51 protein-coding genes and 1 tRNA gene (2 of these 52 running past the window's edge) are annotated in these 56,657 nt (G+C 65.9%); 21 read left to right on the forward strand and 31 right to left on the reverse strand.

All coding sequences use genetic code 11. The features are described from left to right. Positions 1–1,019 carry the 3' portion of a metallophosphoesterase gene (locus tag JTE92_RS28300; RefSeq protein WP_063241610.1) on the forward strand. It extends 127 nt beyond the left edge of the window, so only the last 1,019 of its 1,146 coding nucleotides appear in the window; its start codon lies off the left edge, out of view; its stop codon occupies positions 1,017–1,019. 34 nt (positions 1,020–1,053) lie between these two features. Here the strand turns inward: JTE92_RS28300 and JTE92_RS28305 are convergent, their stop codons facing one another. Both JTE92_RS28305 and ettA read right to left on the reverse strand, forming a co-directional pair. Next, entirely contained in the window at positions 1,054–1,959 is a 906-nt protein-coding gene (locus tag JTE92_RS28305; protein ID WP_063241609.1) for a phosphoribosyltransferase, read from the reverse strand. A 135-nt stretch (positions 1,960–2,094) separates the two neighbouring features. Continuing rightward, a complete protein-coding gene (ettA, locus tag JTE92_RS28310) occupies positions 2,095–3,762 on the reverse strand; it encodes an energy-dependent translational throttle protein EttA (RefSeq protein WP_063241608.1) in 1,668 nt (555 codons plus the stop codon). Between the two features lie 137 nt (positions 3,763–3,899). On the opposite strand from ettA, the gene JTE92_RS28315 reads away from it, so the two are divergent. From JTE92_RS28315 to JTE92_RS28340, 6 genes are all read left to right on the forward strand, one after another. Continuing rightward, positions 3,900–4,124 (forward strand): hypothetical protein, encoded by a 225-nt coding sequence (locus JTE92_RS28315; RefSeq protein ID WP_029048367.1) that lies wholly within the window; start codon positions 3,900–3,902, stop codon positions 4,122–4,124. Positions 4,125–4,170: 46 nt separating this feature from the next. After that, a complete protein-coding gene (locus tag JTE92_RS28320) occupies positions 4,171–4,668 on the forward strand; it encodes a M48 metallopeptidase family protein (protein WP_063241665.1) in 498 nt (165 codons plus the stop codon). 310 nt (positions 4,669–4,978) lie between these two features. Then, positions 4,979–5,881 carry an amidohydrolase family protein gene (locus tag JTE92_RS28325; protein WP_063241607.1) on the forward strand — a complete coding sequence of 301 codons (903 nt, stop codon included), beginning with the start codon at positions 4,979–4,981 and terminating at the stop codon, positions 5,879–5,881. A 40-nt stretch (positions 5,882–5,921) separates the two neighbouring features. Further along, positions 5,922–6,836, forward strand: coding sequence for an amidohydrolase family protein (locus JTE92_RS28330; protein ID WP_063241606.1), 915 nt, complete (start codon positions 5,922–5,924; stop codon positions 6,834–6,836). 109 nt (positions 6,837–6,945) lie between these two features. Next, positions 6,946–8,370 carry a UbiD family decarboxylase gene (locus tag JTE92_RS28335; protein ID WP_063241605.1) on the forward strand — a complete coding sequence of 475 codons (1,425 nt, stop codon included), beginning with the start codon at positions 6,946–6,948 and terminating at the stop codon, positions 8,368–8,370. Positions 8,371–8,601: 231 nt separating this feature from the next. Then, positions 8,602–9,993, forward strand: a complete 1,392-nt coding sequence (locus tag JTE92_RS28340) for a nucleobase:cation symporter-2 family protein (protein ID WP_063241604.1) — start codon at positions 8,602–8,604, stop codon at positions 9,991–9,993. Positions 9,994–10,007: 14 nt separating this feature from the next. Here JTE92_RS28340 and JTE92_RS28345 read toward each other — a convergent pair whose 3' ends face one another. After that, on the reverse strand, positions 10,008–10,922 hold the full coding sequence (locus JTE92_RS28345; protein WP_459539739.1) for a LysR family transcriptional regulator: 915 nt from the start codon (positions 10,920–10,922) through the stop codon (positions 10,008–10,010). Positions 10,923–11,116: 194 nt separating this feature from the next. Here JTE92_RS28345 and JTE92_RS28350 point away from each other — a divergent pair, with 194 nt between their 5' ends. From JTE92_RS28350 to JTE92_RS28370, 5 genes are read left to right on the forward strand one after another with little or no spacing between them, the layout of a single operon-like run. Continuing rightward, positions 11,117–12,013 (forward strand): FAD binding domain-containing protein, encoded by an 897-nt coding sequence (locus tag JTE92_RS28350; protein WP_063241603.1) that lies wholly within the window; start codon positions 11,117–11,119, stop codon positions 12,011–12,013. Further along, the gene (locus JTE92_RS28355) at positions 12,001–12,516 is read left to right on the forward strand and encodes a (2Fe-2S)-binding protein (protein WP_063241602.1); all 516 of its coding nucleotides are present in this window, start codon (positions 12,001–12,003) and stop codon (positions 12,514–12,516) included. Before JTE92_RS28350 ends, JTE92_RS28355 begins: the two co-directional genes overlap by 13 nt. Next, on the forward strand, positions 12,516–14,804 hold the full coding sequence (locus JTE92_RS28360; protein WP_084254796.1) for a xanthine dehydrogenase family protein molybdopterin-binding subunit: 2,289 nt from the start codon (positions 12,516–12,518) through the stop codon (positions 14,802–14,804). Before JTE92_RS28355 ends, JTE92_RS28360 begins: the two co-directional genes overlap by 1 nt. Beyond that, entirely contained in the window at positions 14,801–15,397 is a 597-nt protein-coding gene (locus JTE92_RS28365; protein WP_063241600.1) for a UbiX family flavin prenyltransferase, read from the forward strand. Before JTE92_RS28360 ends, JTE92_RS28365 begins: the two co-directional genes overlap by 4 nt. Positions 15,398–15,453: 56 nt before the next feature. After that, entirely contained in the window at positions 15,454–16,533 is a 1,080-nt protein-coding gene (locus tag JTE92_RS28370) for a CobW family GTP-binding protein (RefSeq protein ID WP_063241599.1), read from the forward strand. A gap of 18 nt (positions 16,534–16,551) precedes the next feature. On the opposite strand, the gene JTE92_RS30590 is transcribed toward JTE92_RS28370, so the two are convergent. Beyond that, complete coding sequence (locus tag JTE92_RS30590; RefSeq protein WP_232353332.1) at positions 16,552–16,809, reverse strand: helix-turn-helix transcriptional regulator; 258 nt, start codon at positions 16,807–16,809, stop codon at positions 16,552–16,554. Positions 16,810–16,827: 18 nt separating this feature from the next. Continuing rightward, positions 16,828–17,520 (reverse strand): cupin domain-containing protein, encoded by a 693-nt coding sequence (locus JTE92_RS28375; RefSeq protein ID WP_232353333.1) that lies wholly within the window; start codon positions 17,518–17,520, stop codon positions 16,828–16,830. 333 nt (positions 17,521–17,853) lie between these two features. Here JTE92_RS28375 and JTE92_RS28380 point away from each other — a divergent pair, with 333 nt between their 5' ends. From JTE92_RS28380 to JTE92_RS28390, 3 genes are all read left to right on the forward strand, one after another. Further along, complete coding sequence (locus JTE92_RS28380; protein ID WP_063241598.1) at positions 17,854–19,203, forward strand: nucleobase:cation symporter-2 family protein; 1,350 nt, start codon at positions 17,854–17,856, stop codon at positions 19,201–19,203. A gap of 4 nt (positions 19,204–19,207) precedes the next feature. Next, complete coding sequence (locus tag JTE92_RS28385) at positions 19,208–20,608, forward strand: amidohydrolase family protein (RefSeq protein WP_063241597.1); 1,401 nt, start codon at positions 19,208–19,210, stop codon at positions 20,606–20,608. A 339-nt stretch (positions 20,609–20,947) separates the two neighbouring features. Then, on the forward strand, positions 20,948–21,136 hold the full coding sequence (locus JTE92_RS28390) for a hypothetical protein (protein ID WP_063241596.1): 189 nt from the start codon (positions 20,948–20,950) through the stop codon (positions 21,134–21,136). A gap of 55 nt (positions 21,137–21,191) precedes the next feature. On the opposite strand, the gene JTE92_RS28395 is transcribed toward JTE92_RS28390, so the two are convergent. The 3 genes from JTE92_RS28395 to JTE92_RS28405 are packed head-to-tail and all read right to left on the reverse strand — an operon-like array spanning position 21,192 to position 25,637. Further along, positions 21,192–23,087 carry a TRAP transporter large permease gene (locus tag JTE92_RS28395; RefSeq protein ID WP_063241663.1) on the reverse strand — a complete coding sequence of 632 codons (1,896 nt, stop codon included), beginning with the start codon at positions 23,085–23,087 and terminating at the stop codon, positions 21,192–21,194. Positions 23,088–23,132: 45 nt separating this feature from the next. Next, positions 23,133–24,152 (reverse strand): TRAP transporter substrate-binding protein, encoded by a 1,020-nt coding sequence (locus JTE92_RS28400; protein ID WP_063241595.1) that lies wholly within the window; start codon positions 24,150–24,152, stop codon positions 23,133–23,135. A 21-nt stretch (positions 24,153–24,173) separates the two neighbouring features. Beyond that, on the reverse strand, positions 24,174–25,637 hold the full coding sequence (locus JTE92_RS28405) for a mannitol dehydrogenase family protein (protein ID WP_063241662.1): 1,464 nt from the start codon (positions 25,635–25,637) through the stop codon (positions 24,174–24,176). 270 nt (positions 25,638–25,907) lie between these two features. On the opposite strand from JTE92_RS28405, the gene manD reads away from it, so the two are divergent. The 3 genes from manD (at position 25,908) to JTE92_RS28420 (ending at position 30,818) form a co-directional block, all read left to right on the forward strand. After that, complete coding sequence (gene manD / locus JTE92_RS28410; protein WP_063241594.1) at positions 25,908–27,116, forward strand: D-mannonate dehydratase ManD; 1,209 nt, start codon at positions 25,908–25,910, stop codon at positions 27,114–27,116. A gap of 136 nt (positions 27,117–27,252) precedes the next feature. Continuing rightward, on the forward strand, positions 27,253–28,287 hold the full coding sequence (locus JTE92_RS28415) for a Zn-dependent oxidoreductase (protein ID WP_063241593.1): 1,035 nt from the start codon (positions 27,253–27,255) through the stop codon (positions 28,285–28,287). A 701-nt stretch (positions 28,288–28,988) separates the two neighbouring features. Next, positions 28,989–30,818 (forward strand): DEAD/DEAH box helicase, encoded by a 1,830-nt coding sequence (locus tag JTE92_RS28420; RefSeq protein ID WP_084254795.1) that lies wholly within the window; start codon positions 28,989–28,991, stop codon positions 30,816–30,818. 25 nt (positions 30,819–30,843) lie between these two features. On the opposite strand, the gene JTE92_RS28425 is transcribed toward JTE92_RS28420, so the two are convergent. The 13 genes from JTE92_RS28425 to JTE92_RS28485 form a co-directional block, all read right to left on the reverse strand. Then, entirely contained in the window at positions 30,844–31,674 is an 831-nt protein-coding gene (locus JTE92_RS28425; protein ID WP_063241592.1) for a shikimate dehydrogenase family protein, read from the reverse strand. A gap of 2 nt (positions 31,675–31,676) precedes the next feature. Beyond that, on the reverse strand, positions 31,677–33,125 hold the full coding sequence (gabD, locus tag JTE92_RS28430) for an NADP-dependent succinate-semialdehyde dehydrogenase (RefSeq protein ID WP_116386827.1): 1,449 nt from the start codon (positions 33,123–33,125) through the stop codon (positions 31,677–31,679). A 25-nt stretch (positions 33,126–33,150) separates the two neighbouring features. Further along, on the reverse strand, positions 33,151–33,888 hold the full coding sequence (locus JTE92_RS28435) for an SDR family NAD(P)-dependent oxidoreductase (protein WP_063241202.1): 738 nt from the start codon (positions 33,886–33,888) through the stop codon (positions 33,151–33,153). Between the two features lie 35 nt (positions 33,889–33,923). Further along, complete coding sequence (gene lpdA / locus JTE92_RS28440) at positions 33,924–35,315, reverse strand: dihydrolipoyl dehydrogenase (protein ID WP_063241203.1); 1,392 nt, start codon at positions 35,313–35,315, stop codon at positions 33,924–33,926. 10 nt (positions 35,316–35,325) lie between these two features. Beyond that, entirely contained in the window at positions 35,326–36,591 is a 1,266-nt protein-coding gene (locus JTE92_RS28445) for a pyruvate dehydrogenase complex dihydrolipoamide acetyltransferase (protein WP_063241204.1), read from the reverse strand. Beyond that, positions 36,591–37,079: a VOC family protein gene (locus tag JTE92_RS28450; protein ID WP_063241282.1), complete on the reverse strand. Its 489-nt coding sequence runs from the start codon at positions 37,077–37,079 to the stop codon at positions 36,591–36,593. Before JTE92_RS28450 ends, JTE92_RS28445 begins: the two co-directional genes overlap by 1 nt. Before the next feature lie 17 nt (positions 37,080–37,096). Further along, positions 37,097–39,286, reverse strand: a complete 2,190-nt coding sequence (locus JTE92_RS28455; protein WP_063241205.1) for an alpha-ketoacid dehydrogenase subunit alpha/beta — start codon at positions 39,284–39,286, stop codon at positions 37,097–37,099. Positions 39,287–39,358: 72 nt separating this feature from the next. After that, complete coding sequence (locus JTE92_RS28460) at positions 39,359–40,183, reverse strand: SDR family NAD(P)-dependent oxidoreductase (protein WP_063241206.1); 825 nt, start codon at positions 40,181–40,183, stop codon at positions 39,359–39,361. Further along, positions 40,180–40,896, reverse strand: coding sequence for an ABC transporter ATP-binding protein (locus JTE92_RS28465; RefSeq protein WP_063241207.1), 717 nt, complete (start codon positions 40,894–40,896; stop codon positions 40,180–40,182). The genes JTE92_RS28460 and JTE92_RS28465 overlap by 4 nt, the downstream gene beginning before the upstream one ends. Then, complete coding sequence (locus JTE92_RS28470) at positions 40,893–41,651, reverse strand: ABC transporter ATP-binding protein (RefSeq protein ID WP_063241208.1); 759 nt, start codon at positions 41,649–41,651, stop codon at positions 40,893–40,895. The genes JTE92_RS28465 and JTE92_RS28470 overlap by 4 nt, the downstream gene beginning before the upstream one ends. After that, positions 41,648–42,937: a branched-chain amino acid ABC transporter permease gene (locus JTE92_RS28475; protein WP_063241209.1), complete on the reverse strand. Its 1,290-nt coding sequence runs from the start codon at positions 42,935–42,937 to the stop codon at positions 41,648–41,650. The genes JTE92_RS28470 and JTE92_RS28475 overlap by 4 nt, the downstream gene beginning before the upstream one ends. Positions 42,938–42,939: 2 nt before the next feature. Further along, positions 42,940–43,881 (reverse strand): branched-chain amino acid ABC transporter permease, encoded by a 942-nt coding sequence (locus tag JTE92_RS28480; protein ID WP_063241210.1) that lies wholly within the window; start codon positions 43,879–43,881, stop codon positions 42,940–42,942. A gap of 254 nt (positions 43,882–44,135) precedes the next feature. Next, complete coding sequence (locus tag JTE92_RS28485; RefSeq protein ID WP_063241211.1) at positions 44,136–45,383, reverse strand: branched-chain amino acid ABC transporter substrate-binding protein; 1,248 nt, start codon at positions 45,381–45,383, stop codon at positions 44,136–44,138. Between the two features lie 302 nt (positions 45,384–45,685). Between JTE92_RS28485 and JTE92_RS28490 the strand changes: the two genes are divergently transcribed. Beyond that, positions 45,686–46,423, forward strand: a complete 738-nt coding sequence (locus tag JTE92_RS28490; RefSeq protein WP_063241212.1) for a FadR/GntR family transcriptional regulator — start codon at positions 45,686–45,688, stop codon at positions 46,421–46,423. A gap of 125 nt (positions 46,424–46,548) precedes the next feature. Here JTE92_RS28490 and JTE92_RS28495 read toward each other — a convergent pair. From JTE92_RS28495 to petA, 6 genes are all read right to left on the reverse strand, one after another. Continuing rightward, positions 46,549–46,624 (reverse strand) — tRNA-Thr (locus JTE92_RS28495). Positions 46,625–46,676: 52 nt separating this feature from the next. Further along, positions 46,677–47,165: a ClpXP protease specificity-enhancing factor gene (locus tag JTE92_RS28500; RefSeq protein ID WP_063241213.1), complete on the reverse strand. Its 489-nt coding sequence runs from the start codon at positions 47,163–47,165 to the stop codon at positions 46,677–46,679. Positions 47,166–47,222: 57 nt separating this feature from the next. Continuing rightward, positions 47,223–47,834, reverse strand: coding sequence for a glutathione S-transferase N-terminal domain-containing protein (locus JTE92_RS28505; protein WP_010812311.1), 612 nt, complete (start codon positions 47,832–47,834; stop codon positions 47,223–47,225). Positions 47,835–48,055: 221 nt separating this feature from the next. Next, positions 48,056–48,799 (reverse strand): cytochrome c1, encoded by a 744-nt coding sequence (locus tag JTE92_RS28510; protein WP_063241214.1) that lies wholly within the window; start codon positions 48,797–48,799, stop codon positions 48,056–48,058. Positions 48,800–48,835: 36 nt separating this feature from the next. Further along, the gene (locus tag JTE92_RS28515) at positions 48,836–50,239 is read right to left on the reverse strand and encodes a cytochrome b (RefSeq protein WP_063241215.1); all 1,404 of its coding nucleotides are present in this window, start codon (positions 50,237–50,239) and stop codon (positions 48,836–48,838) included. A gap of 2 nt (positions 50,240–50,241) precedes the next feature. Continuing rightward, positions 50,242–50,859 carry a ubiquinol-cytochrome c reductase iron-sulfur subunit gene (petA, locus tag JTE92_RS28520; RefSeq protein ID WP_063241216.1) on the reverse strand — a complete coding sequence of 206 codons (618 nt, stop codon included), beginning with the start codon at positions 50,857–50,859 and terminating at the stop codon, positions 50,242–50,244. A gap of 214 nt (positions 50,860–51,073) precedes the next feature. On the opposite strand from petA, the gene mscL reads away from it, so the two are divergent. Continuing rightward, on the forward strand, positions 51,074–51,499 hold the full coding sequence (gene mscL / locus JTE92_RS28525; protein WP_063241217.1) for a large conductance mechanosensitive channel protein MscL: 426 nt from the start codon (positions 51,074–51,076) through the stop codon (positions 51,497–51,499). A gap of 45 nt (positions 51,500–51,544) precedes the next feature. Here the strand turns inward: mscL and JTE92_RS28530 are convergent, their stop codons facing one another. After that, the gene (locus tag JTE92_RS28530) at positions 51,545–52,291 is read right to left on the reverse strand and encodes a Nif3-like dinuclear metal center hexameric protein (protein ID WP_063241218.1); all 747 of its coding nucleotides are present in this window, start codon (positions 52,289–52,291) and stop codon (positions 51,545–51,547) included. A gap of 20 nt (positions 52,292–52,311) precedes the next feature. Between JTE92_RS28530 and JTE92_RS28535 the strand changes: the two genes are divergently transcribed. Next, positions 52,312–53,505, forward strand: a complete 1,194-nt coding sequence (locus JTE92_RS28535; RefSeq protein ID WP_063241219.1) for a Do family serine endopeptidase — start codon at positions 52,312–52,314, stop codon at positions 53,503–53,505. 498 nt (positions 53,506–54,003) lie between these two features. Here the strand turns inward: JTE92_RS28535 and JTE92_RS28540 are convergent, their stop codons facing one another. The 3 genes from JTE92_RS28540 to tatB all read right to left on the reverse strand — a co-directional run. Beyond that, entirely contained in the window at positions 54,004–55,089 is a 1,086-nt protein-coding gene (locus tag JTE92_RS28540; protein ID WP_063241220.1) for a porin, read from the reverse strand. Between the two features lie 242 nt (positions 55,090–55,331). Next, positions 55,332–56,129 (reverse strand): twin-arginine translocase subunit TatC, encoded by a 798-nt coding sequence (gene tatC, locus JTE92_RS28545; RefSeq protein ID WP_063241221.1) that lies wholly within the window; start codon positions 56,127–56,129, stop codon positions 55,332–55,334. 131 nt (positions 56,130–56,260) lie between these two features. Then, positions 56,261–56,657: the 3' portion of a Sec-independent protein translocase protein TatB gene (gene tatB, locus JTE92_RS28550; protein ID WP_063241222.1), read on the reverse strand. 113 nt of this gene lie beyond the right edge of the window; only the last 397 of its 510 coding nucleotides appear in the window; its start codon lies beyond the right edge, outside the window; it ends in the stop codon at positions 56,261–56,263.

The raw sequence follows: 56,657 nt of genomic DNA on the forward strand, positions 1-56,657 counted from the left end.
TCGCGCTGTCCTGCGCGCTGCTGCCCGCCGGGCTGCTGGCACGCCGCTTCAGCCAGCCGTGGGCGGACCGGATTTCCTGGATCGGCATGCTGGCAATGGGATTCTTCTCATCCCTGCTGCTGCTGACCCTGGCGCGCGACGTCGCGCTGGCCGCCGCCTGGCTGGTGGGCAAGCTGCTCGGCTGGCAAGCCCCCGGGCTGGTCGCGGGCAGCGCCCTCGCCGTGCCGCTGCTGGCACTGCTGGTTACGCTGGCCGGCTATATCAATGCCCGCCGCGTGGCGCGCGTGGTCGAGGTCGACGTGCCGGTGGCCGGCCTGCCCGAGGCGCTGCACGGGTTCACCATCGCGCAGATCAGCGACATCCACGTCGGCCCCACCATCAAGGGGCCCTACCTCGACCGCATCGTCGACCGCGTCAACAGCCTGAAGCCGGACGCCGTGGCCATCACCGGCGACTTGGTCGACGGCACCGTTCGTGAACTGTCCGCCCATACCGCGCCGCTGGCGCGGCTGCAGGCTCGCCATGGCAGCTACTTCGTCACCGGCAACCATGAGTACTACGCCGGCGCACAGCCGTGGATCGACGAACTGCGCCGGCTCGGCCTGTGCGTGCTGATGAACGAGCACGTGGTGGTGCAGCACGGCGGGCAGCCGCTGGTGCTGGCAGGCGTGACCGATTACTCCGCCGGCCGCTTCCACGAAAGCCACCGCAGCGACCCGCACCGCGCCATCGCCGGCGCTCCGCAACAGGCCGGCGTGCGCGTGCTGTTGGCGCATCAGCCGCGCACGGCAGTGGCCGCGGCCGAGGCTGGTTTTGACCTGCAGTTGTCGGGGCATACCCACGGCGGTCAATTCTGGCCGTGGAACCTGTTCGTGCCGATGCAGCAGCCGTACACCGCGGGGCTGGTGCGGCACGGCGCGATGTGGATCTATGTGAGCCGGGGGACGGGGTACTGGGGGCCGCCAAAGCGGCTTGGGGCGCCGTCGGAGATTACGCGGGTGAGATTGGTGCGGGCTTAGAGAGGATTGCCGCGTCGGCAACAAAAAGCGCCGCTCACTTGAGGCGGGGCTTGCGCATCTTGCTTGGGATCTTAGTGCCCTGTTGGCGGCGTTGGGAACCGGCGCGTCCTACTTGTCCTTCAGATTCATCGAGCTGAATGCCTTTCGAGCCAAGTCGGAGATACGTTTCTTGTTCCGCCTTAGCTCGGCGATTTCGGATTTCGTCAACTGTACGGAAACCGATGAGGTAACCCGCTTCATCCGCGGTGAGGGCGTGGGTGGCAATGCCGAAGATCTTGCGGATTTCATCGCCATACCTCCTTTCCAGTTCAAGAATTACCTGCCGAGGCGCCACCAGTCTACCAGAGCGTCCAGCGCATACCAGCACGATGGCAGCGACCACGTCGCCGCGCTGCGCCTGGATGTAGTGGGCCAGTTCCGCAAGCGTGCCGCCCATCGTGGTGACGTCGTCTACCAGCACATAACGTCCCCCCGGCACCACATACCCGGCGAATCGGGCACGCAGATTCATCCGCTCCATTGGATCTGCACCGGTGTGGAACACCTTCGTTGTCTGGACGATGGATTCGTCGACCTCCCCGTCCAGAGCGTGGTGCAGGTACATCGCAAACACCTGTGGAATAGCATTCTCACCTTGGGCCTCCACGGCGTGGGGCGCCACATAGATGCATGAACTCGGAAAGTCTGCTTCGCGCAATTTCGCTATCAACGGCAGCGCAAGATCGCCAATCAGTCGTATCGCCGCCTCGGTGGATCCGGCCTTTGCCGCCTTGTAGCTAGGATGCGCCCTCAGTTCGGCAACAGAACGGTAGAGGAAGTATGGCGACGACTCAGCCGATTTCGGGAATGGATGCTCGCGATCCTGGCGTGCTTCGAATAGCTGCCGGCCGAAACGCCCGCGGGGCCGCTTGAAGATGAGAAGGTGGATTGACTTTCGCATCCACCAAACCTACCCGGCATCACCTTAATGCCGAAGGCCTGGCGGCCACTTTCAGAATATTGGACAAGCACGCCGCTACGCGCCATAAAAAAACCAGGCCCGCAGGCCTGGTTCCCTTTCACACTCAGCAGTCCCTCACCGCGCAATCGGCTTGTACCGAATCCGCTTCGGCTTGGCCCCTTCTTCGCCCAGCCGCTTCTTCTTGTCCGCTTCATATTCCTGGTAGTTGCCCGGGAAGAACTCCACATGCGAGTCGCCCTCGAACGCCAGGATGTGCGTCGCGATCCGGTCCAGGAACCAGCGATCGTGCGAGATCACCATCACGCAGCCGGCAAACTCCAGCAGCGCATCTTCCAGCGCGCGCAGCGTTTCCACGTCGAGGTCGTTCGACGGCTCGTCCAGCAGCAGCACGTTGCCGCCGGCGATCAGCGTCTTGGCCATGTGCAGGCGGCCGCGTTCACCGCCCGACAGCGTGCCGACCTGCTTCTGCTGGTCGCCGCCCTTGAAGTTGAAGCGGCCGATATAGGCGCGCGACGGGGTTTCGTAACGGCCAACGGTCAGCACGTCGGCGCCGCCCGAGATTTCTTCGAACACGGTCTTGGTGCCGTCCAGCGCATCGCGGCTCTGGTCGACAAAGGCCATCTTCACGGTCGGCCCGATCTTGATCTCGCCGCTGTCCGGCTGTTCCTTGCCCGTGAGCATCTTGAAGAACGTCGACTTGCCGGCGCCGTTCGGGCCGATGATGCCGACAATGGCGCCCGGCGGCACCTTGAAGCTCAGGTTTTCGATCAGCATGCGGTCGCCGAAACCCTTGCTGACGTTGTCGAACTCGATCACTTCGTTGCCCAGGCGCTCACCCACCGGGATGAAGATTTCCTGGGTTTCGTTGCGCTTCTGGTATTCCTGGCTGTTCAGCTCGTCAAAGCGGGCCAGGCGCGCCTTGGACTTGGCCTGGCGGCCCTTGGGGTTCTGGCGCACCCACTCCAGTTCCTTGTGCAGCGCCTTCTGGCGCGCCGACTCGCTGGCCTCTTCCTGCTTCAGGCGCGCTTCCTTCTGGTCCAGCCACGAGCTGTAGTTGCCCTTCCAGGGGATGCCCTGGCCGCGGTCCAGTTCCAGGATCCACTCGGCGGCGTTGTCGAGGAAGTAGCGGTCGTGGGTCACGGCCACCACGGTGCCCGGGAAGCGCGTCAGGAACTGCTCCAGCCAGTCGACCGACTCCGCGTCCAGGTGGTTGGTCGGTTCGTCGAGCAGCAGCATGTCGGGGCGCGACAGCAGCAGGCGGCACAGCGCCACGCGGCGCTTCTCGCCGCCGGACAGGTGGCCGACCTTGGCCTCCCACGGCGGCAGGCGCAGCGCGTCGGCGGCAATGTCGAGTTGCAGCTCGACATTGTTGCCATCGCTGGCGGCCAGGATCGCTTCGTACTTGGCCTGGTCGGCCGCCAGCGCGTCAAAGTCCGCGTCCGGCTCGGCGTAGGCCGCGTAGATCTCGTCGAGCTTCTTGCGCGCCTCGAACACGCCGCCCAGCGCCGCTTCCACCGATTCGCGCACGGTCTGCTCGGGGTCGAGCTGCGGTTCCTGCGGCAGGTAGCCGATGTTCAGGTTCGGCATCGGCGTGGCCTCGCCCTCGATCTCCTTGTCGAGGCCGGCCATGATCTTGAGCAGCGTGGACTTGCCCGAGCCGTTCAGGCCCAGCACGCCGATCTTGGCGCCGGGGAAGAACGACAGCGAGATGTCCTTCAGGATGTGACGCTTGGGCGGAACGATCTTGCCCACGCGGTTCATGGTGAAAACGTACTGTGCCATGGGTGCGTGTTGGGGTTGGTGCGGGAATGGCGGGAGTGTATCAGGCACGCCGGGGCGCGCAGCCGGCCCCAGCCAGCTTCGGCCCCCGCCGGTACAATGGCAGGTTCGATTTTCCGCAGATTTTCCGAGCCATCGCCATGAGCAGACCCGCCCTGACCCTGAAGTTCAAGTGCAAGAAGTGCGCGAAACCCGTCACCCTGTACTTGCAGAAGACGTCCGCGTGCTCGCACATCACCCCGTACCAGGGCTTCTGCAAGTGCGGCGAGATGATGCGCCACGCCACCGGCGACAAGGACGCGGTCGAGTCCTTCGTCAACTCGCTGGACAACAGCTGGATGCACCACCATCACCACCACCACTAAGCAAGCCGCAGTGACGCAAACCTGGCGCCCCGCCGGCAAGGACCCGATGCGCTTCCTGGGCGGCTACCCGCCCGAAGTGCTCGACCAGGTGCGCGAGCTCGCCGCCGCCGGCCGCCTGGGCGACCACCTGGCTCGCCGCTATCCCGGCCGCCACACCGTGCAGACCGATCGCGCGCTGTACGACTACGCCACCGGGCTGAAGCAGGAGTTCCTGCGCAACGCGCCGCCGCTGCACAAGGTCGGCTTCGATGCCACGCTGGACTCGGCGCACAGGGCGCTGGGCCTGCATACCGCGATCTCGCGCGTGCAGGGCGGCAAGCTGAAGGCCAAGAAGGAAATCCGCGTGGCCTCGCTGTTCAGGGAAGCGCCGCCGGAATTCCTGCGCATGATCGTCGTGCACGAGCTCTCGCACCTGAAGGAGAGCGACCACGACAAGGCCTTCTACCGGCTGTGCGAACACATGGAGCCGCGCTACCACCAGCTGGAGTTCGACACGCGCCTGTGGCTGGCGTGGCGCGAACTGGAGCGCGCGCAAAAGGCGTAGCGGCGCGCGCTGCTTCGTGCAGCGCAGCACACAAGATTCTTGACGACCCCGCGCGCGCCTATGTATAACGAGCGCGTGGGTAGAAGCGGTCGATTGGACAGCAGCGGTGCAATGCCGTGAGGTCCAACTGGAGATTGCTCACTGACGGAGTGTTTCGTCGGTGGCGCAGTGGTCCAACGCTCTCCTGACAAAGACTCCCGAAATCAGCATGCGATAACGATCCGGCCCGGAAGCCGCATGGTGTTGCGCGCGCCTTTCCGCCCCGATCCCCGCATGCGTGTCCAACCTAGTCATTGTTAGGGGATCTCCCATGATCATCGACACCAGCTGTTATCCGACGAACCTGGTGGACCTGGCCTGGCGCCATGACGGCGAGCCATTCACCGGCGAGCGCCTGATCCAGATGATGGACGGCCCGTTCACCATCAACGGCAAGCCGCGCCGCATCGACAAAGCCTTTATCCAGCCCCCGCAGGGCAACACCATCTATACCTTCACCGACGGCGTGAAATCCGGCAGCGAGTCGATCGACGCCTACATGGCCTACACGGTCGAGATGGTGCAGAAGTACCCGGACCGCTTTATCGGCTGCTTCGTCTACAACCCGCGCTGCGGCGTCGAGAACGGCGTCAACGCGATGGAGCATTACGTGAAGAAGCTGGGCTTCAAGATGGTCCAGTTCCAGGCCAACATGCACGCTTACCGCCCCGATCGCGCGCTCGACTGGCTGCGCCCCGCGCTGCAGAAATGCGCCGAGCTGGGCGTGCTGGTCAAGCTGCATACCGGCGACGGTCCCTACAGCATCCCGACCGAATGGGTGCCGATGATCAAGGAGTTCCCGACGGTGAACTTCATCATGGCCCACTTCGGCGTGCAGACCGGCGGCGTGTATTGCTTCGAGCCGTTCCAGATGGCGATGGACATGCCCAACGTGTACTGCGAATCGGGCTGGTGCCTGCAGTCGCGCATCGTCGAGTTCGCCAAGGTGCTGCCGAAACACAAGATCCTGTTCGGTTCCGACACGCCGCCCAACGAGCCCGGCATGTGGCTGCGCCTGCTGGAAGTGCTGTGCTTCGAGCCGCCACAGGGCCTGAACCTGGACGAAGACACGCTGGAGGACTACCTGGGCAACAACGTCGCCCGGATGATCGGCCTGGCGCCGACGCCGGTCCCGCGCACGCTGGAAGAAGCGAAAGCGCGCCTGACCGCCTGACCCCGTCAGCGCCAACGACAACGGACTCCGGAGACAAGAGATGATCATCGACACCCACCTGCACCCCACCAACCTCGTCGACGAAGCCTGGCGCCACACCGGCGAGCCCTTCACCGGCGAGCGCCTGCTCAAGATGATGGACGGCCCCTACATGATCAACGGCAAGCCGCGCCGCATTGACATGGGCTTTATCCAGCCGCCGCCGGGCAACACCGGCTATCGCGACGGCAACCGCCGCGGCCGCGAAGGCATCCGCGACTATATGGCCTACGTGGCCAGCCTGTGCCAGAAGTACCCCGACCGCTTTATCGGCAACTTCACCTTCAACCCGCGCTGGGGCCCGGAAGAAGGCGCGCAGGAGCTGGAATTCCATATCAGGGAGTACGGCTTCAAGATGCTCAAGCTGCATGCCAACATGCACGGCTACCGGCCCGACCGCGCGCTCGACTGGCTGCGCCCGGCGATGAAGGTCTGCGCCAAATACAACATCGTGGTGCTGATCCATACCGGCGACGGCCCATACACGATCCCGACGATGTTTTACCCGGTGATCCGTGAATTCCCGATGGTCAATTTCATCATCGGGCACTTCGGCATCCAGACCGGCGGCAACTATTCGTTCGAGGCGTTCTGGATGGCGATGGACACGCCCAACGTGTATTGCGAATCGGGCTGGTGCTTCCAGTCGCGCATCGTCGAGTTCGCGCGCCAGTTGCCGCGCGACAAGATCGTGTTCGGCACCGACACGCCGCCCAACGAGCCGGGCATGTGGCTGCGCGAGCTGGAAATGCTGTGCGGCCCCGCGCCGCAGGGCATGGACCTCGACGAGGACGGGCTGGAGGACTACATGGGCAACAACATCGCCCGGCTGGTCGGCATCGAGCCGACCGCACCGCCCAAGACGCAGGCAGAGGCACAAGCGCGGCTGAAGGACACGTACGCCAGCACGCGCTAGGCCCTTAGCTGTTCCGCAGGCAGGCATGGCACGGCGGCCAGGGAATTGCCAATTTCCCGGCCGCCGGGGCAGCCTTCGCCCTGGCCGACCCTGACCACAGGAGCCGTTCATGAACTCGCCTTCAGCGCCCTTCGCTTCCACGTCGGGGCGCAAGCCTTTCCACGACACCTCGCAGGATTTCCACCAGTTCCTGGCCGCATACCGCGAGGCCTTTACCGAAGACGTCCTGCATATCCGCGAGCCGGTGGGCGCCGACCAGGACGCCACCGCGCTGGTGTGGGCGCTGGCCGCGCAAGGCCGCCATCCCGCGCTGGTGCTCGACCATGTCGACGGACTCGGTGTCCCGCTCGTCACCAACCTGTTTGCCTCGCGCGAGCGCGTGGGCCGGATGCTCGGCGGCGTGCCGCCCGCCGGCATCCATGCCGAATACCAGGCACGCAGCCGCCGCATGGTGGCGCCGCGCGTGCAGGACAGCGGCGCGGTGACCGGGCATGTCGAGACCCGCAACATCGACCTGCGCACCATTCCCGCGATCCGGCACTTCGCCAGCGATCGCGGCCCCTACATCACCAATGCGATCCTGATCGCCGAGGACCCCGATACCGGCATCGGCAACGCCAGCTTCCATCGCTCGATGCTGCATTCGCCGACCGGGATCGCCACCAGCCTGCATTCGCGCGGCCACCTGTGGCGCATGCAACAGCGCGCGGCGCAATTGGGCAAGCCGCTGCCGGTGGCGATGGTGATCGGCGCGCATCCGCTGTTCATGCTCGCGGGCGCGGCGCGCCTGCCGTTTGGCGTGGATGAGCGCCACGTTGCCGGCGGATTGTTCGGTGCGCCGCTGGAGGTGGTGCGCACGCCGGGCTACGGCATCCTGGTGCCGGCGCATGCCGAGATCGTGCTGGAAGGCGTGATCGATCCCGAGGCGCGCGTCGACGAGGGGCCGTTCGGAGAGTTCACCGGCTATTCGTCGGACCGCTCCACCAACAACCTGCTGCACGTGGAAAGCGTGATGCGCCGTACCGACGCGTGGCTGGTCGACGTGGTCGGCGGCAACTCCGCCGAACACCTGAACCTGGGCCGCATCCCGCGCGAATCAGAGATGGTGGAGAAACTGAAGGAGCGCTTTCCCAGCGTCACCGCCGTGCATTACCCGAGTTCGGGCACGCACTTCCACGCCTACGTCGCGCTGCGCCAGAGCCGGCCCGGCGAAGCGCGGCAGGTCATGCTCGGGCTGCTCGGCTGGGACCCGTACCTGAAGACGGTGGTCGCGGTGGACGAGGACGTCGATATCACCCGCGACGAGGACGTGTTGTGGGCGATGGCGACGCACCTGCAGCCGCATCTCGATGTGGTGGTGGTCGACGGGCTGCCTGGCAGCGCGCTCGATCCTTCCGCCTCCGGCGCGGGCACCACGTCGCGCATGGGGCTGGATGCCACGCGCGGCCCCGGCTTCGACGGCGTGCGTGCGCGCATCGACGATGCAGCGATGGCGCGCGCGACTGCGCTGCTGGCCCGCCTCGATGTTCCGTAAGGGAAAACCCCGTTGAACAGGCGGATTCATCGTTAAACCCGATCGATAAATCCGCCTCATCAGTTGTACCCTCGCGCCGCGGCTGCCATGCTGGACACATATCCAGGACAGGCGCGGGCATCGCACGAGAAGGATGGCAACTGACCATCCCGCACAGGAAACTGCCGGCGACCTTGGCGACACGTAAGCGTCTCGGGCGCGACCGGCGTGCTACCGACCAAAGGAGACAGCATGACCCCCACCCTGCCTGCGCATGGGGCTGCCCCCGTGCATCCCGTTGACGAAGTCCTGCCCGCGCCCCGCCTGCTTGCCCTGGGCCTGCAACACGTGCTGGTGATGTATGCCGGCGCCATCGCCGTGCCGATGATCATCGGCGGCGCGCTCAAGCTGCCCAAGGACCAGGTCGCCTTCCTGATCGCCGCCGACCTGTTCTGCTGCGGCCTGGTGACGATGATCCAGAGCATCGGCATCTGGAAGGTCGGCATCCGCCTGCCGGTGATGATGGGCGTGACCTTCACCGCGATCGCGCCGATCATCGCCACCGGCTCCAACCCGTCGCTGGGCCTGCCCGCCGTGTTCGGCGCGGTGATGGTGGCGGGCGTCTTCACCTATTTTGCCGCGCCCTATGTCGGCAAGATGGTGCGCTGGTTCCCGCCGGTCGTGACCGGTACCGTGGTGCTGGTGATCGGGATCTCGCTGATGCGCGTGGGCATCAACTGGGCGGCGGGTGGCAATCCGACCATCAATACGGCTGCGGGTCCGGTGCCCAATCCCAACTTCGGCATGCCGGTGAATATCGCCATCGCCACCGCGGTGTTGTGCACGGTGCTGGCGCTGGTCGCCTTCGCGCGCGGCTTCCTGTGCAACGTGGCGGTGCTGATCGGCATCGCGGTCGGCTTCCTGATCGCGCTGGCACTGGGCAAGGTCAGTTTCGACGGGCTGCACAACGCGCACTGGGTCGAGTTCATCACGCCCTTCCACTTCGGCTGGCCGACCTTCGATGCGATGACCGCGATCACGCTGTGCGTGGTGATGATGGTGATCATGATCGAAGGCGTGGGCCAGTTCCTGGCGCTGGGCGAGATCGTCGGCCGGCCGGTCGAATCGGAGGACATCGCGCGCGGCCTGCGTGCAGATGGCGTGGGCGCGCTGGTGGGCGCGGTGTTCAACACCTTCACCTATACCTCCTACGCGCAGAACGTGGGGCTGGTGCAGGTGACGGGCGTGCGCAGCCGCTGGGTCTGCGCCACCGCCGGCGGCATCCTGATCGTGCTGGGCTGCCTGCCCAAACTGTCGTTCTTTGCCGCGTCGATCCCGCAGTACGTGCTCGGCGGCGCGGCGCTGGTGATGTTCGGCATGGTCGCGGCCACCGGCGTGCGCATCCTCGGCCATGTGGACTTTGTCGAGAACAAGAAGAACGCCTATATCGTCGCGGTCAGCGTGGCGCTGGGCATGATCCCGCTGGTGTCGGACAAGTTCTTCTCGCAGATGCCGGAGTTGCTGGCGAAGTTTTGCCAGAACGGCATCCTGCTCGGCACGCTGACGGCGGTGCTGCTGAACCTGCTGTTCAACGCGCGTTCACCGGCCCCCCAGGCCCACGGGCTCGCGAAGGAGCCGGCTTGAAGGAATAGGCCTGCCTAGCCCAGCCTGCCCCGTTGCCGCATCAGCAGGTCACGGAAGGCCTGCGCCGGCGGCGACAATGACCGGTCCGCGTGCACCAGCAGCGAGATCTCGCGGTGGATCACCGGATCGGTCGGCATTACCGTGGCGAGGCCAAGCGCCGAAGTCAGGCGCGTGACTGCCGCACTCATTACCGCGATCCCCAATCCGGCATCGACCATTCCCACCATTGTCAGCGGCAGCAGCACCTCATGCAGCCGCTGCAGCGTGATGCCGCGCGCGGCCAGCGCGGTGTCGAGGCAATCGCGGATCGGATTGCCCTTGTGCGGGCCAATCACCGGGATGCTGGCTAGGTCTTCCCAGCGCAGCGTCTTGCGCCGCAGCAGCGGATGGTCAGCCTGCATCACGATCACGAACGGGTCTTCCATCAGCCGGTGCGCACTCAGGTCTGGCTGGCCTTCGGGAATGGTGCCGATGCCGAAATCGACCTCGCCCGAGCTGACCATCTTGGGCACCTCATGCTCCGACACATCGTGCAGCTCCACCTTCACGCCCGGATGGCCGACGCAGAACTCGCGGATAAAGCGCGGCAGCATCAGCGCCGCCTGGATCGACGACGCCGCGATCGACACGCGCCCGCGCCCGAGCGTACGCAGCTCGCTGGAGTTCTCGATCACGCTGTCGATGTCCGCCACCGCCTTCTTGACCAGCGGCAGCAGCTCGGCGCCGGCCTGCGTGATGTGGAGCTGCCGCGTATGCCGATCGAACAGTTTCAGCCCGAGATTGCCTTCCAGTTCATGGATCAGCGCGCTGACCGACGACTGCGACAAATCCAGCTTCTCCGCGGCGCGCGTGAAATGGCGCTCCTGCGCCACGGCAATGAACGCGCGCAGCTGGCGCAGCGACACGTTCATGTTGCTGATGTTGGGCACGTTGTCTACCTCCGGGTTCCTGGCGTGCGCGCTCTTTTCGTTGAAACGGCGGCGCATCGGATTCAGAGGGTAACACGATCAATTAATCCGTTTCGCTACCTTTACCGATGGACGCCATCCGCCCATCATGGCCTCGGCGGTTCGCGCCGCGCATTACGTGCGGACGCCACCGGTGGCAAAGACCAGGAGGAGCGATGAGAGCGTTTGAATACTTCGAACCGGCCACGCTGGCGGAAGCCTCGGCCCTGCTGCACCGGTGCGGGGGCAGGGCCAGCGTGCTGGCCGGCGGCACGGACCTGCTCGTGCAGATCAAGGAGTCGGTGCGCAAGCCCGAGCAGGTCATCAACATCAAGAAGATCCCGGGCATGGACGTGCTGACGTTCGACCCGGTCAACGGCCTGCGCATCGGCGCGCTGGTGACGACGCGCGCGGTGGAGACTTCCGGCTTCGTGCAGCGCCACTACGCCAGCCTGGCGAAGGCGGTGACGGACTTTGCCTCGATCCAGGTGCGGCATCGCGCTACCGTGGTCGGCAATGTGTGCCGCGCGTCGCCGTCGGCGGATTCGATCGCGCCACTGGTGGCGGATCGCGCTTCGGTGCACCTGTACGGCATGTCCGGTTCGCGCGAAGTGCGCGTGGAAGATTTCATCACCGGCGTCGGCAAGACCGCGATCGCGCCCGACGAGATCGTCACGCGCATCACCGTGCCGGCGCCGCGCGCCGACGCTGGAACCGGCACTGCCAAGGTCTACCTGAAGCATGGTCGCCGCGTGCAGATGGAACTGGCCACGGTTGGCGTGGCGGTGTCGCTGACGGTCGACGGCGGCCGCTGCACCGACGTCGGCATCGTGCTCGCTGCCGTGGGGCCGACGCCGGTACGCGCGGTACACGCCGAAAACCTGCTGCGCGAGCACCCCATCACCGATGCGCTGATCCTGCAGGCCGCCCATGCCGCCATGCGCGACGCGCGCCCGATCAGCGACGTGCGCGCCAGCGAAGCCTATCGCCGGCAGATGGTCAGCGTGCTGACGCGCCGCGCCCTGGAACAAGCCCTGCAGCAAGCCCTGGAGGCCGCAACATGCGAAAAATAATCGAACTCGTCATCAACGGCGAGCCGCGCGAACTGGCGGTGGAACCGCACGGCACGCTGCTCGACGCGCTGCGCAACGACGCCGGCCTGACCGGGACCAAGAAGGGCTGCGACGTTGGCGAATGCGGTTCGTGCACCGTCATCATCGATGGGCAGCCGATGAACGCGTGCCTGCTGCTGGCGCCCGAAGCGCACGGCTGCAGCATCACCACCATCGAAGGCGTCCAGCCTTCCCCTGACGTCGTGCACCCGATCCAGGAGCAGTTCATGCAATGCGGCGCCGCGCAGTGCGGCTTCTGCACGCCGGGCTTCGTGGTGATGGCCAAGGCGCTGCTCGACGCAAACCCGCACCCCACGCGCGACGAAATCCGCTTTGCCATCGCCGGCAATATCTGCCGCTGCACCGGCTACACCAAGATCATCGAGGCCATCGAGAAGACTGCCGAGGCCATGAACCCGGACCACAACGCTTGCTGCAAGGCACCCGCCAGCGAGGAGGCATGATGACCCACGCCGTGATCGGACACAGCGTCAAGCGCACCGACCTGCTCGACAAGGTGACCGGCAATGCTAAGTACGTTGCCGACATGCCGTTCGCCGGGTTGCTGTTCGGAAAGCTCAAGCGTTGCGATGTCGCCCACGCGAAGATCCGCCGCATCGACACCACGCGCGCGCTGGCGCTGCCGGGCGTGAAGGCGGTGCTGACGCACGAGAACGTGCCGCGCGTGCTGCATGCGGGCTCGCCGCACCCGCGCTCGGCGTCGGTGACGTGCGACCAGTACATCCTCGACGACAAGGTACGCTACTGGGGTGAAGGCGTCGCCGCGGTGGCCGCGATCAGCGAAGAGATCGCCGCTCGTGCAGTGGAGTTGATCGAGGTGGAATACGACACGCTGCCTGCGGTATTCACCACCGAGGATGCGGAGCGCTCCGACGCGCCACGCATCCATGACCGCGAGCCGGGAGGCAACCTGGTGCTGCCGCCGGTCATCATCAGGCGCGGCGACGTCGAGGCCGGCTTCGCCGACGCCGACTTCATCCTCGAAGGCGTCTACGAAGGCGGCCGCCCCACCCCCGCCTATATGGAGCCCAACGTCTGCACCTGCAGTTGGGACGGCAATGGCAACCTGACGGTATGGATTTCGACGCAGACCGCCTTCATGGTGCGCGGCATCATGGCCGAGGTGCTGGGCCTGCCGCTGCACAAGGTACGCGTACTGGTCGACCATATGGGCGGCGGCTTCGGCGCCAAGCAGGACCTGTTCCAGCATGAGTTCCTGTGCGCACTGCTGGCGCGCGAGACGCGCCGGCCGGTGCGGATGGAATACACGCGCGAGGAAACCTTCCTTGGTGGGCGCACGCGGCATCCCGCCAAGATCTGGCTGAAGCAGGGTTTCCGCAACGATGGCACGATCACCGCGCGCCAGGCAAAGGTGGTGTTCAACTCCGGTGCGTATGGCTCGCATGGCCCGGGCGTGACCAATGTCGGCACCGCGGCAATGGTGTCCCTGTACCGCTGCGACAACGTGCTGCTCGAAGGCCGCTGCGTCTACACCAACAGCCCGATCGCAGGCGCCTTTCGCGGCTATGGCGTGGTGCAGACCTACTACGCGCTCGACGTGCAGATGGACGAGGCCGCCGGACATCTCGGCATCGACCCCTCCGAACTGAAGCTGAAGAACGCCGTGCGCGAGGGCGATATCGCGCCGTCGAACCATCCGCTGATCGGGCACGGGCTGGAGGCCTGCATCAAGAAAGGGATGGAGATCGTCGACTGGCCTGCACTGCGGAAGCGCGCACGCGATACCAGCGGAGCGATCCGCACCGGCTGGGGCCTTGGCTGCGAGATGCATGGCAGCAGCGCCTACCCCGGCATCAAGGAACAGGGCAACGCCATCATCAAGATGAACGAGGACGGCACGGTGGTACTGCTGACCGGCGCCGCCGGCCTGGGTACCGGCGCGCACACGGCGCTCGCGCAGATCGTTGCGGAGGAACTGACGCTGCCGTTCGAAGCAGTAGCAGTCGTGCACGGCGATACCGACGTGGTACCGTGGGACATCGGCGCGTTTGCCAGCCACACCACCTACATGGTCGGCAAGGCAGCGCAGATGGCGGCGGACGAAATCAAGCGCCAGCTGTTCGGGCGCGCGGCAAAGCTGCTCGAATGCGAGCCGGACGCGCTGTCGCTGACCGCAGGCGTGATCGCCGTGCGCGACCGCGATGGCCCCACGCTGACGGTGCGCGAGGCCGTGATGCCGCGCAAGGGCATTCCCGCCGCGCAACTGGTCGGGACCGCAACCTATCACCCGACCAAGTCGTACTCGTTCGCCGCGCACTTCGTCGAAGTCGCGGTCGACACCGAGACCGGCTTCATCACCGTGCAGCAGGTGGTGCCGGTGCATGACGTTGGCAAGGTGATCCATCCGGTGGCGGCAGCTGGACAGATCGAAGGCGGTATCCAGCAAGGCATCGGCCATACGCTGTACGAGGACTACCAGATCGACATGCGCACGGGCCGCTCGCTCAACGCCAACTTTGTCGACTACAAGATGCCGCTGGCGATGGACATGCCGGAAATCCGCACGGTGATCCTGGAAGCCGCGCCCGACCCCGGCGGCCCGTTCGGCGCCAAGGGCGTCGGCGAAGACCCGATCGTCGCGATCGGGCCCGCCATCGCCAATGCGGTGTTCGATGCCATCGGCGTGCGCTTCCGCCACTATCCGATCAAGCCCGAGCAAGTCTTGCAGGCACTGGCGGAGAAAGCCGCGAAGGAAGGCGTCACGCCATGACCCGCACGCAACGGCTGGTGGTCGCGATCACCGGCGCCAGCGGCGCGGTCTATGGCGTGCGCCTGCTCCAGGCTTTAAAGGCGCTGGACGCCTGGGAGACCCACCTGGTCTGCTCGCCGTCCGGCCTGCTCACCGCGCACCATGAACTGGGCCTGCAGCGCCCGCAGATCGAAGCCATGGCCGACGTCGTGCACAACGTGCGCGATATCGGCGCCACCATCGCCAGCGGGTCCTTCCGTTGCGACGGCATGATAGTGGCGCCGTGCTCGATGCGCACGCTCGCCGCGATCGCCACCGGCCTTGCCGACAACCTCGTCACCCGCGCCGCCGACGTGGTGCTCAAGGAGCGCCGCCGGCTGGTGCTGCTGGCGCGCGAGACGCCCTTCCATCTGGTCCACCTGCGCAACATGACCACGGTGACCGAGATGGGCGCCATCGTCCTGCCGCCGGTACCGGCGTTCTACGCGCATCCGCAGTCGGTCGAAGACATCGTCAACCACACCGTGGGGCGCGTGCTGGATCTGTTCGATGTGCCGCATGACGGGCTGGTGGAGCGCTGGGAAGGCATGCGTCCCAGCGTCGCCGCCGGCTGACCACAAGGTTCGCCCCGTCGCATGCGGGGATCGCAGTACCCCAATCAGGAGACAACATGAACGCAACTGCCGTCGCACAACAGCCCCCCGTCCCCGTGACCATCCTGACCGGCTTCCTTGGCGCGGGCAAGACGACGCTGCTCAACCATATCCTGACGCAGAAGCACGGCCACCGCATCGCCGTGATCGAGAACGAGTTCGGCGAGGTCGATGTCGACTCGGACCTGGTGATGACGTCGGACGAAGAGATCTACCAGATGACCAACGGCTGCCTCTGCTGCGTGGTCGATGTGCGCACCGACCTCGTGCGCATCCTGCAGAAGCTGCTGGAGCGGCCCGAGCGCTTTGATCACATCCTGGTGGAGACCAGCGGGCTGGCCGATCCGACGCCGGTTGCGGCGACCTTCTTCATGGACAACGACGTCGCGAAGCAGGTCACACTGGACGGCATCCTGACGCTCGTCGACGCCGTGCATATCGAAGACCATCTCGACGACCCGCAACTGACCGGCTTCGACAACCAGGCCGTCGACCAGATCGTGGCAGCGGACCGCGTGATCCTGAACAAGACCGATCTCGTCGGCGCCGCGCGGCTGGATGCGCTGGAGGCGCGCATCCACAAGCTGAACGAAGGCGCGCGGATCCTGCGCTCCAACTTCGCGCAGGTTGACCTGACCAAGATCCTGGGCATCGGCGGCTTTACGCCGGGCACGGCGCAAATGGAAGCGCATGACGACCATCACGGCCACGATCATCACGACCACGTTTGCGATGCGCATTGCGACCATGCGCACGATGACGACGCTCAGCATGGCCACCGCCACGACCCGTCAGTGACGTCCGTGTCGCTGGTGTTCGACCAGCCCTTCGACCGGCAGCGTCTCGAGCATGGCCTGAAGGCCTTGCTGGCCGCGCAGGGCGACGATGTGTTCCGGATGAAGGGGATCGTCGCGGTCGATGGCGACGCGCGCCGCTACGTGCTGCAGGCCGTGCACCGGCTGATGGATTTCCATCCGTCGGAGCCGTGGAATCACGACGCGCCGCAGAGCAAGTTCGTCTTCATCGGCCGCCATCTGGACAAGCTGCGGCTGCAAACACTGCTCAAGGTCTGCCTGCCCGTCGCGCAGGCCGCCTGAGGCACCACCTGAGGCACCTCAGCCGCGCTGCGGGTCCTGCGATGCAGCCCGCAGCGTCTGCGACGGCAACTCGCCGAACTCACGCCGGTATTCCCGCGAGAACAGGCTCAGGTGCGTGAAGCCGTGCCGTAGCGCGATCGCGCTGACCGTCCCCTTCCCTTGCCTGGCCTGCTGCAGGTCCGCGCGCGCGCCGTGCAGGCGCAGCAGCCGCAGGTATTCCATCGGCGTGGTGTTCTTGCTCTTGCGGAAACCCAGCTGCAGCGTGCGCGCCGACACCCCGCAATGCGCCGCGATCTACTCCAGCGTCAGCGGCTGGTCGAGGTGCGAGCGCAGGTACGCGATCGCGCAGCGCACATAGTCCGGCAGCACCGCCTCGAAGCGGCGCGGCAGCATATTGCCGTCCGCGGCGAAGCGGTCGAGCAGCAGCGTCGACAGCACGATGCGCTCGATGCTGCCATCCACCGCCTGCACCGCCCCGCCTTCGCGCCGCACCCGCGTTTCCGCACGCAGGTAGCTGACCAACGCCTGCCAGCGTTCGGCACGGCCATCGTTGGCTACCGGTTGCATGTCGAATTCGATCGGCGCGGGCGGATCGAAGCTGAACTGCTGGCGGAACGCCTCTTCGATCAGCTGGCGGCGAACCACCACGCTGAAGCGTTCGCAGCCGGGGTCGAGCGACAGCGTGGTCGGCACGGTGGGCGAGAACACGAAGGTCGCGCCAGGCGGCATCTCGGTCGCACCGCGCGGCGTTTCCACGCGGCACGTGCCGGCGAGCACGGTCTGGATCACGAATTCGTCCTTGTTGGGCTGGGGCTCGATCTGCACGGCCTGGTTGTAGGCGATCGTGACCAGCGTCAGGTGGCCAATGGTGCAGGTGTCGATACGGGCATCGAGTGCGGCATCGTTCTCTGCGGCACGCAGGCGCGTGGGGCCGAACACGCGGCCGGAGAGCGACTGGATGCGATCGAGATCGCCGCTAGGTGTCATGTGCGTTGGAAGACCGAGACATTAGGGATTCTTGCCTGCGGCCGCGGCGGGCTCACGCCACAAGACATGCCAATCCTATTTCCCGCACTCGCAACAAGCAACCCAAGGGAAACCCCTGATGCCTTACCCACACCTTTTGCGCACCCCATTGCGGCCCGATGCCACCGTCTTCGCAATAACGCTATAACCGCATGCCGCGCCCCGCTACTGTGCAACCATGCGCCGGCCAATGCGTCGCGCATGGCACCGTGACGGACCGAGCCCGGCAACCAGAGACCGGGCCAGCCGCCGCCGGCATGGCGCAACTCCCACACGCGGCAGGAGACACCCATCATGCAACCTGCGGTTCACCCCGTCGACCAGGTCCTGCCCGCGCGCGCCATGGCCTCGCTCGGCTTCCAGCACATGCTGGTCAGTTATCTCGGCGCCATCGCCGTGCCGATGATCGTGGCCGGCGCGCTCAAGATGACGCCGGCGCAAACCACCATGCTGATCAGCACCGCGCTGTTCACGTCAGGCATCGCCACGCTGCTGCAGACCGTCGGCTTCTGGAAGTTCGGCGTGCGGCTGCCGCTGATGCAGGGCGTGGCGTTCAGTTCGGTCGGGCCCGTGATCGCCATCGGCACCGATCCGTCGCTGGGCTTCAACGGCGTGTGCGGCGCGATCATCGCCGCGGGCGTGATCGCGATGTTCCTCGCGCCGATCATCGGCAAGCTCAAGCGCTTTTTCCCGCCCGTGGTCAGCGGCTGCACCATCACCGCGGTGGGACTGTCCTTGTTCCCGGTTTCGTTTCACTGGTTTGGAGGCGGAAGGGGAGCGCCGGAATTCGGTGCTCCCGTCTTTTTCCTGGTCGCCTTCGGCGTGGTGGCACTGATCCTGTTCATCAATCGCCATGGCGGCGAGCTGGTGCGCAACCTGTCCGTGGTGATCGGCCTGCTGGTCGGCGGCGCGGTGGCCTGGATGCTGGGCATGGGCAACTTTGACGAAGTCGCGCGCGCGCCATGGTTCACCATGGTGACGCCGTTTGCCTTCGGCATGCCGGTCTTCGACATTGGCGCCATCGTCACCATGGTGATCGTGATGGTGGTGCAGATGGTGGAGTCGATGGGCCTGTTCGTCGCCGTGGGCGATATCGTCAAGCGCCCGCTGACCGAGCGGGATGCCACCAAGCGCCTGCGCGCCAACGGCCTGGCCAGCGCCATCGGCGGCATGTTCGCGGCGTTCCCGTACATCGCTTTCATGGAGAACGTGGGCCTGGTCATCGTCACCGGCGTGCGCAGCCGCTGGGTGGTGGCCACCTGTGGCGTGATGCTGTGCGCGGTGGCGCTGGTGCCCAAGATCGGCGCGCTGTTCGCGTCGATCCCGTCGGCGGCGCTGGGCGGTGCGACCATGGTGATGTTCGGGGTGGTGGTCGCGGCCGGCATCAAGACGCTGGGCGAGGTGGAGTATGAGCGCAACCCCAACAACCTGTCCATCGTCGCCATCACGCTCGGCTGCGCGATGATGCCGGTGATGTTGCCCACTATGCTGGAGAAGCTGCCCGGCTTCCTGCAGCCATTCGTCCACAGCAGCGTGATCATCGCCTGCGTGGTGTCCGTGCTGCTCAACCTGATTCTCAACGGCGTGCCCGCCCGTGAAGCCGACGAGCTGCCCGCCAATGCCGATAACGTACAGGGGGTCTGAAAACATGGTGCAGAACACCACTTCCGTCTCGTATGCCGGCGCGCTGCTGATTCGCAATGCCGCCGCCGTGATGACCGGCCGCGCGGGCGACGCCGCCCGCGCCGGCGCCGCCGACATCCGCATCCGCGACGGACGCATCGCCGAAATCGGCGCCGCGCTGCCGCGCCACGACGGCGAGGATCTGATTGACGCGACCGGCTGCGTGGTCTACCCGGGCTGGGTCAACACACACCACCATCTGTTCCAGAACCTGCTGAAGGCCGTACCGAGCGGGATGAACGCGGGACTGGAGCAATGGCTGGCATCGGTCGCCTATCCGCGGCTGGCGCGGTTCACGCCGGAGATCTTCCGCACCGCGGTGCGCCTCGGCATGGCCGAACTGCTGCTGTCCGGCACCACCACCTGCGCCGACCATCACTACCTGTACCACCACGGCCACGGCGCGGAGACCGGCGACGTGCTGTTCGAGGTCGCGGAAGAACTCGGCATGCGGCTGGTGCTGTGCCGCGGCGGCGCGATCCAGTCCGCCTCCGATCACCCCGGCATGCGCGCCACCGCGCTGGTACCGGAGACGCTGGACGAGATGCTCACCGATATCGAGCGGCTGAAGGCGCGCTATCACGATGCCTCGGGCGATGGCCTGCGCCGCGTGGTGGTCGCACCGACCACGCCGACCTTCTCGCTGCCGCCGGTATGGCTGCGCGAGCTGGCGTCGTTCGCACGCGGGCTGGACCTGCGGCTGCATTCGCACCTGTCGGAAACGGACAACTATGTTCGCTTCTGCCGCGAGAAGTATCAATGCACGCCGGTGCAGTTTGTCGCCGACCATGACTGGCTCGGGCCCGACGTGTGGTTCGCGCACCTGGTCACGGTGAATCCGGAAGAGATCCGCATGCTGGCGGTGACCAATACCGGCATGGCGCACTGCCCGGTGAGCAATGCGCGGCTGGGCAGCGGCATCGCGCCGGTGCGGGCGATGGCGGACGCGGGTGTGCCGATCTCGCTGGGCGTGGATGGGGTGGCCTCGAATGAATCCGGCAGCATGGTGCACGAGGCCAACTTCGCGTGGCTGGTGCACCGGGCGCTGGGCGGAGCGGCGCAAACCCGCGTGGAGGAAGTCATCCACTGGGGCACGGCTGGTGGGGCGCGGGTGCTGGGATTGCCCGGGATCGGCACGCTGGCGCCCGGGCAATCGGCCGACCTGGCGATCTATGACGTCAGCGGGCTGCGCTTCCATGGCTTCCATGACATCGGCACGGCGCCGGTGGCGGCGGGCGAGCCGACGCCGGTGCGCGACGTGCTGGTGCGGGGGCGGCAGGTGGTGCGCGATGGCGCGGTCGTCGGGCTGGATCTGGAGAAGCTGCGCCGGGAGGCGCGGGAGGCGCTGGCGACGCTGGTGGATTAGGCGTTCGGCTATTTCCTGACGGGCGGCGCTGCTGCACCATGCGCGGTCCGCATGGGAATGCGAACTGTCCTATCGAAATGCGAGCGGCAACACGCGAGACTGACATGGTCATCGCACAACGGTGGCCGGGTGTGGAAGCCCGTGTGTTACAGCTAGATGGTCGCGCCTGGCGACCTTCTTTGCCCATTCGGGCAAGCCATTGCTTTATGGCGGGCCGGACGAGACAGCCGCAAGGCTGACCGGCATTGGCTGTGACACCGGGCTTCCACCCTCGTCGTCAGGCCCGCCGCCCTCCCCTCACATCGTGCGGCAGGCCTTCATCCAACGATCGGAGGTCCTATGTCGGGAAACACGTTATCCACAGCGGCACGGCTGAATCTTGAGTCCTTGGCGGCAGGCATCGAAGGCGTGCTTGGCATGCTTGACCAGCTGTGCGACACATCGGAAGGCTGCTTCAGTGCGCTTTGCCTGCTTCGTCTTTTGAAGGCGCAGCTGGAAGGCATATTGGCGGAGGAGCTTGCCGCCTGACCGCAGCGCCCGCCGAAGGCTTGCCGGCCGCCCTGGCAAGCCGCCTGACGCCAACTTACAGGAACCCGACCGAGAACCACGGCACCAGCGTCAGCAGCAACAGCGCAATGCACAACGCCGCCATATGCGGCCACACGCGCGGCATGGCAACGTCCGGCGACACGCGCCCGATGGCGCAGGCGGCATAGAAGCCTACGCCGAACGGCGGCGCGAACAAGCCCAGCCCCATGGCGAAGATCACCACCATGGCATAGTGCACCTCATGCACGCCGACCAGCCTGGCAATCGGGAACAGCAACGGCCCGAACAGCACAATGGCCGGGATGCCTTCCAGCAAGCTGCCCAGGATCACGAAAGCCAGCGCCGACACCAGCAGGAAGCCGGTCTTCCCACCCGGCACACCGGACATGACGCGGACCAGGTCCTGCGCAAAACCCGACTGCGTCAGCGCCCACGCCATGGTGGTGGCGCACCCCACGATCAGCAGGATCGCGCCGGACAACGCCGCCGTATCGATCAGGATCGGATAGACGCGCCGGAGGTCGAACTGCCGGTACATCAGCACGCCGGCCAGCACCGCATAGAAGATGCCGATGGTCGACACCTCGGTGGCGGTGGCCACGCCCTCCACCACGGCGGTGCGGATGATCACCGGCAGCGCCAGCGCCGGCAGTGCCACCACCAGCAATCGCAACAACCCGCGGCCCGATGGCCGCACCGTGCCCCGCATGTCCTCCTTGCGCGTCTGCCACCAGACCACCAGCGCCATCATCGCCAGGCCGACCAGCGCCGGCATCAGCCCGCCGATGAACAGCGAGGTGATCGACACGCCCGTGACCGACCCGACCGTGATCAGCACGATGCTGGGCGGGATCGTCTCCGACATCGCGCCGGACGCCGACAGCAGGCCGATCAGGTCGCCATCCTTCGCGCCACGCTGCTTCATCTCCGGGAACAGCGCCGGCGCGACCGCCGCCATATCGGCGGTCTTGGAACCGGAAATGCCCGAGACGATATACATCGCACCAAGCAGCACGTACTGCAGCCCGCCGCGCAGATGGCCGAGCAGCCCGGCCAGGAACTGGATCATCGCGCGCGCCAGGCCCGTCATTTCGATCAGCCCGCCCAGGAAGATGAACAGCGGCACCGCCAGCAGGATCAGGTGCGACATGCCCTCCTGCATGCGGTTCGGGATGATGGACAGCGGCGTGGCCGTGGACAACGCCAGGTAGCAGAGCGTGGAGAGCCCGAAGGCAAAGGCGATGGGCACGCCGATGGCGACGCAGCCAACCAGCATCAGCAGGAAGAAGATCACCAGGTTGGCATTGCCCAACCCCATCAGCACCGGCGAGAGCAACCACAACACACCGGCACCGAGCCCGACCAGCAAGCCGCTGATGGCCGCCTGCCTGCGGCTGGCGCGCTCCAGCAGGCGGATCACGGCAGTCACGAGCATCAGCACGGTGCCGGCGAGCACCGCTCCCGCGCGCCAGGCTTCGCTGACTTCCAGGGTCGGCGTCAGCACGTCCACATGTTCGACGAGGTGTTCCCACGCCGGCTGCACCAGCAGCAACAGGAACGCCACCACCATCCACATGCCGCAGGCATCCACCCACGCGCGCCGGTGCGGCGGCAGCTTGCTGATGAAGGTGGTGAGCTGCATGTGCGCGCTGCGCTGCAAGGCAATGATGGCGCCGAGCATCGCGAGCCACAGGAACAGGATGCCGGCAAGCTCCTCCGTCCACGGCAGCGGCGCGTGCAAGGCATAGCGCGCGAACGCGCCGCCACCGAGGATCAGGATTTCGGCCACGACGATCAGCGCGGCCGGCAGTTCAACCAGGCAGGCCAGGATGCGGCCCCAGCGCGTGCTGGCGGGCGGCGGTGTGGGGGCGGCGCGGGCGCTATGGGCGCTATGGGCAGGCGGGACCAGGGTTTCGGCGGCGTGCTCCATCATGATCTCCTCTTCCTCTTTCATGTCGGCTTGATGGCGCCTGCCTCAGACCAGCGGCCCGGTGTATTTTTCCAGCATCTCCCAGGCCTCGTCGCCAAACTTCCTGCGCCACTCGGCGTAAAAGCCCGCGTCCCGCAGCAGCTTGCGGAACGGCGCCGGATCCGGGCGGTTGAACGTGATGCCAAGCCGGGTCATCTCCGCCTGCGCTTCGACGTCGACCCGCGCGATATCCTCGCGCTGCTTCAGCGCCGCGGTGGTGAAGCGGGTCGTCAGCGAAGCCTGCACCTCGCGCGGCAGTGCCTTGAATTTTCTGGCATTGCCGAAGATAAAGTGGCCGTCCCAGGTATGCGCGGTCATCGAGCAGAATTTCTGCACCTCGTACAGCTTGCCGCTGCGGATCAGCGACAGCGGCGTCTCCTGGCCGTCCACCACGCGTGTCTGCAGCGCCGAATAGAGATCGGCGAACGGGATGACCGTCGGCGCCGCGCCCAGCGTCCTGAACATCGAGACCCACAGCGGGATCGCCGGGACGCGGATCTTGAACCCCTTCAGGTCCGTCGGCGTGTTCACCGGGCGGCTAGCGGAAGTGATATTGCGATAGCCGTTGTCGAGACACTTCTCGAACACGTGCAGGTTCACCTTGCCCAGCGCGCTCCGGACGTAAGCGCCCAGTCCGCCGTCCATCGCGGCCCACACCGTGGCGTAGTCCTTGAAGGCAAAGGCCACGCCATTGATGCTGGCGGCCGGCACACGTGTCTGCAAGTTGGTGCTGGCGGTCGACATGAAGTCGATGGCGCCGGCGAGGACCTGGGAAACCATGTCTGGCTCGCTGCCCAGTTGGCTATTGGGATAGACCTGCAGGTCGACCTTGCCGCCGGTGTCCTGACGAATGGCCTCGGCGGCCTCCTTGATGCGCAGCGTGCCCGGATGGTCGGCCGGAAATGCCGTGCCGTACTTCAGCTTGATGGTGGCGCTCTGGGCGAACGCGTTGCGCCCGGGCAATGCCAGAACCAGTCCGCCGGCGGCGAGTGCGCCGAACTGGCGGCGAGTGAACCGATTGGTCATGACGTGCTTGTCTCCTGTTTTTCAAGTTGTGGCCGGGAAGGACAGCAATGCAGCCGCGCCGCGCTCGCGCAATACCGTCAGGTGTGCGGCAAGCCGGCGCCGGAAATGCTTCGGCCACGGGGCGTCGCCAAATACGGCGCCGTGCGCCAGCGCCCGGCGCACGGCGTCCGTATCGCTGTCTGCGCCGCGCAGCGCTGCGGCAAGTGGCGGCGCACCGGGATCGCTGGCGGCCAGCGGCTCGCCACGCTCGTTGGTGTCGCAGCGCAAATAGTGGAGCCACAGCGCCAGCGCACGCTCCAGGCATGGCCGCTCGATGTCCGCGGCCAGGCTTTCGCGCAAGGCCGGCAGCCAGCGCACCGGGACCTTCTGCGTGCCATCCGTCGCGATCTGCGCGGTGTGATGCGCGATCGCGGCGTTGCGCAGGCGGCACAGCAACGCATTGGCGTAGCGGGCGACGTCGTACCCCGGCGGTGCGGTGACGGTGGCAAGCAGGTCCTCCATCACCCCACGCGCGAAGGCACCGAGGACCGGATCGGCCATCGCCCCGGCCACGGTCCCTATGCCGCACAACTGCGCGGCATAGGCGATCGCCGAATGCGTGCCGTTCAGCATCCGCAGCTTCATGGCCTGGAACGTCCGGACATCGCCGGTCATCAGCGCGCCGCCGGCTTCCCAGGCGGGCCGCGCTCCGGCGAAGCGGTCTTCGATCACCCACTGCGTGAACGGCTCACAGACAATGGCGGCTTCATCGCGCAGTCCGAGGCGCTGCTGCGCCCAGTTCAGCGACGCCGGCGTCGCGGCCGGCACGATGCGGTCGACCATGGTGTTCGGCAGCGCCACCTCGTCGTCGATACGCCGGGCGAGCGCCGGATCGACCTGTGACGCGTACTGGGTCAGCAGCTTGCGCAGCGTGTCGCCGTTGTCGGCCATGTTGTCGCAGCAGACGATGCTCAGCGGCGCGCCGGACGGCCGGCGGCGTATCCCCGCCGCCAGCACCCCAAGCGTGCTGCGCGGCGCGTCGGGATGGGCCAGGTCGTGCCGGATATCCGGATCGCTGGTGTCGAGGTCGGATGTCGACGGATGCCGGTGGTAGCCCTTTTCAGTCACGGTGCAGGTCACGACCGACGCGGCGGGATCGGCGATGGCACCGGTCACCTGCTCCAGGGCATGCGGCGCATACAGGGCCTGCACGAGGGCGCCCACGATGCGCCCCTTGGCCTCGGCACCCTGCCGCTCGATGACCGCGTACAGGCAATCCTGGGCAGTCAGCGCGCGCGCCATGCGCGGTTCCCGCAAGCTGACGCCCACGATGCCCCAACGCGTGTCGCCATCGTGGATCGCAGCCTCGGTGTACAGCGCCTGGTGCGCGCGGTGGAAAGCGCCAAGCCCGATATGCACCATGCCGCGCGACAGACGGCTGCGCGCGTAGCCGGGCCGTTGCACGGCGGCGTCGGCGCTGCAAGCGGTACGCTGCGCCAGCCTCATGCCCTGCCCCTCGATCGTTTGTATTGCGGCATCGTGCGTGACATCCATGCTGTGGACCATGGCAAAACGTACCATTGGGGAATGCTGCAGACGTGCAGCCGTTTCGCAAGATTTGTGCAGCCCGTGCGCTTTCCGGCTGCAGAATCCGCTCGTATCCGCCCGTGCCTTCGCGAGGTAACCTGCTTCGCATCGTTCCCATGCCGCCAGACCCATGCGTGCCCCCGTATGCGATGACGCAGCGGCGGAAGCGCGCAACCGCCGGAGCACGTCTTGAAGATCGAACGGATACAAACCATCGTCACCTGTCCGGGCCGCAACTTTGTCACGGTCAAGGTGATGACGGACCAGGGCGTCTACGGACTAGGCGATGCCACGCTCAACGGCCGCGAGCTTGCGGTCAGCGCCTACCTCGATGCGCATGTCATTCCCTGCCTGATCGGCCGCGACCCGCGCTGCATCGAAGACATCTGGCAATACCTGTATCGCGGCGCCTACTGGCGGCGCGGGCCCGTCACGATGACCGCGATCGCCGCGATCGACATGGCGCTGTGGGATATCCTCGGCAAGCTGGCGAACATGCCGGTGTACCAACTGCTGGGCGGCAAGAGCCGGCAACGGCTGCTGGTCTACGGGCACGCCAACGGCCGCGATCACGAGGAAGCCGTCGATGCCGTCCACCGGCATATCGCGGAGGGCTTCAAGGCAATCCGTGTGCAGTCCGGCGTGCCGGGACTCTCAAAGGTCTATGGCGTCGGCAAGCAGCCCGGCCACTATGAACCCGCGGAGAAGGGTCTCCCGCCGGAAGAGCCGTGGGACACCGCCCTCTACCTGCGCCACACGCCGGAGTTGTTCCGCAAGGTGCGCGATGCCATCGGCTTCGAGCCGCACCTGCTGCATGACGCGCACCACCGGCTGACACCGATCGAAGCCGCCCGCCTTGGCAAGGCACTCGAGCCGTTCAGCCTGTTCTGGCTGGAAGACGCCACGCCGGCCGAGGACCAGGACGCCTTCCGCCTGATCCGCCAGCACACCACCACGCCGCTGGCGGTAGGAGAAGTCTTCAATTCGATCTGGGATTGCAAGGACCTGATCGGCAACCAGCTGATCGACTTCATCCGCACCACCATCGTCCATGCCGGCGGCATCACGCATGTGCGGCGCATTGCGGACTTCGCCGCGATGCACCAGGTACGCACCGGCTTCCACGGCGCCACCGACCTGTCGCCGGTATGCATGGCGGCGGCGGTCAACTTCGGGCTGTGGGCGCCGAACTTCGGCATCCAGGAACTGATGCCGCACAACGCGCTGACCGACGAAGTGTTCCCGCACAACTATCGCTTTGAGGACGGCTATCTGGTCATGGATGAGGTGCCTGGGCTTGGGGTCGAGATCGACGAGGCGCTGGCCGCCCGGTATCCCTATGAACGCGCCTACCTGCCGGTGGCACGGCTTCGCGACGGTTCGATGTGGAACTGGTAGCCCCCTCCAACACCTGCCGGTTTTCTCCCTTCTCCCGCTTGCGGGAGAGGGGCGGGGGTGAGGGCCGGCGCCCGCAATAGCGAAGGCCTCCACGACACCCAAGCCACGACATCCTCCCAACCCACAGGCACCCGGCATGCTGAGCATCATCGTCGACGAACCTCACAGCATGGCCGTGCGCAAACGGCCCGTCCCCCACCCTGCCCCCGGCGAAATCCGCCTGCGCGTGCGCTACGCTGGCATCTGCGGCTCCGACCTGCATATCTTCCACGGCAAGAATCCCTTCGCGGCCTATCCGCGCGTCATCGGCCATGAGTTCGTGGGCGACATCGACGCCGTCGGCGCGGGCGTCGGCCAGCATCGCATCGGCGAACGCGTCGTGGTGGATCCGGTCATCAGCTGCGGCGAGTGCCACGCCTGCCGCATCGGACGGCGCAACGTCTGCAGCCGCCTGCAGGTGATCGGCGTGCATCGCGATGGCGGTTTCAGCGAATACACCTGCGTGCCGGCGTGCAATGCCTATGCGGTGCCAGCTGGCCTTCCGGCACCGGGTGCAGCGGTGATCGAGCCGTTCGCCGTCGCCGCCAACATTACGCACCGCACCGGCGTGCTGTGCGAAGACATTGCCTTGATCTACGGCGCCGGTCCCATCGGCCTCAACCTGCTGCAGGTGCTCAAGCGCGTGCACGGCATACGCGCCTTCATCACCGACCACGTCGACGAGCGCCTTGCGCTGGCACGCCAATGCGGCGCCGACGCGGACGAGGTCATCAATACCTCTCGCGAAGCCATCGAGCCGGCCCTTGCGAAACGCGGCGCGGCAAGCGGCCCGACATTGATCTACGACGCGGTCTGCCACCCATCGATCCTGGAGGAAGCGGTGCGCATTGCCGCGCCGGCAGGACGCATCGGCATACTGGGCCTCTCCGCGACGCCATCGGCCATCCCGCAACAGGAGCTGACCCGGAAGGAACTGACGCTCTATGCCTCGCGCCTGAACTGCGGGATGTTTCCCACCGTGATCGACTGGATCTCCCGCGGGCTGATCGATCCCGGGCGCATCGTCACGCACCGGATGGATTTCCGCGATGTCGCCGAGGCCTTCGAACTTGCCGAACGCAATCCGAGCGAGAGCTGCAAGATATTGCTCGACTTTGGGGAGGCTGCCTGACAGGCTGCCAACGTTCAAGGAAGGCCACACACCGCTATCTCGAGGGCTGGCGCACAAGCTGGAGTTCGTTGCTCCAAGCGTGCGATATACGGAATCGCCTGCAATGGCCATCGCCCCAGGCAATCGCTCCCCTACCCAGGAACCCGCGCTAATCTTTTGATTTTATTAGTACCACCAAAGAATCAAATGCCACCGTCATTCCCGCGCAGGCGGGAATCCAGCGTCTTTGAAGTCCCCCGCAGGGGGACAACAAGCCACTGGGTCCCCGCCTTCGCGGGGACGACAACCGTTGGTGACTGGCAAGCAAGCCGGCACGTGCAGGCGTGCATTGATCTCCCCCGCACAGTGGGAGGAGGGTGGGAGCTTCCACAAAGTGAGGCGCCGTGCTTGACCAGCGCCGGCCCTCACCCCCGGCCCCTCTCCCGCAAGCGAGAGAGGGGAGCAAACCAGCGACATCGACGCGGGACGAAGCCCCACCCGCGCTGATCCACTGCCGACCGCCCCCCCAATATCAATTGGCCACACACATGGCCAGGCGATCGCGCTCCGCAAAAAAACGCCAAAACCACCGAAATATCCACTAATACCGATTTTTGCCTACAATGGCCGCATCACGACCCTGCCTGGCCGATGTCGCACCGGGTCCGCGACAGCAAACACATCCAGCGCAGCTTCTGAACGGGTAATAAGAGCAAAAAGGCATGGCCACGCTGATTCCCGCGCTGGGTTCGGTCACTTCGCGCATGACCAGTGGTGAGCGGCGCTTCGCCGAGCGCCTGGAGGCAAAGCTGGAAGACGACTACCTCTGTTGGTATGACGTCGCCATCGGCGAAAAGACCAGGCATCCCGATTTCATCGTCTTCCATCCCAGCCGGGGATTGCTGGTGCTGGAGGTCAAGGACTGGCGGCTGGATACGATCCGGGAAATCGATCAGCGCGACGTCACCCTGCTGACGGATCGCGGGCTGGTGCGGGAGATGAATCCGCTCCAGCAAGCCCGAAACTACATGTTCTATGTCACCGACCTGCTGCAACGCGACCCGCAGCTGGTCTGGCCGACCGGATCGCTGAAGGGCAAGCCGTTCTTTCCTTATGGCTGCGGCGTCGTCCTGTCCAATATCTCGCGCGCCCAGTTTGACAAGACCAACCTTGGCGAGGTGCTGCCGCCACACCTGGTGATTTGCCAGGACGAGATGCACAAGGAAGGCGACGCCGAACAGTTCCAGCAGCGTCTGTGGGAGATGTTCCCGGTCAAGTTCACCTTCAAGCTCTCCTTGCCGCAGATCGACCGCATTCGCTGGCACCTGTTTCCGCAGATCCGCATGCCGGAGCAGCGCTCGCTGTTCCCCGAGCAGGTATCCGAGCCGCTGGACATGCCCGACATCCTGCGCGTCATGGACCTCCAGCAGGAGCAGCTGGCACGCAGCCTCGGCGAGGGCCACCGGGTCATCCACGGCGTCGCCGGCTCAGGCAAGACGATGATCCTCGGCTACCGTGCCGAGCACCTGGCAAAGATCGTCACGCGGCCGGTGCTGGTGCTTTGCTACAACAAGACCCTCGCCGCCAAGCTGGCCGCAACGATGGTTGAGAAGGGCATTGAAGAGAAGGTCCACGTTCACAACTTCCATGCATGGTGCTCGCGGCAGCTGGACGCCTACAACATCGAACGCCCGAAGGGCCGCCCCAGCGATGCGCTGTTCGAAGACATGGTGAATCGCGTTATCCAGGGCGTAGACCGGAAGGCAATCCCCGCAGGCCAGTACGACGCCGTGCTGATCGACGAAGGCCACGATTTCCGGCCGGAGTGGTTCAAGCTGGTGGTGCAGATGGTCAATCCGGAAAGCAATTCGCTGCTGGTGCTCTATGACGACGCCCAGTCCATCTATGGCGGGGGCAAGAAGCAGCGGATGAACTTCGCCAGCGTGGGCATCCAGGCGCGCGGCCGGACCACCATTCTGAAGCTGAACTACCGCAATACCCAGGAAATCCTGTCCGTTGCTCGCGCGTTTGCAGAGGAATTGCTGCGGCCCAGGGATGCCGCCGAAGACGAGGCGCCTACGGTACAGCCGATCGGCGCCGGCCGCCGCGGCGGCAAGCCATTGCTGATCGAGTTGCCAACCGAGCAGGCAGAGGCCGACCGTATCGCCCAGATCCTGGTCGACGAAAACCGTGCGGGAACGCCGTGGTCGGACATGGCGGTGCTGTACCGGCATTGGGACACCGCCGGGCACGTCACCAGCGCGCTGACACGCCAAGGCGTGCCGTTCGAATGCCCGCAGATCAGCAAGCGCTTCACACCCGGGGCGGACAGCGTCAAGGTGGTCACGCTGCATAGCAGCAAGGGGCTGGAGTTCCCGCTGGTCTGCATTCCGGCGACGGGCATGCCGCACAAGAACGATGAGACGGACGAGGAAGAGGCGCGGCTGTTGTATGTGGCCATGACGCGGGCAACCCGTCAGTTGGTCATGACCTTCCGGGATGGCTCGCGCTTTTCCGGAAAGCTGAAGGAAGCCATCGCGGCACAGCAGTAGTCTGCGCCCGGCTCCCCGACAGGCCTTACGGCCCTAACGTCCGCTCCACGCTTGCGGCCTCAAGCGGCACCCCAAGAAAGCGCGCGATCTCCACGATCTGTCCATACAGCATCCACTGCCCGTGATGGATGTTGCAGCCTTGCGCGCGCGCCGCGGCCAGCAGCGCGGTTTCCGGATCCCGCACGACAGCCTCGCAGACCAGCGTGCCGGGCGCCAGGCGCTCTGCCGGCAACGGCAGTGCATCGTCATCGCGCAGGCCGAGCGACGTGGCGTTGACCACCACGTCGAAGCCGGCCGGGTCGTCGCTACCGGCGCGGATCGCCGCATCGGGCAGCGCGGCGCGCAAGCGCTCCACCAGTTGCGCCCCCTTCCCGGCGGAGCGATTGTGGATCACCAGTTCCGCTGGCCGCTCCCGCGCGATGGCGAAGGCCATGGCCTTGCCGGCGCCGCCGGCCCCGACCTGCAGGACGCGCTTGCCCGCCAGTGCGTGGCCGCGCTCGCGCAGGCCGGCGACGAAGCCGTCGCCGTCGAAGTTGCCACCGACCCAGATGCGACGGTCACGGTCATAGCGCAGCGCGTTGACCGATCCGACCAGGCGGGCGGTCTCCGTCAGCTCGGCGCACGCCGCCACGACGGCTTCCTTGTGCGGCACGGTCACTACCATGCCGGCCAGGTTCTTCATCGCCGGGAGACTGTCGAGCAGCACGCGCAACTGCTGGGGCGCGACGTGGAACGGCACGCACACCGCATTCAGGCCCTGGCGCGACACCGAGGCATTGAACAGCTGCGGCGTGCGCACCTGGGCGATGGGGTCGGCGATGATGCCGACCAACTGGGTATTGCCGTCGATGTGCATGCTCAGATCCCCGCCATGCAGGTGTACTTGATCACCAGGTAATCCTCGATGCCGTAGTGCGAGCCCTCGCGGCCCACGCCGGACTGCTTGACGCCGCCGAAGGGCGCCACTTCATTCGAGATCAGGCCGGTATTCACGCCGACCATGCCATATTCCAGCCTTTCGGACACGCGCCAGACCCGGCCCAGGTCGCGCGCATAGAAGTAGCTGGCCAGGCCGAACTCGGTATCGTTGGCCATGGCCACGACCTCATCCTCGGTGTCGAAGCGGAACAGCGGCGCCAGCGGGCCGAAGGTCTCCTCGCGCGCGACCAGCATGCCGGGCGCGACATCGGCCAGCACGGTCGGCTGGAAGAACGAATGGCCGAGCGCGTGGCGCTGGCCGCCATGCAGCACGCGCGCGCCCTTGCCGACGGCGTCGGCGATGTGCTCCTCCACCTTGGTCACCGCCTTGTCGTCGATCAGCGGGCCGATGCGCACGCCATCCTCCATGCCATTGCCGACCTTGAGCGCCGCGACCGCTGCCACCAGCTTCTGCGCAAAGGCGTCATACACGCCCGCCTGTACATAGATGCGGTTGGCGCAGACGCAGGTCTGGCCGGCGTTGCGGTACTTCGACACGATCGCGCCTTCCACCGCGGCGTCGAGGTCGGCATCGTCGAACACGATGAAGGGCGCGTTGCCGCCCAACTCCATCGACACCTTCTTGATGGTCGACGCGGTCTGCGCCATCAGCACGCGGCCCACTTCGGTCGAGCCGGTGAAGGTCAGCTTGCGCACCAGCGGGTTGCCGCTCATCTCGCCGCCGATGGCACTGGCCGAGCCGGTCACCACCGACAGCACGCCGGCCGGGATGCCGGCACGCTCGGCCAGCGCCACCAGCGCCAGTGCGGTCAGCGGCGTCTGCGACGCGGGCTTGAGCACCATGGTGCAGCCGACCGCCAGCGCCGGGCCGGCCTTGCGCGTGATCATCGCCGCGGGGAAGTTCCACGGCGTGATGGCGGCGCAGACACCGACCGGCTCCTTGGTCACGACGATGCGCTGGCTGCTGACCGGCGCGGGAATGGTATCGCCGTAGACGCGCTTGCCTTCCTCGGCGAACCATTCGATGAACGACGCGGCGTAGGCGATCTCGCCGCGCGCCTCGGCAATCGGCTTGCCCTGCTCGGCGGTCATAATGCGTGCCAGGTCTTCCTGGTTGGCCAGGATCAGCTCGAACCACTTGCGCAGCAGCGCCGAGCGTTCCTTGGCGGTGCGCGCGCGCCAGGCGGGCAGCGCGCGGTTGGCGGCTTCAATGGCCTGGCGGGTCTCGTCGGCGCCCAGCTGCGGCACCTGGCCGACGCGTTCGCCGGTGGCGGGGTTGGTCACGTCGATGCGGCGCTCGCCATCGATCCAGCGGCCGTCGATATAGCACTGCTGCCGCAGCAGCGAGGAATCTTGCAGGTTCAGCATAGTCGGTGTGATGGGTTGGGCCGTATCAGCCGGCCATATAGAGGCCGCCGTTGACGTGCAGCACTTCGCCCGTGATGAAGCTGGCGGCGCCGCTGCACAGGAAAGCGATCGCGCTGGCGACTTCGCGCGGGTGGCCGAGCCGCCGCAGCGGCGTCTGTTCCACCGATTCGGCACCGCGTGTGCGCACCAGTTCGGTCGTCATCGGCGTCTCGATGATGCCAGGCGACACCGCATTGACACGGGTACGCGGCCCCAGTTCACGCGCCAAGCTGCGCGTAAGGCTCAACAGCGCTCCTTTGGAGGCCGCATAGTGGGCATTGCTGTAGGCCCCGCGGTGCGCCGCCACCGACGTCAGGTTGACGATGGCGCTGTCCTCGCGCAAGGCCGGCATCGCGCGGCGGACCAGGTAGAAGACGCCGTCCAGGTTGATGCCAAGCGTCTGGCGCCACTGGTCGTCGGTCATCGATGCGACGGGCTGGGCCCGGTACAGGCCGGCGGACGGCACCAGGAAATCGATGCCGCCAAAGCGCTCCACCGCCGTGGCCACGGCGCGCGCGCTGTCGTCCGGGCTGGCGGCGTCCATGCGCATCGTGGCGATGCGGTCCGGGTCGCCAAGCGTCTGCGCGAAGCCGGCCAGGCCGTCCGCATCCAGGTCGGTCAGCACCAGGTTGGCGCCGCCGGCGTGGAACAGGCGTGCGACCTCGCGGCCGATCCCCCCGTTGGCGCCGGTCAGCAGCAGCGTGCGCGATGCAAAGTCAGACATGCGGTGTCTCCATGCGGTCGTTTGGTCGTTTCGGTTCAGATATGCAGGGCGCGGCCGTAGGCGTCCAGCACAGCCTCGTGCATCGCCTCGGACAGGGTCGGGTGCGGCAGCACGGCGGACATCAGTTCGGCCTCGGTGGTCTCCAGCGCCTGCGCAATGCCGTAGCCCTGGATCATCTCGGTCACCTCGTCGCCCACCATGTGGGCGCCCAGCAGCTCGCCGCTGCCTTCGTCGAACACCACCTTGGCCAGGCCGGCCGTCGCGCCCATCGCGATGGCCTTGCCGTTGGCCGAGAACGGGAACCTGCCGACGCGCACGCGGTGGCCCGCCGCGATCGCCTGCGCTTCGGTCAGGCCGATGCTGGCCACCTGCGGATGGCTGTAGGTGCATGCCGGAATCCGGCGCGGGTCGAGCGGGTGCGGCTGCAGGCCGGCGATGTTCTCGACGCAGATCACGCCTTCATGGCTGGCCTTGTGCGCGAGCCACGGCGGGCCGGCCACGTCGCCGATGGCGTAGATGCCCGGCTCGCCGGTGCGGCCAAACCCGTCCGTGACGATATGCGTGCGCTCCACCCGGACCCCTGTGCCTTCCAGCCCGAGCTCCTCGACATTGCCGACGATGCCGGCCGCGACCAGCACCACGTCGGTCTCAAGCTGCGCGGATGCGCCGCCGGCCAGCGTCACCGTCCACCCGGACGCACCGCGCCGGGCCCCTTCCACGCGCGTGCCGGCGTGGATGGCGATACCGTCGCGCCGGAGCTGGCTCGCCACCTGCGCGGCAATCTCCGCATCCTCCGTCGGCAGGATGCGCTCGGCCATCTCGACCAGAGTCACCTGCACGCCCACCGCGTGATAGAAGCTCGCGAACTCGACGCCGATCGCCCCCGCGCCCACGATCAGCATGCGGCGCGGGATCGACGGCGGCGCCAGCGCCTCGCGGTAGCTCCAGACGGTGCTGCCGTCGACCGGCAATTGCGGCAGCGGCCGCGCGCGGGCCCCGGTGGCAAGGACGATATGGCCGGCACCAATGATGCTGGCCTGGCCGTCTGCCGTGCTTACCTGGAGCCGACCCTGACCCGCCAGCCGCCCATGGCCGTTGAGCACCGTGACGCCATGCTTCTTCATCAGGTGCGCCACGCCCTTGTTGAGCTGCGCCGCGACCGCGCGCGAACGCGCCACCATGGCCGGGACATCCGCGCGGGGCTCGGCCACGGCGACGCCATAAGCCGCGGCGTCCTTCACCAGCCGCAGCACGTCGGCCGAGCGCAGCAGCGCCTTGGTCGGGATGCAGCCCCAGTTCAGGCAGATGCCGCCGAGCGCGGCCTTCTCGATCACGGCAGTGCGCATGCCCAGTTGCGCGGCGCGGATGGCGGCCACGTAGCCGCCGGGCCCGCCGCCGACAATGGCCAAATCGAACGAAGATGTCATCGCGCCTCCTTCAGACCAGCATCGCCAGCGGGTTTTCCAGCAGGCGCCGGAACGCGGCCAGCCACTTCGCCGCCAGCGCGCCGTCGATGGCGCGATGATCGACCGACAGCGTGCAGCGCATGACCTGGGCCACCTCGACCTGGCCGTCGCGCACCACCGGCATCGGCTGCGTGACCCCCACCGCCAGGATGGCCGCCTCTGGCGGATTGATGATGGCGGAAAACTCGGCCACGCCATGCATGCCAAGGTTGCTGACGCTGAAGCTGCCGCCCTGGTACTCGTCCGGGCGCAGCTGGCCCGCGCGCGCGCGGGCCGCCAGTTCAGCGATCTCCGCGCTGATCACCGACAGCGGCTTGCTGTCGGCCGCGCGTACGATCGGCGTGATCAGACCGGTGTCGGTGGACACGGCCACGGCGATGTCGGCGCTGCGGAACTGGCGCATCGCGGTATCGGTCCATGCCACGTTGGCTTCCGGCACCTCGCGCAGCGCCACGGCCACCGCGCGCACCACGAAGTCGTTGACGGAGATCTTGCGCGCGGCGCCGGCGTTGATCTCGGCGCGCAGCGCCAGCAGCCGGTCCATCCGGCAATCCACCGACAGATAGAAATGCGGGATAGTGGACTTGCTCTCCGCCAGCCGGCGCGCAATGGTCCGCCGCATATTGCTGTGCGGAATCTCGATGAAATCGTCGGTGCCGGCATTCCGCACCGGTGCCGGCCTGGCGGCGGCCGGCGCCGGGGTCGCGATGGGGGTTGCGGCGGGAGTCGCGGTGAGCGCCTCAGCCCGGGCCGCCTCCACGTCGCGCCTGACAATCCGCCCGTTCGGGCCGCTGCCCGCCAGCGTGGCGAGATCGAGCCCGCGTTGCGCGGCCAGCCGCCGTGCCAGCGGGCTCGCGAAGATGCGGGCTGGTGCGGTGGCGGGTTCCGAGGCCAGGGGCGCTACAGGCACTGCGGGCTCCTGTGCCAACGGCTGCGATTCAGGCACCGCGATGCCGCCGGACGCAGCGAGCAGCGCATCGATATCCGCGTGCGTCTCGCCATTGACCAGCAGCACGCCGATCGGCGCGCCGACCTCCACCTCCTGACCGGCGCGGACCAGCATCCGGCCGAGCGTGCCGGCGGTGTCGGCATTGAGTTCGACGATCGCCTTGTCGGTCTCGATCTCGGCAATGCAGTCGCCCACGGCAATCTTGTCGCCTTCCTGCCGGGTCCAGGCCTGCAGGGTGGCGTGGGTGGCATTGGCAGCCACCTCGGGCATGCGCAGCAGGATGGCCATCAGGCATCTCCCTTCGCAAGCAGGTCGGGACGATAGCCGGCGATATCCGAGTACTGGACGATCTCCAGCACGTTGCCCTCCGGATCCCGGCAGAACGCCAGGTAGGTGCCCGGGCGGACTTCGATGCGGCGCGGACCGGTCATGAATTCCACGCCCTGCGCCACCAGCGCATCGACCACGGCCTGGATGTCGTCGACGATGAAGGTCAGGTACGACGCATTGGCCTTGTCCAGGATATACGCCGTCACCGGCTCGGCGGCGGGCGGCCGCTGCGGCGCCAGCAGCTTGATGCGCTCGCCGTACGGGGTCTGCAGGCGCACGACGGTATAGCCCTGCGCATGCATCGCGGCCTGCGCCGACTTCTCCGCCGGCACCACCACCTCGCTGACGAAGGTGAAGCCCAGCACGTCTTCGTAGAAGCGGCGCATGCGGGGCAGATCACGGACCGCGATGCCGACTTCGAGTGGTACCACCATGTTCATCTTCATTTCCATGATTCCCCGGTTCAGGCCTGGCCTTTCTCGCGCATCACGTGGCGCAGGCCGTCGATGACTTCTTCGGTGCGCGCCGCCGCCGCCCGCTCAAGCACCTTGGAGATGCTCGGTGCCGCTTCCGCGCCGGTGACGCGCTGCACGGGCTGGTCCAGCCAGTCGAAGCAGCGCCGCTGGAGTTCGTCGGCAAGCCAGCCGCCGTAGGACGTCCCGCGCGCGCCCTGCTCCACGATCAGCACATTGTTGGTCTTGCGGATGCTGGCTTCAATGGTTTCCCAGTCCAGGCTGGCGCGGTCGAGCCAGCGCAGGTCGATCACCTCGGCATCGACGCCGGTCTTTTCCACCGCTTCCAGCGTATGGCCGACCATCGACAGGTAGGTGATGACCGTGACCTCGCCGCCCTGGCGCCGCACCGCGGCCTTGCCCAGCGGGAGGTGGTAATCCAGGTCGTCCACCGGGCCGAGCGCCGAGCTGTTGTACAGATCCACATGCTCGATCACCAGCACCGGGTCCTTGCAGGCCAGCGCGGTGTTCATCAGCCCCACATAGTCGAACGGGTTCGACGGCGCCACGATGCGCCAGCCCGGATTGGTCGCGAAGATGCCGGCCGGGTCCATCGAATGCTGCGAGCCGTAGCCGGTGCCCATTGCCACCTTGGTGCGCAGCACCAGCGGCACGTCGCTCTCGCCGCCGAACATGTGGCGGGCCTTGCCGACCTGGTTGAAGACCTGGTCGGCGGCCACCCACATGAAATCGGGGTACATGAACTCCACCACCGGCTTGAAGCGGCCGTCCAGCGCCACGCCGCCGCCCAGGCCGACAAAGGCGTTCTCGCTGATCGGCGTGCCAAGCACGCGCTCGGGAAAGCGGTCGCGCAGCCCGCGCGTGGCGCCGTTGGTGCCGCCCTTGAGCCGATGGACATCCTCGCCCATGACCACCACCGTGGGGTCGGTTTCCATGCGCCGGCCCATCACGTCGGCCACCACGTCGACGAACTTGCGCGTGTCGAGCATGCCGGTGAAGGTCTCCTGCGCTTCATAGCGCAGCCCTTCCAGCTCGTTCAGCTCGCTGCGGATGCCCACGTCGCGGAAGTCTGGGCTCGGCCATAGTTCCGGGCGGATGATGCGCTTGCCCGGCTTGCCGGACGGGTCGGGCTGCGTCAGCGCCGCCATGGCGGCCTGCATCGCGGCCCTGACGCGCTCGCGCAGGGCCTGCACCTGCTCCGCCGTGACCAGGCCGCGCGCCTGCATGCGGTGCGCCAGCAGCTCGAGCGGGTCGCGCGCGCGCCACTGCTGCTCCTCCTCCTTGCTGCGATAGCCGAACGCACTGCCCGGGAACGGGCCGTTCTGGTGGAAGAAGCGATACACGTCCGCCTCGATCACGGCCGGGCCGTGGCCGGCGCGCATATGGGCCAGCGCCTGCTGCATCGCCAGGTGCACGGCCAGCGGGTCCATGCCGTCGACCTTCCAGCTGCGGATGCCGAAGCCCAGCCCGCGCGCCGACAGGCGCGGCTCGGCGGTCGACTCCGCCACGGTGGTGGAGACCGCGTAGCCGTTGTTCTCGATGAAGAAGCACAACGGCAGCTTCCACGCGGCGGCCAGGTTCATCGTCTCCAGCACCGAGCCGATGTTGACCGCGCCGTCGCCGAAGTAGGTCACCGCCACCGCGTCGGTGCCGGCATGCTTATGCGCCCAGGCCGCGCCCGCCGCCAGCGGCACGCCGCCGCCGACGATGGCGTTGGTGCCCAGCGCGCCGGCCTCGGCCCACTGCAGGTGCATCGAGCCGCCGCGGCCCTTGCAGAAGCCCTGTGCCAGCCCGAGGATCTCCGCCAGCGTGCGCTGCAGCAGCGTCTGCACGCCGGCGGTGAACGGCGCATCCGGATCCAGCCCCTTCGGCGCCAGGTAGCCGAGCGCCTTGGACAGGAACTGGTGGTGGCCGCGGTGCGAGCCGTTGACCTGGTCGGCGCCGGTCAGGCCCACGATGGAGCCCGCCGCGCCGCCCTCCTGCCCGATGCTGGAGTGCGCCGGCCCATGGACCAGGCCCTCGGCGGCCAGTTCCAGCACGGCTTCTTCAAAGCCGCGGATCAGGTGCATGTGGGTCAGCATGGTGCCCAGCAGGCCGGGGGCCGCGCCGGCCCAGTCTTCCTCCGTGGTGCGCAACTCGACCCAGTCGGCGCCGGGTTGCAGGGCGATGCATTCAGACATGGAAAAGTCCTTGGTTCGGGATGTTCGGATCGTGCGAGTCGTGCGAGTCATGCGAGTCGGGGCCGCCCGGGCTCAGAAGCCGTCGGCCGTCCAGCCGCCGTCGGAGACCAGCGCGTGGCCGGTGATGAACGCGGCTGCGTCCGACGCCAGGAACAGCGCCACCTCGGCCATCTCCTCCGGCGTACCGAAGCGGCGCAGCGGCGTGCGCGCCATCAGCGCCTCGGCGTCGAGCGCGCGGCGCTCGATCAGCGAGTCGGTCAGCGCGGTGCGCGTATAGCCAGGGCAGACGGCATTGACGCGGATATTGTGCTGCGCCCATTCGGCCGCGAGCGACCTGGTCAGCGACACCACGCCGGCCTTGGCCGCGCAGTAGGCCAGCCGGTTGGCGGACGACACCATGCCCCACATCGACGCCGTGCTCAGGATCACGCCGCCGTTCTGGCGGATCATGCGGCGCGCGGCGGCCTGGGTGCAGTAGAAAACGCCGGAGAGGTCGATATCGATGGCGCGGCGCCACTCGGCCGGCGTCAGCGCGATCGACGGCTTGTTCATCGAGATGCCGGCGTTGTTGAGCAGGATGTCGATGCGGCCAAAGTGCGCCTCGACTTCGGCGCAGGCGCGCTCGACCGCCTCGTCGTCGGTGATCGACGCCTGCATGGTCAGCACCTGCACGCCGGGGAAGGCTGCCTCGAGCTCGTTCCGGGTGGCGGCCAGCCCTTCGGCATCCAGGTCCAGCAGCACCAGCCGCGCGCCGTGGCGCGCGAAGCCGTGGGCCATGGCGCGGCCAATGCCGCTGGCGCCGCCGGTGTTGAGCACCACCTTGCCTTCCAGGCCGGGGTAGCGGGCCGGGGCGAACGGTTGCGCGCCGGGAAATCCGGTAAAAGAAGGGGCGTTCATACCGCGAGCCAGTCCTTGAGTAGTTGGGGGTTGGAGGTCAGTTGTTCGGGGGTGCCTTCAAACACGATGCGGCCGTGGCCCATCACGCAGACGCGGCTCGACACCTTGAGCGCGATGGCGAGCTTCTGCTCCACCAGCACGACCGAGACGCCGCGCCGGTGGATGTCGCGGATGGCTTCGCCGACCACGGCGACGATCTTGGGTGCCAGGCCTTCGGTGGGCTCGTCGATCAGCATCACCAGCGGGTTGCCCAGCAGCGAGCGGCACATCGTCAGCATCTGCTGCTCGCCGCCGGACAGGCTGCCGGCCTTGGTGTTGCGGCGCTCCCTGAGGCGCGGGAAGTAGTCGAACATCTGCGCCACGGTCCACTGCGGCGCGCCTTCTGGCGCGTGCTGCTCGCCCATGCGCAGGTTCTCGTCGACGGTCAGGTTGGCGAACACCTCGCGCTCCTCGGGCACGTAGGCGATGCCGCTGCGGCAGATGGCGTACGAGCGTGCGCCGGTCAGCTCGCGGCCACGCAGGCGAATGTGCCCGGCCGAGGGCGGCACCAGCCCCATGATGGCCTTGAGCGTGGTCGAGCGGCCGGCGCCGTTGCGGCCGAGCAGGCTCACCACCTCGCCCTGGCCGACCTGGAAATCGACGCCATGCAGGATGTGGCTCTTGCCGTAGTGGGCGTGCAGCTTTTCCACCGACAGCAGCGGTGCGGGGTTCATACGCTGACCTCCTCGCCCAGGTAGGCTTCCTTCACGCGGGCGTTGTTGCGGATTTCGTCGGGGGTTCCTGTGGCGACGATCTCGCCGTAGACCAGCACGCTGATGCGGTCGCTGAGCGAGAACACCACGTCCATGTCGTGCTCCACGATCATCAGCGTGCGGCCCTGCGTGACCTCGCGGATCAGCCCCGCGGTGTAGCTGGTCTCCTCGTGCGACATGCCGGCCATGGGCTCGTCGAGCATGATCAGCTGCGGATCGGACGCCAGCGTCATGGCGATTTCCAGCGAACGCTGCTCGGAATAAGACAGCTCCCCGGCGATCGCTTGCGCGCGGCGCGCAAGCCGCACCTGCTCCAGCAGGTGCGCGGCTTCCTCGTTGACCGCGCGCGCCTTGTGGGCGAACTTCCACAGCGTGTACTGGAGGCCGTGCCGGCGCATCAGCGCCAGGCGCAGGTTTTCGAACACGGTCAGGCCGGCAAAGATATTGGTGATCTGGAACGAGCGCGCCAGGCCCCGGCGGTTGATGTCCTGCGGCGAGAGGCCGTGGATCGGCCTGCCGCCGAGCAGGATCTCGCCACGCGTGCGCGGCAGCCGCCCGGAAATCAGGTGGAACAGCGTGGACTTGCCGGCGCCGTTGGGGCCGATCAGCGCGTGGCGCTCGCCCGGCACGATGTCCAGGTCGACGCCGCGGATGATGTCGACGTCGCCGAACGACTTGCGCAGCCCGCGCAGCGACAGGATGGGGGATGCGGTCATGCGGGGTTCCTCCCGGCTTCGATGGCATCGCCGGCGGCGATGTCCGTGGTGTCAGCGTCCTCGCGCAGCCGCTGCCAGCGCTGGCTGGCACGGCGCGCCAGCAATGCGCCCGCGCCCACCAGCACCGCGGGCGGCAGCCACGTCAGCGGCGACAGCGGCGCCCATTCGCGGCCGAACAGCGGGATCGGCGGCCAGCCGGCGCCACCATTGAGCGCGGCCAGCGCGCGATAGTCCTGCGAGAAGAAGCGCTGCAGCAGTTCGACGCCGAACACGGTGCCGCCCGCCAGCAGCAGCGTGGCGGCGACGAACGCGACGGCGATCGGCAGCAGGCGGCGCGCGCCATAAGTCTTGCTGCCCGCCACCCACCAGGTCAGCAGGCCCGAGATGCCGGCCGGCATGAACAGCATCACCAGCACGAACACGATGCCCTGGTACAGCAGCCACGAGCGCGTCAGGTCGGACACCGCGTAGCCGAAGAACGTCATCAGCGCCGCACCGAGCGCGGGACCCAGGAAAACCTTGACGCCGCCGATATAGCTGTTGAGCACCACCGCCGCGGAGACGCTCGACTCGAACACGACATAGTTGGCCGCCTCCATGTTGATGGCCTGCAGGCCGCCGGCAATGCCGGAGAACGTCGTGGAAATGGCGAACACCAGCACGCTGAGCCGATGGACGTCGTAGCCCAGGAAGCGCAGCCGGTTGGCGTTCTCGCGCAGGCCCAGCGTCAGGCGGCCGACCGGTGTCAGCGTGTACAGGTAAAGCAGCGCCAGCGACAGCAGCACCCAGGCCAGCGTCAGGTAGTAGACCTGGTGGCTGTCGCCGAAGGTCAGGCCCCAGGCCGGCATGCGCATGGTGGAGATGCCGGCCTCGCCGCCGAACCAGCTCTTGATGTGCGGTGCCAGCGCATGCAGCAGCTCGGCCAGCGCCAGCGTGATCATGGCGAAGTAGACGCCGGTGCGCTTGGTGGCGAACCAGCCGGCGGCCAGGCCGATGGCCAGCCCCGCCGCGCCGCCCGCCAGCGGCAGCAGCGGCGTGGGCAACAGGCCATTGCCGCCCACGGCGTTCATCGCGTGGACCGTGGCAAAGGCACCCACGCCGAAGTACGCCGCATGGCCGAACGAGAGCATGCCGCCCTGGCCGCTGAGCAGGTTGAAGGCCATCGCGAACAGCACCGCGATCAGCATCTGGATGGTCGCGTTGACCAGCGACGGCGACAGCACCGCCGGGGCCGCAACCAGCGCGGCGACGGCCAGCGCCAACAGGATATTGCGGGAATGACGCATGCTTACTCCTTCTCGCCCATCAGGCCGGACGGGCGGCACAGCAGGATCAGCAACATCAGCGCGAACGGGATCGTCGCCGACAGGCTGGACAGCTTGAGGGTCAGCAGCCCGCCTGCCTCCCTGGCCCAGTCGCCCGCGCCCACCAGCGCCAGCAGGTCGGCCAGGCTGCGGTCCACGCCGACCGACAGCGCCGTCATCAGGCCGATCAGCAGCGAAGCCACCATGGCGCCCTCCAGCGAGCCGAGCCCGCCGACCACCACCACCACGAAGACCAGCACGCCCAGCTCCAGCGCCATGTTGGGGTTGGTGGTATAGAAGGCGCCCGCCACCGCCCCGGCCAGGCCGGCCAGCGCCGCGCCGATGCCGAACACGCCCATGAACACCAGCGGCACGTTGTGGCCCAGCGCCTCGGCCATGCGCGGCTTGTAGATGGCCGAGCGCACCACGATGCCGACGCGCGTGCGGGTCAGCAGCAGGTAGATGACCACGAACATCGCGATGGCCACGATGCCCATGAAGACACGGTAGAACGGGTAGGCGGACGCGCCCACGTGGAACGCGGCGAAATCCAGCGACGCGGGCACCCGGTAGTCGACCGGGAAGTTGCCGAAGAACAGCTTGACCAGCTCGGCGATGATGAACGACAGGCCGAAGGTGAGCAGCAGTTCGTGCGCATGGCCGTGGTGATGGACGCGGCGCAGGAAAAAGCGCTCCACGGCCACGCCGACCAGCCCCACCAGCAGCGGCGACACCACGATCGCGAACCAGAAGCCGATCACGCCCTGCAGCATGAAGGCAAGGTAGGCGCCCAGCATGTAGAACGAGGCATGGGCAAAGTTGAGCACGCCCATCATGCCGAAGATGAGCGTCAGGCCGGCGGAGACCATGAACAGCAGCAAGCCGTAGATGGCGCCGTTGAGCAGCGAGACGATGAAGTATTCCATGTGCGTTTCCTGGGAACGAGCCGGGCCGCCGCGCGCCGGGACCAGCCTGTGCGCGTGACGGGTGCGGCCCGTACGGGCCGCGAACGCGGGGAAGAGGCCTATTGAGGTTCCCGAAATTCACCACAACGTTTCTTGCTCGTCGTTCCCGCGCAGGCGGGAACCCAGTGACTTCAAGCGACGCTGGATTCCCGCCTGCGCGGGAATGACGGTGGTGTTTTGGCGCTGTCGCGAATTAGGGAAAGCTCGATAGAGACTTAGGCCGGGCGCTGCATCTTGCAGCTGGCCTGCGGCGGCGTGGCGGCTTCCGCGGCGGAGAAGGTCTTCACCGGCTTGAAGCCCATGTCGGTGCCGTCCACCTTGAACCGGGCCTCCTTGCTGACCACCGACACCACCATCGGCAACAGCACCTGGTGGTCGTCGGCGCGCATGCTCAGTTCACCCAGCGGCCCCTTGAGCGTGGCCTTCTCCAGCGACTTGGCCAGCGCGGTGATGTTGAGCTTGCCGTTCTCGGGCCTGACCGTCTTCAGGGCCTGGCCCAGCATCTCGATGCCGAACACCGCCTGCGGCTCGACATAGGCGGGCAAGTGCCCTGCCTTGGCCTTGAAATCGCTGGCGAACTTCTCGCCCTCGGCACCGCCCGCTTCCGCGTTGAACGGATGGGCGACATAGTGGCCGAGCGCCACGTCGCCGGCATTGCCGAGATTGCCCGGCTGGTCCAGGAACACCGTGGCGAAGCGGGTCTTGAGGCCAGCCGCCTTGGTCGACTTCATCAGCAGCAGCAAGTCGTTCGACCAGTTGCCGGTCATCGCGGTATCGGCCTTGGTCGCGGCGATCTTGGCCACGTAAGGCGAAAAATCCTGCACCTTGTTGACGTCGTGCAGCGTCTTCTCCACCACCTGGTAGCCGCCCGCGGCCGCATCGCCGGCGATCGCCTTCTCCATGTCCATGCCCCAGGAATAGTTCTGGTTGATGGAGTACACGCGCGTGCCGAGCGCGTTGAGCGGCTTCATCGCGCCGACCAGCGCCTTGACGCGGATCTCGGCATTGGTGGCGAACTTGAAATGGTAGAAGTGGCACTTCTCGCCAGTCAGCTCCAGCGCTTCGCCGCCGACATTGAGGAACAGGATTTCCTTGCCCGGGTTGCGCAGGTTGTACTTGCGCACGTCCTCGGTCAGCTGGCCCGAGACCGCGGACGACGCGCCCTGGACCACGATCTGCACGCCGTCGGCAATGGCGGCCTTGAGCTTGTCGGCGGCGCCGGCAGGGCCACCCTGGTTGTCGTACTCCACCAGTTGCAGCGGTTCGCCGTTCCAGCCCCCGGCGGCATTGACCTTGTCGATCGCATAGCGCGCCGCGGTGCGGAACATCAGGCCGGTCGAAGCCTGCGGGCCCGACAGCGTCTCCACGATGGCGATCTTGACCGGCGCCGCGTAGGCGGCACCCGTCAGCAGCGAGAGGGCTGCGCATGCGACAAGACGACTGAGAAAACGGCTACCGCTCATGGTTGTCTCCTGTTGTGATGGTCTGGCGGAACTGGCCTGGATCGAGCCCCTCAGATTGGCTCGACCACTTTTATAATTGGTCAGACCAGTGAAATATAGGGAGTCCAGCGGGCGTCGTCAATGTCGTATCGGCGGATCTAGGGTTTCCACGGGGCCGGCAATTTCCGGGCAAGTTCCAGCGAAGTCGTGCGCCGGGCATGCTACATTAACCTGTAAGACCAGTTAAACACACACCGAGCCATGCCAGGCATCAAGCGCCCGTCCGAGGGGGAAGAAAGATGACGTCGAGGGGATCTGCCCAGTTGCTGAAGACACCCAAGCGCGCGGAAGGGACATCGTTCTACCCGGAGCCAAAACACCTGCCTGACGAGATCGCGTCGCGGCTCACGCAAGCCATCCAGGCCGGCGAGTTCGCCGTCGGCGACCGGCTGCCCAGCGAGCGCGACCTGTGCGAGCAGTTCTCGTGCAGCCGCGCGGTGGTGCGCGAAGCCCTCTCGCAACTCAAGAGCGAGGGGCTGGTGTCGTCACGGGCCGGCAGCGGCGTGTTCGTCACCGAGCGCAGCCAGAAGCAGGCCTTCCGGATGCAGGACGTCACCATCGACGAGAAGGACTCGCTGGCCATGGTGATGGAGCTGCTGGTAACGATCGAGGTGGCGGCGACCCGGTTCGCCGCCATGCGCCGCTCGCCGGAAGACCTCAAGCGCATCAAGCGCGCGCTGATCGGCATGGAGTACGAGATCGCCAACGACCGGCTTGGCGACGAGGAAGACTATGCCTTCCACCAGGCGATCGTGGACGCCACCCACAACCCGCATTTCAGGGCCCTGTCGGAGCACCTCGAACACGGTGCGAGGCGGGTCATCCGGCAGGCGCGCAGCAACACCAAGGCGCAGCATGCCGACCTGATCGAGGCCGTGCAGCAGGAGCACAAGGCCATCTATGACGCCATCGCCGCCGGCGATCCCGCGCGCGCGGCGGAAGCCGCTGAGACCCACCTGCGCAATGCGGCGGAACGGCTGAACATGTACCTGAAGGGTTGAAGCGGTCACGGCGCGGTCATGGTGCGACCGCGGCGGCTGGCGAACAGGCCGTCGGCATGGCCTGGGCCAAGGTATGGCAAAAACAAAACGGGCTACGCGTTTGACGCGTAGCCCGTTTTTTTATCTGGTGCCGGCTGCAGGACTCGAACCCGCCACCTGATGATTACAAATCAACTGCTCTACCTGATGAGCTAAGCCGGCATGTTTGGTGCAGACCGCGATTCTACTGCATCGCGGCCCACTTTGGGATGGCTTACTTCACCACCTTCAACGCAGGCTTCTTGCCGCCGATGCGAGGCACCGGAGGCGGCGTTTCGTCGTCGTCCGGGCCGGAGTCGGTTGTGGTAGCCGGGGTTTCGGCTTCCACCGGCGCCAGCTTGGGCGGCGGGTTGTTTTCGCGTTCGGTGGCAGCCTGCGTTTCCGGCAGGCTGCGCTCGACCGGGAAGGCCATGCCCTGCCCGTTCTCGCGGGCGTAGATGGCCAGCACGTTCTCGACGGGGACGTCGATCTTGCGCGAGACACCGCCGAAGCGGGCGCTGAAGGTGATCCACTCGTTGCCCATATCCAGGCCGCTGGTGGCGTCGAAGCTCACGTTCAGCACGATCTCGTTGTTCTTGACGAACTCGCGCGGCACGTTGGTGTTGGCGTCGACGAACACGGCGATGTACGGCGTGAAGCCGTTGTCCGTGCACCACTCATAAATGGCGCGGATCAGGTAAGGCTTGGTGGAGGTTTCAGGCATTGTGCTTCCAGTGGCGCCGTGATGGCCCGAGGGCAGTTGCCGTCGGGCCGGTGCCGATTAGCGGCGCATCACCTTCTCGGAAGGGGTGAGCGCTTCGATGTACGCGGGACGGCTGAAAATGCGTTCAGCATACTTCAGCAGCGGTGCGGCGTTCTTCGACAGTTCGATGCCGTAGTGGTCCAGGCGCCACAGCAGCGGCGCGATGGCGACGTCGAGCATCGAGAATTCTTCGCCCAGCATGTACTTGTTCTTGACGAAGATCGGCGCGAGCTGCGTCAAACGGTCGCGGATCGCGGCGCGGGCGCGTTCGTGGTTCTTCTCCGCAGCCTTGCCTTTTTCGTTCTCGAGCGTGTACACGTGCGTGAACAGTTCCTTTTCGAAGTTGAACAGGAACAGTCGGGCGCGGGCGCGCTGGACCGGATCGGCCGGCATCAGCTGGGGATGCGGGAAGCGCTCGTCGATGTATTCGTTGATGATGTTCGACTCATACAGGATGAGGTCGCGCTCGACCAGGATGGGCACCTGGCCGTAGGGGTTCATCACCGAAATATCTTCGGGCTTGTTGAACAGGTCGACGTCGCGGATTTCAAAATCCATGCCCTTTTCGAACAGGACAAGGCGGCAACGTTGGGAAAACGGGCAAGTCGTACCCGAATACAACACCATCATGGTTGGATTCCTTGGGCTTAGCCGGAGCTGGGTCGGACGGTAAGGTCTGCCATTCTGCCAAAAGCGGATACCGAAAAGCAAATAAGTGGCAATTAATCCACTCAACAAGGCATGTTGAGTCACCCCGGTGCAATAGAAAAGGCCAGAGCGATGCTGCTTTCGCAACGTCGGCATCTGGCCTTTGGCGTGGCTGCCCTCCTCCGGGCTGCCGCCAGCAAGACTTACTTCACATCCTTCCAGTAGGCCGCGTTCAGGCGCCACGCAAAGACGGTGAACATGCCCAGGAACAGCAGCACCCACACGCCAAGGCGCTTGCGGTGGTTCTGCGCGGGCTCCGCCATCCAGTCCAGGAAGCTGACCAGGTCTGCGGTGGCCTGGTCATATTCGACCTTGCTCATCTTGCCCGGACTCAGTTGCTCGAAGCCGGCGAACTTGTGCACCTTCTCGCCATGCTCTTCCACTTCCGTGAACTTGGCGGCGCGCTGGCCCTGCAGTTCCCACAGCACGTGCGGCATGCCGACGCTCGGGAACACCAGGTTGTTCCAGCCGGTGGCGCGGCTGTCGTCGCGGTAGAAGGTGCGCAGGTAGGTATAGAGCCAGTCGTCACCGCGCGCACGCGCAATCACCGACAGGTCCGGCGGCTGCGCACCGAAGAAGGCCTTGGCTTCCTTCGGCTGCATGGCGATGGTCATGGTCTCGCCAACCTTGTCCGCGGTGAACAGCAGGTTCTGGCGGATCTGGTCGTCAGTGAGGCCAATGTCCTTGAGCCGGTTGTAGCGCATCATCGAAGCGCCGTGGCAGTTCAGGCAGTAGTTGACGAACAGCTTGGCGCCGCGCTGCAGCGACGACAGGTCGGCAGTGTTCACCGGTGCCGGCTCCAGCGGGAAGCTTCCCTCTGCAGCCATGGCGGGCGCGCCGGTAAAGCAGGCGCCGGCCAGCGCGATGATCGAAAGCAGCTTTTTCATCTTGTGTCCTTGTGCTCTTGTCGGGGTTCGCGTCGCTCAGTGCGGATGGAACGTGACACGCTCCGGCACCGGCTTGAACTCGCCGGCACGGCTCCACAGCGGCATGGTCAGGAAGAAGGCGAAGTACAGCAGCGTACCGAGCTGCGACACCTTCTCACCAACCGGCGACGGCGGTTGCACGCCGAGATAGCCGAGCACCAGGAACACCACCACAAAGACGATCAGGATGGTCTTGTGGAAAGCGGGACGATAGCGGATGGACTTGACCGGCGAGCAGTCCAGCCACGGCAGGAAGAACAGGATCACGACCGAGCCGCCCATCACCAGCACGCCCCAGAACTTGGCGTCGATGAAGTAGAAGCCCACGGCCAGGATCACGGCGGTGGCAATCGCGCCGATCTTGACGCGCGCGTCCTTGCTGCGCAGGAACACCATGCCGAGCAGCAGCGCGAAGAACACCCACAGGATCGGCAGGAAGTTCGACGTGGTGGCGCGCAGCATCGAGTAGAACGGCGTGAAGTACCAGACCGGTGCGATATGCGGCGGCGTCTTCAGCGGGTCAGCCGGGAAGAAGTTGTTGTGCTCCAGGAAATAGCCGCCCACTTCCGGGAAGAAGAAGATCACCGCCGAGAAGATGATCAGGAAGCCCGAAACGCCCAACAGGTCATGCACCGAGTAGTACGGGTGGAACGGGATGCCGTCCAGCGGGACGCCGTTCTCATCCTTCTTCGCCTTGATCTCGACGCCGTCCGGGTTGTTCGAGCCCACTTCGTGCAGCGCGATGATGTGCGCGATCACCAGGGCCAGCAGCACCAGCGGCACCGCGATGACGTGGAACGAGAAGAAGCGGTTCAGCGTGGCATCGCTCACCACGTAGTCGCCGCGGATGAACAGCGACAGGTCCTGGCCGATCACCGGAATCGCCGAGAACAGGTTCACGATCACCTGCGCGCCCCAGTACGACATCTGGCCCCACGGCAGCAGGTAGCCCATGAAGGCTTCCGCCATCAGGCACAGGAAGATCAGGCAGCCGAAGATCCAGACCAGTTCACGCGGCTTGCGGTACGAACCGTAAAGCAGCCCGCGGAACATATGCAGGTAGACCACGACAAAGAAGGCCGAGGCGCCGGTCGAATGCATGTAGCGCACCAGCCAGCCCCACGGGACTTCGCGCATGATGTATTCCACGCTGGCGAAGGCCACGGGAATGCCGGCGGCGTTGAGCGTGCCGTCCGGCTTGTAGTTCATCACCAGGAAAATGCCCGTGACGATCTGGATCACCAGCACCAGCAGCGCGAGCGAACCGAAGAAGTACCAGAAGTTGAAGTTCTTCGGCGCGTAGTACCTGGAAAGGTGGTCTTCCCACAGTTGCGTTGCCGGGAAGCGGGCGTCGATCCAGCCCATCAGGCCGGTCGTCTTGACTTGTTTTTCGGCCGCCATGATCAGGCTTCTCCTTTCTCATCCTTGCCGATCACGATCTTGGTGTCAGTCAGGAATTGGTAGGGGGGAACATCGAGATTCTGCGGAGCCGGCTTGTTCTTGAAGACGCGCCCGGCGAGGTCGAAGGTCGAGCCATGACAGGGGCAGAGGAAACCGGGATCGGCGCCCAGCTGAGGATTGGCACCGGGAGCGAAGGGGCCGGAAGGCGAGCAGCCGAGATGGGAACAGATGCCGACCACGACCAGCACGTCCTTGTGTTCTGCGCGGGAACGGGTTTCGTTCTTGCAGTAGTCGGGCGTCTGCATGGTAAAGGGGAGTTCGGAATTGGGATCGGCGACTTCACCGTCCGTCTTCTTCAGCGACGCCAGTTGTTCCTCGGTCCGCTTCATGATCCAGACCGGCTTGCCGCGCCATTCGACAGTCATCATCTCGCCCGGCTTCAGCGCACTGATATCTGCTTCGACTGGCGCACCCGCGGCCTTGGCTTTCTCCGATGGTGCAAAGGTACTGACGAAAGGAACCGCTACCGCTACGCCTCCGACGCCGCCAGCGACGGATGTCGCGATCAACCAATTGCGGCGACCTTTATCCACGCTCTTCACGTCTTGCTGGTCACTCATTCCAAACCCCAGGGGAAGTCAATTTAGATTTTGCGTCAACCATAAAGTGTACCTTAGACATCTGCGCACTAGATAGGCGCAAATTGCCTTGTCCATGCGCGATAATCGGACATGCAAGCCGGAAATCCGCCACCAGACTTGCTTTCCGGGCAGTGATGCGGCAGGCTGATAGCTTGATACCGTTCATCGCTAGCAACAAGAAGGAGAACCCCCCATGGGCATGATCTCGGAATTCAAGACCTTCGCAATGCGCGGCAACGTCATCGACCTTGCGGTCGGTGTGATCATCGGCGCCGCTTTCGGGAAAATCGTGGATTCAGTGGTCAATGACCTGATCATGCCGGTAGTGGGCCGTGTAGTCGGGAAGCTGGACTTTTCTAGTATGTTTGTCATGCTGGCCGATCCACCGCCTGGAACGCCAATGACATTGGATGCACTGAAGAAGGCTGGCGTGCCCGTATTTGCCTATGGCAATTTCCTGACTATCGTTGTCAACTTTCTGATCCTGGCCTTCATCATCTTCATGATGGTGCGCGCGTTCAACAAGATGCGCGAGAAGGAGCCGCCCCCGCCGCCGGCCGCACCGCCTGAAGAAGTGGCACTGCTGCGCGAGATCCGCGATGCCCTCAAGGCGCGCTGAGTGCAGAACGATAAAACGGCCCCGATGGGGCCGTATTGTTTTGCGTCAGACGGGATTGGGAATATCGATGAACGTGTGCCGCAGTCCGAAGCGTTGCGCCACATGGTCGCCCAGTGAGCGGATGCCGTAGCGCTCGGTGGCATGATGGCCAGCAGCCAGATATGCCACGCCGCTCTCGCGCGCGAGGTGCGTGGTCTGCTCCGAGACCTCGCCGCTGAGGTAGGCGTCGACGCCCGCCGCCACCGCCGCATCGAAGTAGCCTTGCGCCCCACCAGTGCACCAGCCGATCGTGCGGATCATCTGCTCCGGCTCTCCGATTGACAGCGGCTCGCGCCCGAGCACGCCGCCGACGTGCGCCGCCAGCGCGGACAGCGGCATCGGCGCGGGCAAGGTGCCGATCCAGCCGAGCTGGTCGTCGCTGAAACGCGCCGTCGGCGTGAAGCCGAGTTGCAGCCCGAGCTGCGCGTTGTTGCCGAATTCCGGATGGTTGTCCAGCGGCAGGTGGAACGCAAACAGGTTGATGTCGGCGCCAAGCAGCCGCTTCAAGCGCGCATGCTTCTGCCCGACCACGCGCGCATCCTCGTTTTTCCAGAAATAGCCATGATGGACCAGGATGGCATCGGCGCCGGCTTCGGCCGCGGCCTCGACCAGTGCCAGGCTCGCCGTGACGCCGGTGACGATGTGAGTGACTTCCGGTCGACCTTGCACTTGCAGCCCGTTGGGACAATAGTCCTTGTAACGGGAAACTTCCAACAGGTCGTTCAAGTACAATTCAAGCTCTTTTGTTTTCATTTTCTGCTCAAAACTCCAATATGTTGCGGCGCTTCTGGCTGTTCTTTGCCCAGGCTGTCACCGTCGTGCTGGCGGTCTGGTTCGTCGTGGCAACGCTAAAGCCAGATTGGCTGCAGAGGGGGCGCGTCGCGGTCCAGTCGGGGTCGCCCATCGTGGCGCTCAAGGAAGTCGTGCCTAACGTGTCCGGCCCTGCCGCCGAAGGGTCTTACAGTGAAGCTGCCCAGTCCGCCATGCCGGCGGTGGTGAATATCTTTACCAGCAAGAACGGCAACAAGCGCTCGCCCAATCCGCAGGCCGAGGATCCGTGGTTCCGCTTCTTCTTTGGCGACCGCCTGCCTGAACGGCAGGAGCCGGTGTCGAGCCTGGGATCAGGCGTGATTGTCAGTGCCGAGGGTTACATTCTAACCAACCACCACGTGGTGGATGGCGCCGACGAGATCGAGATTGCGCTGACGGACGGCCGCAAGGCCAACGCCAAGGTGGTTGGCTCTGACCCCGAAACCGATCTGGCCGTGCTCAAGGTGACGTTGAAGGACCTGCCCGCGATCACGCTGGGCCGGCTTGAGAACGTGAAGGTCGGCGATGTGGTGCTGGCAATCGGCAACCCGTTCGGCGTGGGCCAGACGGTGACGATGGGCATCGTGTCGGCGCTGGGGCGCAGCCACCTGGGCATCAATACCTTCGAAAACTTCATCCAGACCGATGCCGCGATCAACCCGGGCAACTCGGGTGGTGCGCTGGTTGACGCACAGGGCAACCTGCTGGGCATCAATACGGCGATCTATTCGCGTTCGGGCGGTTCGCTCGGGATCGGCTTCGCGATCCCGGTATCGACGGCCAAGCAAGTGATGGAGTCGATTATTTCCACCGGAAGCGTCACGCGCGGCTGGATCGGCGTCGAGCCGCAGGATATGACGCCCGAGATCGCGGAATCATTCGGGCTCGATGCCAAGGAAGGTGCCTTGATCGCCGCGGTGGTCCAGGGTGGGCCGGCCGACAAGGCAGGCGTGAAGCCGGGCGATGTGCTGACCAAGGTGGATGGTCTTTCGATCACGGACACAACGGCGCTGCTCAATGCCATTGCACAGCTCAAGCCGGGCGTGGACATCAAGATGACCGTGATCCGCCGCGGAAAGCCAACCGACCTGACGGTGACGATCGGAAAGCGGCCACCGCCGCCGCGCAGGGCGTTGCCGTTTGAGGAAGAGGAGTGAGGCCGGGCCGCTACCCCGTTATCCCCGTCTCCAAAGAGCCCCGTCAGCGATGACGGGGTTTTTTTGTGCGGTGGGATTGGAGCGTCGAAGTGGCAATCCGGTCGTCACCTCCACGCGCGCCACGTCAGCAAGCCTCGATTGGCCCACGCGAACGTTCATGCCGTTCAGTTAACCACCGCCGTTCCTGCACAGGCGGGAACCCAGTGACTTCATCTCCGAAGGGGACGTGAAAGACGCTGGATTGCTCGCTTCGCTCACCCTTCGGGCCGTCCTCCGGACGTCCAATGCGCATCCGCGCATTGTCCCGCCTTCGCGGGAATGACAGTAGTGCTCGATACCTTATCTGAACGGCATTCCCACGCGAGCGGCCCATCCTTGGTCGAATGGCTCGACAACGCTCTCCGTGATTGACAAGGGCCCACATGATAAAAGGCCGGCATCCTTGCGGATGCCGGCCTTTTTCATGCCAATCGTAAGCGAGCTTGCGCTCGCGTCAGATTAGAACTTGTGGCGCAGACCAACCACGGCACCGAACTGGTCCTTGCCCGACTGGACGGTGTTGAAGCCGTTCACACCCAGCATCGAACCGTTGTCGTTCAGAGCGTACGACAGCGAGGTGTACACGTCGGTACGCTTCGACAGCGCGTAGTCGGCGGTAACCACGAACGACCACGGATCGGCGTCGGTCTTGCGGAAATCTTGGTAATACGCAGCGCCCGACAGCGAGAACGCCGGGGTCAGCTGGTAACCCAGACCCAGCCAGTACAGGTTGGAGGTACCGTTGATGGCAGTCGGGTTTTCGGGAGTCGGGGTCGCGCCCGGCAGGGACTGACCGTCAGCAGCCTTGGCCCAACGGTAGCCGGCGTACACCTTGGCCGGACCGAAGGCGTAGTTAGCACCAACGGTGGCGCGGCGGATACGCTGACCGCTTTGGTCAACACCAGCGGTCGACACGGTGCCGTGCACTTCGTCATAAGCAGCACCAACCGAGAACGGGCCGGCTGCGTAGCTCAGCAGCGCGCCGTACTCTTGGCCGCGGCGGAACGCGCCAGCGACTTCCTGGCCGTTGCTGTTGAAGCTGTAGAAGGCCGAAGCGGTCAGGCCACCGAACTTGCCGATGTACTTGACGGTGTTGTCAGCGCGCGAAGCGAAGGCAGCGTCTTGTGCCAGGATGCCGTAACGCGACGAAATGGCCATCGGATCATAGATCAGGCCGAAGTCGTAGAACGAGGTCTGTTGACGGCCCAGCAGCAGCGAGCCGAAGTTGCTTTGCAGACCGACGTAGGCTTGACGACCGAACAGGCGACCACCTTGGGCCGAACGGCCGTCATCGAGGTCGAAACCGCTTTCCAGAACGAACACGCCCTTCAGACCGCCGCCCAGATCTTCCACGCCACGCAGGCCCCAGCGCGAACCGGACTGGTTGCCCGACGACATGCGGAACAGGTCGTCGCCATTGGCGTTAGCATTGTTGTTGTACTCGAGGCCAACGTCAGCCACGCCGTACAGGGTCACGCTCGATTGGGCATACGCGCCACCAGCGGCCAGAGCGGCGACGGCAGCAGCAAACAGTTTCATCTTCATATCGACACTTTCCTTGTCAACTGATTGGGAAATCTTGGTTGCCCAAGTGCTTGGGCGACGTATTTACATTCACGTCTGCTGCGTATTATGTGCCAGCCCCCCCGGCCCTCAGAAGGCTTTTTCGGCGTAAACCACGCTACGCCGCGATTTTTGTTGTGATCGAACAACACGATCGGGCAAAAAAATCCCCGTTTTGGTGCAAAAACGGGGATCGATGGCTTGGGATACCTACCTCAGCGGTATTAGTCTGTCTGGGTTTCCCCTGAAGCCTCGGCTGGCGCGGCCGAACGGCCGACGAAGCGGGCCATGATCAGCCCGAGTTCATACAACAGCACCAGGGGAACGGCCAGAAGCAACTGTGACAGCACATCCGGCGGCGTCACGATGGCGGCGATGACAAAGGCCCCGACGATCACATAAGGGCGGATCTGCTTGAGCTTTTCCAGTTCGACCACGCCGAACCGGACCAGCACGATCACCACCACCGGCACCTCGAAAGTGATGCCGAAGGCCAGGAAGGTGGTCATGGCAAAGCTGAGGTATTTGTCGATATCCGTCGACATATCCGCCCCCAGCGGCGCATTGTAGTGCGCCATGAAATGGAACACCGTCGGGAACACCAGGAAGTACGCAAACGCCACGCCGCACAGGAACAGGATGTAGCTGCTCGATACCAGCGGCAGGATCAGCCGCTTCTCGTGCCGGTACAGCCCGGGCGCGACGAACTGCCAGACCTGGTAGAGAACCCAGGGCAGCGCGATCAGGAAAGCCACCAGCAATGTGACCTTCATCGGCACGAAGAACGAGCCGGTGACGTCGGTCACGATCATCTTGCCGCCCTTGGGCAGCGACTGCATCAGCGGCGCCGCGAACAGGTTGAAGATGACCGGCGCCCAATAGACCAGGCAAACGAAGACCAGGATGATCCCGGCCACCGCCTTGACGAGGCGCTGGCGCAGCTCGATCAGGTGGGAAATGAAGGTTTCCTGCTGCGACTCGTCTTGCGGGTCTTGGGGATCTGGGGACCGGGTGTCGCTCATGGCGTGAACCGCTCAGCCGCGCTGGCTGGCAAGTGGGGATCGATGATGCCGCTCGGCGCGGCGCGGTTGGACGGGCATGGCGATGGCGGCGGCCCTGGCAGGGGCCATCGACCCGTCGCCGCGCAACGTGCTCACTCGAAGAAGGAGCGTGACGGCCGCCTGGCCGGGCGGTGGCGCTTCACGCGCGCGGCGCCCGACTGGACCCAGACCCGGACATTGTGCTGGCGCTTGAACCACAGCGGCCGAGCGCCCTGCTTCACGCGCCAGCTCTTGCGTCCGTTGTGCGCCTTGTGCGCCGCGTCCCAGCTGGGCACGAAGCTGTCGCCGCCGGCGCTGACGCCTTCGGTGCCCGCTTCGGTGCCGCCGAGCGCCTCGTTCAGCGCCTGGGTCTGCTCGTTGACTTCCTTGTGGATGGTGCGCTCTACGTCGCGCGCCGCTTCCTCGAATTCAGAGCGCATCTTGCGCAATTCTTCCAGCTCGACTTCGCGGCTGACCTCGGCCTTGACATCATTGATATAGCGTTGCGCG

Source organism: Cupriavidus oxalaticus (assembly GCF_016894385.1).
Classification (GTDB): domain Bacteria; phylum Pseudomonadota; class Gammaproteobacteria; order Burkholderiales; family Burkholderiaceae; genus Cupriavidus; species Cupriavidus oxalaticus.

Excerpts from the sequence above, each read along its gene's own strand:
- JTE92_RS28400 (WP_063241595.1), bottom strand. The coding sequence starts at position 24,152 with ATGACCAATCGGTTCACTCGCCGCCAGTTCGGCGCACTCGCCGCCGGC.
- JTE92_RS28365 (WP_063241600.1), top strand. The coding sequence starts at position 14,801 with ATGACCCGCACGCAACGGCTGGTGGTCGCGATCACCGGCGCCAGCGGC.
- gabD (WP_116386827.1), bottom strand. The coding sequence starts at position 33,125 with ATGCTGAACCTGCAAGATTCCTCGCTGCTGCGGCAGCAGTGCTATATC.
- JTE92_RS28445 (WP_063241204.1), bottom strand. The coding sequence starts at position 36,591 with ATGGCCATCCTGCTGCGCATGCCCGAGGTGGCTGCCAATGCCACCCAC.
- JTE92_RS28370 (WP_063241599.1), top strand. The coding sequence starts at position 15,454 with ATGAACGCAACTGCCGTCGCACAACAGCCCCCCGTCCCCGTGACCATC.
- JTE92_RS28425 (WP_063241592.1), bottom strand. The coding sequence starts at position 31,674 with ATGCACATCGACGGCAATACCCAGTTGGTCGGCATCATCGCCGACCCC.
- JTE92_RS28315 (WP_029048367.1), top strand. The coding sequence starts at position 3,900 with ATGAGCAGACCCGCCCTGACCCTGAAGTTCAAGTGCAAGAAGTGCGCG.
- ettA (WP_063241608.1), bottom strand. The coding sequence starts at position 3,762 with ATGGCACAGTACGTTTTCACCATGAACCGCGTGGGCAAGATCGTTCCG.
- JTE92_RS28415 (WP_063241593.1), top strand. The coding sequence starts at position 27,253 with ATGCTGAGCATCATCGTCGACGAACCTCACAGCATGGCCGTGCGCAAA.
- JTE92_RS28475 (WP_063241209.1), bottom strand. The coding sequence starts at position 42,937 with ATGCGTCATTCCCGCAATATCCTGTTGGCGCTGGCCGTCGCCGCGCTG.
- JTE92_RS28535 (WP_063241219.1), top strand. The coding sequence starts at position 52,312 with ATGTTGCGGCGCTTCTGGCTGTTCTTTGCCCAGGCTGTCACCGTCGTG.
- JTE92_RS28470 (WP_063241208.1), bottom strand. The coding sequence starts at position 41,651 with ATGACCGCATCCCCCATCCTGTCGCTGCGCGGGCTGCGCAAGTCGTTC.
- mscL (WP_063241217.1), top strand. The coding sequence starts at position 51,074 with ATGGGCATGATCTCGGAATTCAAGACCTTCGCAATGCGCGGCAACGTC.
- petA (WP_063241216.1), bottom strand. The coding sequence starts at position 50,859 with ATGAGTGACCAGCAAGACGTGAAGAGCGTGGATAAAGGTCGCCGCAAT.
- JTE92_RS28335 (WP_063241605.1), top strand. The coding sequence starts at position 6,946 with ATGAACTCGCCTTCAGCGCCCTTCGCTTCCACGTCGGGGCGCAAGCCT.
- JTE92_RS28360 (WP_084254796.1), top strand. The coding sequence starts at position 12,516 with ATGACCCACGCCGTGATCGGACACAGCGTCAAGCGCACCGACCTGCTC.
- JTE92_RS28540 (WP_063241220.1), bottom strand. The coding sequence starts at position 55,089 with ATGAAGATGAAACTGTTTGCTGCTGCCGTCGCCGCTCTGGCCGCTGGT.
- JTE92_RS28530 (WP_063241218.1), bottom strand. The coding sequence starts at position 52,291 with ATGAAAACAAAAGAGCTTGAATTGTACTTGAACGACCTGTTGGAAGTT.
- JTE92_RS28390 (WP_063241596.1), top strand. The coding sequence starts at position 20,948 with ATGTCGGGAAACACGTTATCCACAGCGGCACGGCTGAATCTTGAGTCC.
- JTE92_RS28305 (WP_063241609.1), bottom strand. The coding sequence starts at position 1,959 with ATGCGAAAGTCAATCCACCTTCTCATCTTCAAGCGGCCCCGCGGGCGT.
- JTE92_RS28500 (WP_063241213.1), bottom strand. The coding sequence starts at position 47,165 with ATGCCTGAAACCTCCACCAAGCCTTACCTGATCCGCGCCATTTATGAG.
- tatC (WP_063241221.1), bottom strand. The coding sequence starts at position 56,129 with ATGAGCGACACCCGGTCCCCAGATCCCCAAGACCCGCAAGACGAGTCG.
- JTE92_RS28355 (WP_063241602.1), top strand. The coding sequence starts at position 12,001 with ATGCGAAAAATAATCGAACTCGTCATCAACGGCGAGCCGCGCGAACTG.
- JTE92_RS28420 (WP_084254795.1), top strand. The coding sequence starts at position 28,989 with ATGGCCACGCTGATTCCCGCGCTGGGTTCGGTCACTTCGCGCATGACC.
- JTE92_RS28465 (WP_063241207.1), bottom strand. The coding sequence starts at position 40,896 with ATGAACCCCGCACCGCTGCTGTCGGTGGAAAAGCTGCACGCCCACTAC.
- JTE92_RS28460 (WP_063241206.1), bottom strand. The coding sequence starts at position 40,183 with ATGAACGCCCCTTCTTTTACCGGATTTCCCGGCGCGCAACCGTTCGCC.
- JTE92_RS28450 (WP_063241282.1), bottom strand. The coding sequence starts at position 37,079 with ATGAAGATGAACATGGTGGTACCACTCGAAGTCGGCATCGCGGTCCGT.
- lpdA (WP_063241203.1), bottom strand. The coding sequence starts at position 35,315 with ATGACATCTTCGTTCGATTTGGCCATTGTCGGCGGCGGGCCCGGCGGC.
- JTE92_RS28505 (WP_010812311.1), bottom strand. The coding sequence starts at position 47,834 with ATGATGGTGTTGTATTCGGGTACGACTTGCCCGTTTTCCCAACGTTGC.
- JTE92_RS28485 (WP_063241211.1), bottom strand. The coding sequence starts at position 45,383 with ATGAGCGGTAGCCGTTTTCTCAGTCGTCTTGTCGCATGCGCAGCCCTC.
- JTE92_RS28405 (WP_063241662.1), bottom strand. The coding sequence starts at position 25,637 with ATGAGGCTGGCGCAGCGTACCGCTTGCAGCGCCGACGCCGCCGTGCAA.
- JTE92_RS28435 (WP_063241202.1), bottom strand. The coding sequence starts at position 33,888 with ATGTCTGACTTTGCATCGCGCACGCTGCTGCTGACCGGCGCCAACGGG.
- JTE92_RS28375 (WP_232353333.1), bottom strand. The coding sequence starts at position 17,520 with ATGACACCTAGCGGCGATCTCGATCGCATCCAGTCGCTCTCCGGCCGC.
- JTE92_RS28325 (WP_063241607.1), top strand. The coding sequence starts at position 4,979 with ATGATCATCGACACCAGCTGTTATCCGACGAACCTGGTGGACCTGGCC.
- JTE92_RS28320 (WP_063241665.1), top strand. The coding sequence starts at position 4,171 with ATGCGCTTCCTGGGCGGCTACCCGCCCGAAGTGCTCGACCAGGTGCGC.
- JTE92_RS28510 (WP_063241214.1), bottom strand. The coding sequence starts at position 48,799 with ATGAAAAAGCTGCTTTCGATCATCGCGCTGGCCGGCGCCTGCTTTACC.
- JTE92_RS28515 (WP_063241215.1), bottom strand. The coding sequence starts at position 50,239 with ATGGCGGCCGAAAAACAAGTCAAGACGACCGGCCTGATGGGCTGGATC.
- JTE92_RS28330 (WP_063241606.1), top strand. The coding sequence starts at position 5,922 with ATGATCATCGACACCCACCTGCACCCCACCAACCTCGTCGACGAAGCC.
- JTE92_RS28340 (WP_063241604.1), top strand. The coding sequence starts at position 8,602 with ATGACCCCCACCCTGCCTGCGCATGGGGCTGCCCCCGTGCATCCCGTT.
- JTE92_RS28395 (WP_063241663.1), bottom strand. The coding sequence starts at position 23,087 with ATGGAGCACGCCGCCGAAACCCTGGTCCCGCCTGCCCATAGCGCCCAT.
- JTE92_RS28385 (WP_063241597.1), top strand. The coding sequence starts at position 19,208 with ATGGTGCAGAACACCACTTCCGTCTCGTATGCCGGCGCGCTGCTGATT.
- JTE92_RS28350 (WP_063241603.1), top strand. The coding sequence starts at position 11,117 with ATGAGAGCGTTTGAATACTTCGAACCGGCCACGCTGGCGGAAGCCTCG.
- JTE92_RS28455 (WP_063241205.1), bottom strand. The coding sequence starts at position 39,286 with ATGTCTGAATGCATCGCCCTGCAACCCGGCGCCGACTGGGTCGAGTTG.
- JTE92_RS28380 (WP_063241598.1), top strand. The coding sequence starts at position 17,854 with ATGCAACCTGCGGTTCACCCCGTCGACCAGGTCCTGCCCGCGCGCGCC.
- JTE92_RS28480 (WP_063241210.1), bottom strand. The coding sequence starts at position 43,881 with ATGGAATACTTCATCGTCTCGCTGCTCAACGGCGCCATCTACGGCTTG.